Consider the following 57,671-nt stretch of genomic DNA (forward strand, 5'->3'; position numbering starts at 1 on the left):
ACCGCGAACAGAGCCGGCTGCACCACATCCACCCGCTCCAGCGACGGCGCGCCCTCCACCCCCCGCAACACATCGACGAGCGACCAGTCCGTGAACGGCTCCAGCGCCTTCGCACACGCCTCGATCCGGGCGGCGAACTCCGGCGAGGAGGTAAGCAGTTCCTCCGCCATGCCCACCCACTGCGAGCCCTGCCCCGGGAACAAGAACGCCGTCTTGCTCGCGACGACCGAACCCGTCACCACGTTCGCGGCCATCGCCCCCGACGCCACCGCCTCCACACCCGCCACATGATCGGCCAGGACCACCGCCCGGTGCTCCAAAGCCGCCCGCGACGACGCCAACGACCAGCCCACATCCACCACACCGGCACCCGGCGCACCCGCGAGCCAACCCGACAACCGCTCCGCCTGCGCCCGCAACGCCCCCGCACTCTTGCCCGACAACACCCACGGCACCACCGCAAGCCCACCACCGCCACCAGCGGCAGCACCACCGGCATCACCCTCGACCGGGGAAACCTCCGGCGCCTGCTCCACGATCACATGCGCGTTCGTCCCGCTGAACCCGAACGACGACACACCCGCACGGCGCGGATGCGTGGTCTCGGGCCACGCGGTCGGCTCGGTGAGCAGCGACACCGTGCCGGACTCCCAGTCGATGTGCGGGGACGGCTCGTCGATGTGCAGGCTTCGGGGCAGTACGCCGTGCTGCATCGCGAGGACCATCTTGATGACGCCCGCCACGCCCGCCGCGGCCTGCGTGTGGCCGATGTTCGACTTGACCGAGCCGAGCAGCAGCGGCCGGTCGGCCGGCCGGTCCTGGCCGTACGTGGCGATCAGCGCCTGGGCCTCGATGGGGTCGCCGAGGCTGGTGCCGGTGCCGTGGGCCTCCACGGCGTCGACCTGGTCGGCCGAGAGCCGGGCGTTGGCCAGGGCCTGGCGGATGACGCGCTGCTGGGACGGGCCGTTCGGGGCGGTCAGGCCGTTGCTCGCGCCGTCCTGGTTGACCGCCGAACCGCGCACGACCGCCAGCACCGGGTGCCCGTTCTTGCGGGCGTCGGAGAGCCTCTCCAGCAGCAGGACGCCGACGCCTTCCGCCGGGCCGAACCCGTCGGCGGCGGCCGCGAACGCCTTGCAGCGGCCGTCGGTGGCGAGCCCGCGCTGCTTGCTGAACTCGACGAACAGCCCCGGGGTGGACATCACGTGCACACCGCCCGCGACGGCGAGCGTGCACTCACCGTTGCGCAGCGCCTGGACGGCCAGGTGGAGGGCGACCAGCGAGGCGGAGCAGGCGGTGTCGACGGTGACCGCCGGGCCTTCGAGACCGAAGGTGTACGACAGCCGGCCGGACATCACGCTGGAGGCGTTGCCGGTGCCCAGGTGCCCCGCGTAGTCCTCGGCCGCCTCCAGGAGCGGGGTGAGGTAGTCGGAGCCGTTGATGCCGACGAACACCCCGGACCGGCTGCCCCGCAGCGTCCCCGGGTCGATGCCCGCACGCTCGAACGCCTCCCAGGAGGTTTCCAGCAGCAGGCGCTGCTGCGGGTCCATCGCCATGGCCTCCCGGGGCGAGATCCCGAAGAAGGCCGCGTCGAAGGCGGACGCGTCGGCGAGGAAGCCGCCTTCGCGCGTCACGGACGTGCCGTGGTCGTCGGGGTCGTCCGAGAACAGGTTGTCGAGGTCCCAGCCGCGGTCCGTGGGGAACGCGGTGAGCGCGTCGCCGTCACGGCTCAGCAATTCCCACAGCGCCTCGGGGGACCGTACACCGCCCGGGAAGCGGCAACTCATGGCCGTGATGGCTATCGGCTCGTGGGCCTGGCTCTCGATCTCCCGCAGACGTCCGTACGCCTCGTCGAGGTCCGTGGTGACTTTCTTGAGGTATTCGCGGAGCTTCGCTTCGTTCGCCACTGGCTCTTCACCTATTCGCATGGTCGAGTCGTGGAGGTGTTCGCACGCACTCGGAAAGTTCTGGGATTTCTTGCGGTGGGGCGTTTCCCGGGCCGGGGGTGGGACGTACCGCCGGGGAATGCCGGCGGTACGTCCCGGGGGCCGGGGTCAGCCCTGGCCGAACTTCTTGTCGATGAGGGCGAACAGCTCGTCGTCACTCGCCTCTTCGATCTCGCTGGCTCCCGTCTCGTCCTCCGCCTGGCGGGCGGCGTTCCACTGGGCCAGCAGGGTCTGGAGGCGTACCGCGACCCGCGCGTGCGCGGCCTCGTCGCCGGCCGCCGCCGACAGTTCCTCGGGGGCCAGCGAGGAGAAGGTGCTCTCCAGCCGGTCGAGTTCCTCCAGTACGGAGAGCTTGCGCTCCGCCGTGTCCGGTGCCACCTCGCCCAGCAGGTGCCGGGCCAGGGCGGCCGGGGTCGGGTGGTCGTAGACCAGCGTGGCCGCCAGTCGCAGACCGGTCGCGGCGTTGAGCCGGTTGCGCAGCTCGACCGCGGTGAGGGAGTCGAAGCCCAGCTCCTTGAACGCCTGGGCCTCTCCGACGAGTTCGGCCGACCTGTATCCGAGTACGGCGGCCACGTGGCCGCGCACCAGGTCCAGTACGGTGCGCTCCCGCTCGGCGGGCGGCAGTTCGGCGAGCCGCTGGGCCACCGTCCGCTCACCGGCGCCGTCCGCGGCCCCGGTCTCCGCCGGGCGGTCCGTGCCGCGGGCGGACCTGCGGACCGGGGTGCGTACCAGACCGCGGAACATCGGCAGGACCTCGCCGTCGGCGGCACGGGCCCGTACGGTCGGCAGGTCGATCCCGACCGGTACGAGGACGGGTTCGTCCGCCGCGAGGGCCGCGTCGAACAGTGCCAGTCCCTCCGCCGCCGACAGCGGCGTGACCCCGCCGCGCGCGGCCCTGCTCCGCTCGGCGCCGGTGAGCCGGCCGGCCATGCCGCGCTCCTCGGCCCACATGCCCCAGACCAGGGACAGGGCGGTCAGCCCGCGGGCCCTGCGGTGGCGGGCGAGGGCGTCGAGGAAGACGTTGGCCGCCGCGTAGTTGGCCTGCCCGGCGCCGCCGAGCGTGCCGGCGGCCGCGGAGAACAGCACGAACGCCGACAGGTCGAGGTCGCGGGTCAGTTCGTGCAGGTGGAGCGCGGCTTCCGCCTTGGGGCGCAGCACCCGGTCCACCCGCTCGGGCGTGAGCAGGTCCACGACTCCGTCGTCGAGGACGGCCGCGGTGTGCACGACCGCCGTCAGCGGGTGCTCGGCGGGTACGGAGCCCAGCAGCGCGGCGAGCGCGTCACGGTCGGCCACGTCGCACGCCGCCCAGGTGACGTCCGCGCCCGCCCCGGTGAGGGCGGCCGTGAGCTCCGCGGCGCCTTCGGCCTCGGCACCACGGCGGCTGGTGAGCAGCAGGTGCCGTACGCCGTGCTCGGCGACCAGGTGACGGGCGAAGAGCCCGGCGAGCCCACCGCTCGCCCCGGTGACCAGGACCGTGCCCTGGGGGTCGATCCGGCGGCCGCCGTCACCCGGGGCGGCCCCGGCGGCCACCCGGGCCAGGCGGGGCGCGTGGACCGCCCCGGCGCGCACGGCCAGTTCGGGCTCGTCCGAGGCGACCGCCGTGGGCAGCGCCCGGACGGAGGCGTCGTCACCGTCGAGGTCGACGAGGACGAACCGGCCCGGGTTCTCGGTCTGCGCCGCGCGCACCAGGCCCCACACCGGGGCGTGCGCGAGGTCACCGGCTTCCGGGTCCGCTTCCGTGCCCGTGGCCACGGCGCCCCGGGTGACGACGGCCAGCCGCGCGTCGGTGAACCGGCCGTTGTCGAGCCAGCCCTGCACCGTCGCCAGCGCGCGGTGCGTCGCCGTGCGCACCTCGTCCGCGAGGCCCGCGGACACCTCCGCCGCCGGGGACGTGGCCGCGAAGAACGGGACGTACACCGTTTCCGGCACCGCCCGCCCGGCGGCGAGGGCCGTGTCGAGGGCGTCCAGGTCGTCGTACGCCTCGACGGTGAGACCGGTCGCCTTCAGCACCTCGGCGAGGGAGCCCCCGGCGTCACCGACGACCACCGCGGCGGAAGCGGAAAGCGAAGGAGCGGCGGTCGGCCGTGCCGGAGCCGTGGTCCGCACCCAGTCGAGGCGGAACAGCGACTCGTGGCCGCCGTCCGGGAGGACGGTGAACCGTGCGGCGTCGACCTCCCCCGTCACCAGCGACTCGACGGACGCGACGGGCGCGCCCCGCTCGTCGGCCACCGCGACGGACACGGTGTCCTTCCCGGACGGAGTGATCCGCAGACGCAGCGCGTCGGCCCCGACCGCGTACAGCCGCACCCCGCGCCAGACGAGCGGGGTCCTGCCCGTACCAGCCGTATCACCCGTACCGCCCGGGCCGGCCGCCAGCGCCTGTGACGCGGCGTCGAGCAGGGCCGGGTGCAGGGCGAACCGGGCCGCCGACGACCGTACGTCGTCGGAGAGCCGGGCCTCGACGAACACCTCCTCGCCGCGCGACCACACCTCGGCCAGCGTCCGGAACGCGGGCCCGTGGTGAAGCCCGGCGGCCGTCAGGCGGTCGAGCACCGCGTCGACCGGGACCCGCTCGGCACCGGCGGGCGGCCACTGGCCGGCGTCGGTGACTGCGGCGGTGGCAGTGCCGGTGTTTGTGGCGGTGTCGGTGTCGGTGTCGGTGTCGGTGGTGAGGTGCCCGGTCGCGTGACGGAGCCAGGCCCCGCCCGTGAGCCCGGCCGAACCGGCCGTCTCCGCGCGGCCGTGCACCTGGACCGGACGGCGCCCTCGGTCGTCCGCCGCGCCGACGGTGACGCGGAGCTGCACGGCACCCGACTCGGGGAGCACGAGCGGTGCCTCCAGCGTCAGCTCCTCCACGACCTCGCACCCGACCTCGTCACCGGCGCGGACGGCCAGCTCGACGAAGGCGGCGCCGGGCAGCACGACGGTGTCGGCCACCGCGTGATCGGCGAGCCACGGGTGCGTGCGGAGGGAGAGCCGCCCGGTGAACAGGAACCCGTCCGAGTCCGGCAGCTCCACCGCGGCACCCAGCAGCGGGTGCCCGGCGGCACCGATGCCGACCGAGGTGACGTCGTCGAACTCGGCGAAGGAGTCGATCCAGTACCGCTCACGCTGGAAGGCGTACGTCGGCAGGTCGACCCGCCGGGCGCCGGTACCGGCGAAGTACGCGCCCCAGTCGACCGTCACGCCCCGGACGTAGGCCTGGGCGAGAGCGGTGGCGATCGTTTCCGTCTCCGGTCGGCCGGAGCGGAGGGCGGGCGCGAAGACGGCCGTGTCGGTGTCACCGGTCAGGCAGTCCTGGGCGAGCGCCGACAGGACCCCGTCAGGGCCGAGTTCGAGGTACGTGGTGACCCCGGCGGCCTCCAGCGCGCGGACGCCGTCCAGGAACCGCACGGCCTCGCGGACATGACGTACCCAGAAGTCCGCCGAACCCATCTCGTCCGTGACCAGCGCACCGGTCAGGTTCGACACGACCGGAATGCGCGGGGACGCGTACGACAGGCTCTCGGCGACCTTGCGGAAGTCGGCGAGCATGCCGTCCATGTGCGGCGAGTGGAACGCGTGACTCACCGTCAGTCGCTTGGTCTTACGACCCAACTCCTCGAAACGTCCGGCGATGGACACCGCGTCGACCTCATCACCCGCGACCACGACCGACTGCGGACCGTTGATCGCCGCGATGCTCACCCGGTCGCTGAGCAGCGGAAGAACCTCGTCCTCCGACGCCTGCACCGCGATCATCACGCCACCACCAGGCAGCGCCTGCATCAGACGTCCGCGTGCTGCCACCAGCGTGCAGGCGTCCTCCAGGGACAGGACCCCGGCCACATGGGCGGCGGCGATCTCGCCGATCGAATGCCCGGCCAGGAAGTCCGGCTTCACGCCCCAGCTCTCCAGCAGCCGGAACAGCGCCACCTCGACCGCGAACAGCGCCGGCTGCGTGAACTCCGTCCGGTCCAGCGCCTCACCATCGGCCCCGAACAGCACATCCTTCAGCGGCAGGTCCATGTGGGCGCCGATCGCGTCCATTGCGTCGGCGAACACCGGGTAGGCCTCGTACAACTCACGGCCCATGCCCAGCCGCTGGCTGCCCTGCCCCGTGAACAGGAAGGCCGTCTGCTGGTCCGGGCCGGCGACGCCCCATACGAGCCGGGTGGCGGACCCACCCGTCGCCAGCGCGGTCAGCGCCTGGCGGAACTCGTCGTGGTCCTCCGCGACCAGCACGGCACGGTGGTCGAGTGCCGCCCTGCCGGTCGCGAGCGAGTGACCGACGTCCACCGGGCGCAGGCCGCCGTGGGTGTCGAGATGGGCGCGGAGGCGCTCCGCCTGGTCGCGGAGGGCCCCTTCGGTCCTGCCCGAGAGGACCCACGCGACGGTGGCCGGGCTGTTCTCGGGCCGGTCGGTCGTGGGCTCGGCCGGGGCCGGGAGCGGCGGTGCCTCCTCCAGGATGGTGTGGGCGTTGGTGCCGCTCACGCCGAAGGACGAGACGCCCGCGCGGCGGGGGCGGCCGGTCTCCGGCCAGGCCGTCCGCTCGGTCAGCAGGGCGATGTCCCCGGCCGTCCAGTCGACGTGCGGGGTCGGCTCGTCCACGTGCAGCGTCTGCGGGAGCACTCCGTGCCGCATCGCCAGCACCATCTTCATCAAGCCCGCGACACCGGCGGCGGCCTGGGTGTGCCCGATGTTCGACTTCACGGAGCCCAGCAGCAGCGGCCGGCCCTCCGGCCGGTCCTGACCGTAGGTGGCCAGCAGCGCCTGCGCCTCGATCGGGTCACCGAGCCTGGTGCCGGTGCCGTGCGCCTCGACGGCGTCGACATCGGCGGCCGACAGGCCCGCGCTCGCCAGGGCGGCGCGAATCACGCGCTGCTGCGAGGGGCCGTTGGGGGCGGTGAGGCCATTGCTGGCACCGTCCTGGTTGACCGCCGAGCCACGGACCACGGCCAGCACCGGGTGCCCGTTCTTGCGGGCGTCCGACAGCCGCTCCACGAGCAGCATGCCGACGCCCTCACCCCAGCCCGTACCGTCGGCGCCGGCGGCGAACGCCTTGATACGGCCGTCCGCCGCAAGACCCCGCTGGCGACTGAACTCGACGAAGGCACCTGGCGTGGACATCACGGTCACGCCACCGGCCAGTGCCAGCGAGCACTCCCCGTTCCGGAGCGCCTGCACCGCGAGGTGCAGCGCCACGAGGGACGCGGAGCACGCCGTGTCCACCGTGACCGCCGGACCCTCCATGCCGAACACGTACGAGAGCCGGCCGGAGACCACGCTCGCGGAATTGCCGGTGCTCATGAAGCCGTCGCCACCGTCGGCGGAGTTCAGCACGAGGGAGAGGTAGTCCTGGCCGTTGGTGCCGACGAAGACACCGGCCTGGCTGCCCCGCAGCGACGACGGGTCGATACCCGCCCGCTCGAACGCCTCCCACGACGTCTCCAGCAGCAACCGCTGCTGCGGGTCCATCGCCAGCGCCTCGCGCGGCGAGATCCCGAAGAACGCCGGGTCGAAGTCCGCCACGTCGTAGAGGAACCCGCCTTCTCGGGCGTACGGGGTGTCCTCGGCGGACTGCGGGCCGAACAGCGACTCCGCGTCCCAGCCACGGTCGGCCGGGAACTCGCCGATGGCGTCGCCGCCGGTGGCCAGCAACTGCCACAGGTCCTCGGGGGTACGGACCCCGCCGGGGAAGCGGCAGCTCATGGCCACGATCGCGATCGGGTCGTCGTCGGTCACGGCCCGCGTCACCGGTCCGGTCACCACGGTCCCGGTGCCGAGCAGCTCGCCCCGCAGGTAGTCCGCGAGGGCGGCGGAGGTGGGGTAGTCGTAGACGAGCGTGGCCGGGAGCGTCAGCTCGGTGGCCGCCCCGAGCCGGTTGCGCAGCTCGACGGCGGTCAGCGAATCGAAGCCCAGCTCCTTGAACGCCCGCCCCGCGCCGACGCGCTCCACGCCCGCGTGGCCGAGTACCGCGGCCACCTCCTTGCGTACGAGGTCGAGCAGCATGCGCTCCTGCTCGGCGGCGGACAGCTCGGCGAGCCGGCGGCCCAGCGAGTGCCGGGCGCGTGCGCCGCCCTCGCCGCCGTCCCGACCAGCGGTGTCATCCCGCTGCGCCAGAGCGTGGCTCGCCTCGGGCAGGTCGGTGAAGAGTCGGCATGCCCGTACGGCGGTGAAGCCCGGGGTGAACCGGGACCAGTCGACGTCCATGATCGTCAGCGCCGCGTCACCGGAACCGGCCGCCCGGCCGAACGCCGAGATCGCCAGATCGGCATCCATCGGCGGAACACCGCCCCGCCGCATCCGGGCGTCGAGCTCCGCGTCGGCGGCCATACCGCCCTCGGCCCACGGACCCCACGCAAGAGACGTAGCGGCGAGACCGTCGGCACGACGCTGCTCGGCCAGCGCGTCCAGATAGGCGTTCGCAGCCGCGTAGTTGCCCTGCCCGGCCGTGCCGATGGTGCCGCTCATGGACGAGAACAGCACGAACGCGGACAGGTCGATACCCAGCTCGACCGTCAGCTCGTGCAGGTTCCGTGCGGACACCGCCTTCGCCCGCAGAACACCATCCACACGCTCCGGCGTCAGAGCATCCAGCACACCATCGTCCAGAACACCGGCCGTGTGGATGACAGCGGTCAGCGACTCCGCCTCGGCAGCAAGCAGCGCCCGCAGCGCCTCCCGATCGGCAGCATCACACGCCACCACCGAAACATCCACGCCCAGAGCCGACAACTCGTCCACCAGGTCAGCAGCACCCGGAGCATCCAGGCCGCGACGGCTGGACAACACCAGCCGCTCAGCGCCCGACTCCGCCAGCCAGCGGGCCACCCGGCCACCCAGCGCACCCGTGCCACCGGTCACCAGAACCGTGCCACTCGGCACCCAGTCCGTGCCCTCCGCACCGGCCGCACGCACCAACCGACGCCCGAAGACACCCGAAGACCGCACCGCCACCTGGTCCTCACCAGAACCAGCAGCCGCCAGAACACCCACGAAACGGGAAAGAGCCCGCTCGTCCAGCACCTCCGGCAGGTCAACCAGCCCGCCCCAACGCTGCGGAACCTCCAGCGCGGCAACCCGCCCCAGACCCCACACCTGCGCCTGCACCGCAGACACCAGCCGGTCCGAACGACCCACCGACACCGCACCACGCGTCACACACCACAGCGGAGCATCGACACCGGCATCACCCAGCGCCTGCACCAGACCGACCGTCGCAACAAGCCCGGCAGCCTCGTCCAACGCCAACAGCGACACCACACCGGCACACGCACCCGCGTCCACCAGCAACTCCGCCAGCCCGGCCCGATCAACCTCAGCCTCGACGCGGACGAGCTGCACATCGGCGCCCCGCTCGGCCAGACCACGCACCACAGCATGGTCCTCGGCACCGGCAGGCACCACGACCAGCCACAACCCGGACAACCGCGCACCCGACGACACATCCGCCAGCGGGTTCCACGAGACCCGGTAACGCCAGCCATCAACCTCCGACCGCACCCGCCGCTGCCGACGCCACGCCGACAGGGCCGGCATGACCTCACCCAGCGCCGTCTCGTCCACGTCCAGCTCCGTGACCAGCGACGCGAGATCCTCGCGCTCCACGGCCTCCCAGAACCCGGCGTCCACCGCATCGACGCCCCCGGCAACCGGCACAACGCCCACCGACGACGCCTCCGGCCAGAACCGCTGCCGCTGGAACGCGTACGTCGGCAGATCGACCCGCCGACCGCCGGCGCCGTAGAGCGCCTCCCAGTCGACGGCCGTGCCACGGACGTGTAGCTGAGCGAGGGCCGTCATGGCCGTCTCGACCTCATGACGTCCGCGCCGTACGAAGGGGACGAACGCCGACGCGGCCTCCGTCGCGCATTCCTGCGCCATCGCGGAGAGCACACCGTCCGGCCCGAGTTCGAGGTATGTGGTGACCCCGGCGGCCTCCAGGGCACGAATCCCGTCCAGGAACCGGACCGCGTCCCGGACATGCCGTACCCAGAAGTCGGGGGACGCCATCTCGTCGTCGGAGACGACCGCACCGGTCAGGTTCGACACGACGGGGATCCGGGGGGTCTCGTACGAGATCGACTCCGCGACGGTACGGAAGTCGTCCAGCATCCCGTCCATGTGCGGCGAGTGGAACGCGTGGCTCACGCTCAGCCGCTTGGTCTTACGACCCAGCTTCTCGAAGTGCTCGGCGATAGCGACGGCCGCGTCCTCGTCACCCGCGATGACGACCGACTGCGGCCCGTTGATCGCCGCGATGCTCACCCGGTCCGTCAGCAGCGGCAGGACCTCGTCCTCCGACGCCTGGACCGCGATCATCACGCCACCAGCAGGCAGCGCCTGCATCAACCGGCCACGCGCGGCAACGAGCGTGCACGCGTCCTCCAGCGAGAACACACCCGCCACGTGCGCGGCCGCGATCTCACCGATCGAATGCCCGGCCACAAAGTCGGGCTTCACGCCCCACGACTCCACCAGCCGGAACAGCGCCACCTCCACCGCGAACAACGTGGGCTGGGTGAACTCCGTACGGTCGAGCGTCTCGCCGTCCGTGCCGAACAGCACGTCCTTCAGCGGCAGCTCCAAGTGCGAGCAGACCGCGTCCAGCGTCTCCGCGAACATCGGGAAAGCCTCGTACAGCTCACGACCCATGCCCAACCGCTGGCTGCCCTGCCCCGTGAACAGGAACGCCACCTTGCCCGCCACCGGCGAACCGGTCACCACACCCGCCGACGCAGCGCCTTCCGTCAGGGCCGCGAGACCTGCCAGCAGGCCCTCACGGTCACCGGCCACCACCGCCGCCCGGCGCTCGAACGAGGAGCGGCCGGTGGTCAGCGTGCGACCGACGTCGGCCAGGCCCAGTTCGGGAGCGGCGACGAGCCGCGCGCGGAGGTTGTCCGCCTGGCCACGCAGCGCGTCGTCGTTCTTGGCCGAGAGCACCAGCGGGAGGAAGGCCGGTTCCGGAGCCGTGTCGCCGGCCGGGTCCGTCTCCCCCCGCACCGGGGCCGGGGCCTGCTCGATGATGGTGTGGGCGTTCGTGCCGCTGAAGCCGAACGAAGAGATGCCCGCCCGACGCGGGCGGCCGGTCTCCGGCCACTCCTTCGGCTCGGTCAGCAGGGCGATGTCCCCGGCTTCCCAGTCGACCTGGGGGGACGGGGCGTCGATGTGCAGGCTCTGCGGGAGCAGGCCGTTCTGCATCGCCAGCACCATCTTGATGACGCCGGCGACACCGGCGGCGGCCTGGGTGTGGCCGATGTTCGACTTGATGGAGCCGAGCCACAGCGGCCGGTCCTCCGGCCGGTCCTGGCCGTAGGTGGCCAGCAGCGCCTGCGCCTCGATCGGGTCGCCCAGCGTCGTGCCCGTACCGTGCGCTTCCACGGCGTCCACATCGGCCGCCGACAGACCGGCGCTCGCGAGGGCGGCACGGATGACGCGCTGCTGGGAGGGGCCGTTGGGAGCGGTCAGACCGTTGCTGGCACCGTCCTGGTTGACCGCCGAACCGCGTACGACCGCCAGCACCGGGTGCCCGTTGCGCTGCGCGTCGGACAGCCGCTCGACGAGCAGCATGCCGACGCCCTCGCCCCAGCCCGTACCGTCGGCGCCGGCGGCGAACGCCTTGATGCGGCCGTCCGCCGCGAGCCCCCGCTGGCGGCTGAACTCGATGAACGTACCCGGCGTGGACATCACGGTCACGCCACCGGCCAGGGCGAGCGAGCACTCGCCGTTGCGCAGCGCCTGGATGGCCCAGTGCAGGGCGACCAGCGACGACGAGCACGCGGTGTCGACGGTGACCGCCGGACCCTCCAGGCCGAACACGTAGGAGAGACGTCCGGAGACGACGCTGGCCGCATTGCCGGTGCCCAGGTGGCCCTCAAGGCCTTCGGGCTCCTCGAGCAGTACGGACAGGTAGTCCTGGCCGTTGGTGCCGACGAAGACACCGGCCTGGCTGCCCCGAAGCGTCTCCGGGTCGATGCCCGCCCGCTCGAAGGCCTCCCAGGAGGTTTCCAGGAGCAGCCGCTGCTGCGGGTCCATCGCCAGCGCCTCGCGCGGCGAGATCCCGAAGAAGTCGGCGTCGAAGTCGGCGGCGTCGTACAGGAACCCGCCGGCTCGCGCGTACGAGGTGCCCTGCGCGTCGGGGTCCGCGTCGTACAGCGTCTCGACGTCCCAGCCCCGGTCCAGCGGCAGGTCGGAGATGGCGTCACCGCCCGAGGCGAGCAGCCGCCACAGGTCCTCGGGAGTACGAACCCCGCCCGGGAAGCGGCAGCTCATCGCCACGATCGCGATGGGATCGTCATCGACCGCCGTGATCGTCGGCCCGGCCGCCACGATCTCCGCGCCGAGCAGTTCGGTACGGAGGTGAGCGGCGAGCGCGAGGGGCGTCGGGTAGTCGTAGACGAGCGTGGCCGGCAGCCGCAGTTCGGTGGCGGCGCCGAGCCGGTTGCGCAGCTCGACGGCGGTCAGCGAGTCGAAGCCGATCTCGCGGAACGCCCGCCCCGTCTCGATGTCCCTGGCACCGGAGTGCCCGAGCACCTCGGCGACCTGGGCGCGCACGAGCTCCAGCAGGAACGGCTCGCGGTCCTCTTCGGTCATCGACCGGAGCCGCTGCGCGAGCGACGATCCGGCGGACGCCGGGCGAACGTCCTCCTCGGCAGCGCCGACGACCGCTGCCGCCTCGGGCAGGTCGGCGAGGAGTCGGCCGGCCCGTACGGCGGTGAAGCTGGGGGCGAACCGGGACCAGTCGACGTCCATGATCGTCAGCGCCGCGTCACCGGAACCGGCCGCCCGGCCGAACGCCGAGATCGCCAGATCGGCATCCATCGGCGGAACACCGCCCCGCCGCATCCGGGCGTCGAGCTCCGCGTCGGCGGCCATGCCGCCCTCGGCCCACGGACCCCACGCAAGAGACGTAGCGGCGAGACCGTCGGCACGACGCTGCTCGGCCAGCGCGTCCAGATAGGCGTTCGCAGCCGCGTAGTTGCCCTGCCCCGCTGCGCCGATGGTGCCGCTCATGGACGAGAACAGCACGAACGCGGACAGGTCGATACCCAGCGCGACCGTCAGCTCGTGCAGGTTGCGCGCCGCGTCGACCTTGGGACGCAAGACGTACGCGAAACGCTCCGGCGTCAACGCGTCAAGAACACCGTCATCAAGCACACCGGCGGTGTGGATGACAGCGGTCAGCGACTCCGCCTCGGCAGCGAGCAGCGCCCGCAGCGCCTCCCGATCGGCAGCGTCACACGCCACCACCGAAACCTCGACACCGTACGCCGACAACTCGTCCACCAGCTCAGCAGCGCCCGGTGCGTCCAGGCCGCGACGGCTGGACAACACCAGCCGCTGCGCGCCCGACTCCGCGAGCCACCGCGCGACCCGGCCACCCAGCGCACCCGTGCCACCGGTCACCAGAACCGTGCCACTCGGCACCCAGTCCGTGCCCCCCGCACCGGCCGCACGCACCAACCGACGCCCGAAGACACCCGAAGACCGCACCGCCACCTGGTCCTCACCAGAACCAGCAGCCGCCAGAACACCCACGAAACGGGAAAGAGCCCGCTCGTCCAGCACCTCCGGCAGGTCAACCAGCCCGCCCCAACGCTGCGGAACCTCCAGCGCGGCAACCCGCCCCAGACCCCACACCTGCGCCTGCGCCACCGACGCCAGCCGGTCCGAACGACCCACCGACACCGCACCACGCGTCACACACCACAACGGAGCATCGACACCGGCATCACCCAGCGCCTGCACCAGACCAACCGTCGCAACAAGCCCAACAGCCTCGTCCAACGCCAACAGCGACACCACACCAACCGGAGAACCCACCCCAGCCAGCAGCTCCGCCACCGCACCACGATCCGCACCAGCCTCAACGCTGACGCACCGGACCTCGGCGCCCCGCCCGGACAGACCACGCACCACAGCGTGGTCCTCGGCACCGGCAGGCACCACGACCAGCCACGACCCGGACAGCCGCGCACCCGACGACGCATCGGCGACCGGCTTCCACGTCACCCGGTAACGCCAGCCATCAACCTCCGACCGCACCCGCCGCTGCCGACGCCACGCCGACAACGCCGGCATGACCTCACCCAGCGCCGTCTCGTCCACGTCCAGCTCCGTGACCAGCGACGCGAGATCCTCGCGCTCGACGGCCTCCCAGAACCCGGCGTCCACCGCATCGACGCCCCCGGCAACCGGCACAACGCCCCCCGACGACGCCTCCGGCCAGAACCGCTGCCTCTGGAACGCGTACGTCGGCAGATCGACCCGCTGGGCGCCCGTACCGGCGAAGAAGGCGGACCAGTCGACCTCGACGCCCCGCACATGGGCCTGAGCCAGTGCGGTGACCACCGTCTCGGCCTCGGGGCGACCGTTCCGCAGGGCGGGAAGGAACGCCGAGACGTCCCCCGTCACGCATTCCTGCGCCATCGCGGAGAGGACACCGCCCGGACCGAGCTCCACGTAGGTCGTGACGCCCGCGTCCTCCAGCGCCCGGACACCGTCCAGGAAGCGCACGGCCTCGCGGACGTGCCGTACCCAGAACTCGGGGGACGCCATCTCGTCGTCGGAGACGACCGCACCGGTCAGGTTCGACACGACCGGGATACGCGGAGCCTCGTACGAGATCGACTCCGCGACCGTACGGAAGTCGTCCAGCATGCCGTCCATGTGCGGCGAGTGGAACGCATGGCTCACGCTCAGCCGCTTGGTCTTACGACCCTGCTCCTCGAAGTGCTCGGCGATGAGCACCGCGTCGGCCTCGTCGCCCGCGACGACCACGGACTGCGGACCGTTGATCGCCGCGATGCTCACCCGGTCCGTCAGCAGCGGAAGAACCTCGTCCTCCGACGCCTGCACCGCGATCATCACGCCACCACCAGGCAGCGCCTGCATCAACCGCCCACGAGCCGCCACCAGCCTGCACGCGTCCTCCAGCGAGAACACCCCGGCCACATGCGCGGCCGCGATCTCACCGATCGAATGACCCGCCAGGAAGTCCGGACGTACGCCCCAGCTCTCCAGCAGCCGGAACAGCGCCACCTCGACCGCGAACAGCGCGGGCTGCGCGAACTCCGTACGGTCGACAGCAGCCGCGTCCGACCCGAACAGCACGTCCTTCAGCGGCAGCTCCAAGTGCGAGCACACCGCATCCAGCGCCTCCGCGAACACCGGGAACGCCTCGTACAGCTCACGACCCATGCCCAGCCGCTGGCTGCCCTGCCCCGTGAACAGGAACGCGAGACCACCGCCGACGACCGTGCCCTTCACCAGGCCCGGGACCTGCTCGCCCTCGGCGAGGGCACCCAGCAGGGACGTTAGCGAACGCACGTCGGAGCCGTCACCGAGAAGCACCGCCCGGTGCTCCAGGGCCGCGCGGGTGGTGGCCAGCGAGTAGCCGAGGTCGAGGGCACCGGAGGTACCGGTGGCCGTCAGGACGGTGGTCGCGGCCGTGGCCAGCCGGTCCGCCTGGGCCCGGAGGGCGGCGGCGGTGCGGCCGGAGACGAGCCACGGCAGCACCGGCAGGGTGCGCGTCGCGGGGGTGCGCGAGGGAACGGGGTCGCCCGGGGTCCCGTCGGCGGGGTGGCGCGGTGCCTGTTCGAGGATGGCGTGCGCGTTGGTGCCGCTGTAGCCGAACGAGGAGACCCCGGCCCGGCGCGGGCGGCCGGTCTCCGGCCACGGCAGCGGCTCGGTGAGCAGGGAGACCGCGCCTTCCGACCAGTCGACGTACGGCGTGGGCTCGTCGACGTGGAGGGTCTGCGGGAGCACGCCGTGGCGCATCGCCATGACCATCTTGATGACGCCGGCCGCTCCGGCCACGGCCTGGGTGTGGCCGATGTTCGACTTCACGGAGCCCAGCCACAGCGGGCGGTCGTCCGTACGCCCCTGCCCGTACGTGGCGAGGAGCGCCTGTGCCTCGATGGGGTCACCGAGGGTGGTGCCGGTGCCGTGTGCTTCGACGGCGTCGACGTCGGTGGCCGACAGTCCGGCGTCGGCGAGTGCTTCCCGGATGACCCGCTGCTGGGAGGGGCCGTTGGGGGCGGTGAGCCCGTTGCTGGCGCCGTCCTGGTTCACGGCGGTGCCGCGGACCAGGGCGAGGACCGGGTGGCCGTTGCGACGCGCGTCGGACAGCCGCTCGACGAGCAGCATGCCGACGCCCTCGGACCAGCTCGTGCCGTCGGCGGAGGCGGCGAAGGCCTTGATGCGGCCGTCGGCGGCGAGCCCGCGCTGGCGGCTGAACTCGGTGAACGCCCCGGGGGTGGACATGACGGTCACGGCGCCCGCGAGGGCCATGGAGCACTCGCCGCGCCGCAGGGCCTGCGCCGCCAGGTGGAGGGTGACGAGGGAGGAGGAGCAGGCGGTGTCGACGGTGACCGCCGGGCCCTCCAGGCCGAAGGTGTAGGAGATCCGGCCGGAGACGACGCTGGCCGCGTTGCCGGTGCCGAGGTGGCCTTCCAGCCCGTCGGAGTCGTTGAGCCAGAGCTGGAGGTAGTCCTGGGCGTTGGAGCCGACGAAGACGCCGGTGCGGCTGCCGCGCAGCGTCGCCGGGTCGATGCCGGCGCGCTCGAAGGTCTCCCAGGTGGTTTCGAGGAGGATCCGCTGCTGCGGGTCCATCGCCAGCGCCTCGCGCGGCGAGATGCCGAAGAACCCGGCGTCGAACTCGGCGACGTCGTGCAGGAACCCGCCTTCGCGGGCGTAGCTGGTGCCCTCGCGGTCGGGGTCGTCGCTGTAGAGGGTGTCGAGGTCCCAGCCGCGGTCGGCGGGGAAGCCGGTGATGCCGTCGCCGCCCGTGCTGAGCAGGTGCCACAGGTCCTCGGGGCCGGTGATGCCGCCCGGGAAGCGGCAGCTCATCGCCACGATCGCGATGGGGTCGTCGGCCTCGTCGGCGGTCGCGCGGCCCCGCGGGAGGGCGGGGGCGGTCGCACCGGCCGATCCGGCCGCGAGGTCGCCGATCAGTTCCTCACGGAGGTATCCGGCGAGGGCGGTCGCGGTGGGGTAGTCGAACACCAGGGTGGCGGGCAGGCGGCGGCCGGTGGCGTCGCCGAGGAGATTGCGCAGTTCGACGGCGGTCAGCGAGTCGAAGCCGAGTTCCTTGAAGGAGCGGCCCGGTTCGACGGCGGCCGCGCCGGAGTGGCCGAGGGCCGTGGCGACCTGCTTGCGCACGAGGTCGAGCAGGACGCGGTCCTGCTCGGCGGCGGACAGGCCGGCCAGGCGCTGCCGCAGGCCGCTCTCGTCGCCGGCTCCGGCGGCGCCGCCGCCGGCCGTACGCCGGGCGGGGACGCGTACGAGGCCGCGCAGCAGCGGTGACATCGTGCCGGCCCTGGCCTGGGCGCGCAGCGCGGTCGGGTCGAGGGGCATGAGGACCGGTGCGGCCTCGTCGAGCGTGTGGGCGAGGTCGAAGAGGTCGAGGCCCTCGGCCGTGGTGAGCGGGGGCAGCCCGTTGCGGCGCATGCGGCTGAGGTCGGCCTCGTCGAGGCGGCCGGCCATGCCGGTGCCGTCGGCCCACAGGGCCCAGGCCATCGAGGTCGCGGGGAGGCCCTGGGCGCGGCGGTGCTGCGCGAGGGCGTCCAGGAAGACGTTCGCGGCGGCGTAGTTGCCCTGGCCCGGGCCGCCGAAGACGCCGCCGATGGAGGAGAAGAGGACGAACGCGGAGAGGTCGAGGTGCCGGGTCAGCTCGTGCAGGTTGCAGGCCGCGTCGACCTTGGGGCGCAGCACGGCGGAGAGCCGCTCGGGGGTGAGGGAGGTGAGCACGCCGTCGTCAAGGACGCCCGCGGTGTGGACGACCGCGCCGAGCGGGTGGTCGGCGGGTATCCGCTCCAGTACGGCGGCCAGGGCGTCGCGGTCGGCGACGTCGCACGCCGCCCAGGTCACCGAGGCGCCCGCCGCGGCCAGTTCGGCGCCGAGGCGCTGTGCCTCGGGGGTGGTGCCGCCCCGGCGGCCCACCAGCAGCAGGTGCCGTACGCCGTGTTCGGCGACGAGCCGGTGGGCGACCAGTCCGCCCAGCATTCCGCCGGCGCCGGTGATCAGTACGGTCGCCTCGGGCGCGTACCGGACGGTCCGGGTCTCGTCGTCCCCGGCGGCGGCCGGCACCCGGGCGAGCCGCAGGGCGTACGGGGAGCCGTCGCGGAGGGCGAGTTGCGGCTCGTCGGCGTCGAGGACGGCGGGCAGGGCCCGCGCGGATTCGTCGCGCCCGTCGGTGTCGACCAGCAGCAGCCGGTCGGGGTACTCGGACTGGGCGGAGCGCAGCAGGCCCCATACGCCCGCGTGCACGGGGTCGGTGACCGTGTCGCCGTCGCCCGCCGCGACCGCGCCCCGGGTGACGACGACCAGGCGGGTGGCGGCGAACCGCTCCCCGGCGAAGAGCGCGTCGTCCACCCAGGCCCGGGTCAGGGCGAGGGCGTGGTGCGTGGCGTCGTGCACGGCGCGGGCCGACAGGGCCGGTCCGTCGGCGCGGGACTCGGCGCCCGAACCATCGCTGTCGCCGGTGCCGGTGCCGGTGCCGTCGAGGGCCGGGCCGTAACCGGCCAGCACCACGTCCGGCACGTCCGCACCGGCCTCGACGGCCGCCGCCAGCGCGGCGAGGTCGGCGTGCACGGTGACCTCGCCGGCCAGGACCTCCGGCAGGGCGTCCCTCAGGTGGGCCACGGCGCCCGCAGCGCCCAGCACGGCCCAGCGGCGGGGCGTGGCCGGGGCGTCGGACCCGGCGGGCAGCGGCGTCCACTCCGCCCGGAACACCGACTCGTGGAACGCGGTACGCGCCGCCCGCACCTGCTCCGCCGACACGGACCGCAGGACGAGCGAGTCGACGGTCGCGACCGGAGCACCGGTCGTGTCCGCGATCTCCAGCCGTACGCCGTTCGCGCCCGCCGGCGCGAGGTGCACGCGCAGCGCCTCGGCGCCGGACGCGTGCAAGGAGACTCCGCTCCAGGCGAACGGGAGCCGGCCTTCGCCCTCGGCGCCGTCCAGCACGCCGAGACCCAGCGCGTGCAGGGCCGCGTCCAGCAGGGCGGGGTGCAGCCCGAAGTCACGGGCCGTTGCATCGGGCCCCTCGGGGAGGGCGACCTCGACGTAGACACTCTCACCGAGCCGCCACGCCGCCGTCAGGCCACGGAACACCGGTCCGTAGCCCATGCCGACCTCGGCGAGGTCCGCGTACAGGCTCTCCGTCGGGATGGCCTCGGCGCCCGCCGGGGGCCACTGGGCCGCCGCGAAGTCCGGGCGTGCCGCGCCCTGGGCGAGCACACCGGCGGCGTGCCGCGTCCACGGCTCGTCGGCCCCGCCGTCCTGCGTACGGGAGGAGAGGGTGAACGTCCTGCGTCCGGTGCCGTCCGCGTCCGGGGCGCCGACGTGGATCTGGAGCTGCACGCCACCGCGCGGCGGAAGCACCAGCGGTGCCTCCAGCGTCAGTTCCTCCAGGACGTCGCACCCGACCTGGTCCCCGGCGTGCACCGCGAGCTCGACGAAGGCGGTGCCGGGCAGGAGCACGGTGTCCATGATCGCGTGGTCGGCCAGCCACGGGTGGGTGTCCAGACCCAGCCGAGCGGTGAGGAGGAGGCCATCCGAGTCGGCGAGCGCCACCATCGCGCCGAGCAGCGGGTGCCCGGCCTTCTCCAGTCCGGCGGCGGTCACGTCACCGGCGCGGGAGCCCGGCTCGATCCAGTACCGCTGTCGCTGGAAGGCGTACGTGGGCAGGTCGACGCGCCGGGCGCCCGTACCGGCGAAGTACGCGTTCCAGTCGACGGCGACACCCCGCACGTGGGCCTGGGCGAGAACGGCCGTGACGGTCTCCGCCTCGGACCGGCCACCGCGCAGCGCGGGCACGAAGACCGCGTCCCCGTCACTGGTGGTCAGGCAGTCCTGGGCCAGGGCCGACAGGACCCCGTCCGGGCCGAGTTCGAGGTACGTCGTGACCCCGGCCGCCTCCAGAGCACGCACGCCGTCCAGGAACCGCACCGCGTCCCGGACATGACGCACCCAGAAGTCCGCCGAACCCATCTCACCGTCGGCAACGACCGCACCGGTCAGGTTCGACACGACCGGGATACGCGGAGCCTCGTACGAGATCGACTCCGCGACCGTACGGAAGTCGTCCAGCATCCCGTCCATGTGCGGCGAGTGGAACGCGTGGCTCACGCTCAGCCGCTTGGTCTTACGACCCTGCTCCTCGAAGTGCTCGGCGATGAGCACCGCGTCGGCCTCGTCGCCCGCGACGACCACGGACTGCGGACCGTTGATCGCCGCGATGCTCACCCGGTCCGTCAGCAGCGGAAGAACCTCGTCCTCCGACGCCTGCACCGCGATCATCACGCCACCAGCAGGCAGCGCCTGCATCAACCGGCCACGCGCAGCCACCAGCGCACACGCGTCCTCCAGCGAGAACACACCCGCCACGTGCGCGGCCGCGATCTCACCGATCGAATGCCCGGCCACGAAGTCGGGCTTCACGCCCCAGCTCTCGACGAGCCGGAACAGCGCCACCTCGACCGCGAACAACGCCGGCTGGGTGAACTCCGTCCGGTCCAGCGTCTCGTCATCCGCGCCGAACAGCACGTCCTTCAGCGGCAGGTCCATGTGGGCGCACACCGCATCCAGCGTCTCCGCGAACACCGGGAACGCCTCATACAGCTCACGACCCATACCCAGCCGCTGGCTGCCCTGGCCCGTGAACAGGAACGCCACCTTGCCCGCCACCGGCGAACCGGTCACCACACCCGCCGACGACGAACCCTCCGACACGGCCGTCAGCCCCGCCAGCAGACCCTCACGGTCGGCCCCGAACACCACCGCCCGGTCCTCGAACGACGCACGACCCACCGCCAACGACAGACCGACGTCCACCGGACGCAACACAGAGTCCTGCTCGACACGAGCGAGCAGACGACGGGCCTGCTCACGCAGCGCCTCCCCGCCCTTCGCCGACAGCACCCACGGCGTCACCGCCACCGAAGCAACAGGCGCCACAACAGCCCCCGCCACCTCCACCGACTCCTCCACAACAGGAGCCTGCTCGATGATCGTGTGGACGTTGGTGCCGCTCACGCCGAAGGCGGAGACGCCGGCCCGGCGGGGGCGGCCGGTGTCCGGCCACCGCACCGGTTCGGTCAGCAGCGAGACGCCGCCCGCGGACCAGTCGACGTGCGAGGTGGGCTCGTCGACGTGCAGGGTCCGGGGCAGGACACCCTGCCGTATGGCCATGACCATCTTGATGATGCCCGCGACACCGGCGGCGTTCTGGGTGTGGCCGATGTTCGACTTCAGCGAGCCGAGCCACAGCGGCGGCTGATCCGCCGCACGTCCCTGGCCGTAAGTGGCGAGGAGGGCCTGGGCCTCGATCGGGTCGCCCAGGGTGGTGCCCGTGCCGTGGGCCTCGACGGCGTCGATGTCGGCGGGCGTCAGCCGGGCGCTCTCCAGGGCCTGGCGGATGACGCGCTGCTGCGCCGGGCCGTTGGGGGCCGTGAGCCCGTTGCTGGCGCCGTCCTGGTTGACGGCGGAGCCGCGTACGACGGCCAGGACCTGGTGGCCGTTACGGCGGGCGTCGGAAAGGCGTTCCACGAGCAGGACGCCGACGCCCTCGGACCAGCCGGTGCCGTCGGCGGCCTCGGCGAAGGACTTGCAGCGGCCGTCGGGCGACAGGCCGCGCTGGCGGCTGAACTCGACGAAGACGTCGGGGCCGGCGAGGACGGTGACGCCCCCGGCGAGCGCGAGCGAGCACTCCCCCTGGCGCAGCGCCTGCACGGCCATGTGCAGGGCGACGGAGGAGGACGAGCAGGCGGTGTCGATGGTGGCGGCGGGGCCTTCGAGGCCGAAGAAGTAGGCGAGGCGGCCGGAGACGACGCTGGAGGCGGTTCCGGTGAGCAGGTGGCCCTCGACACCGTCGGGGAGGTCGTGGTTGCCGGCCCCGTACGCGTTGGCGGAAGCGCCGACGAAGACTCCGGCCCGGCTGCCGCGCAGGGTGGCCGGGTCGATCCCGGCGCGTTCGAAGGCCTCCCAGGTGGTCTCCAGGAGCAGCCGCTGCTGCGGGTCCATGGCGAGCGCCTCGCGCGGCGAGATCCCGAAGAACGCGGGGTCGAAGTCGGCCGCGTCGTGCAGGAACCCGCCGTCGCGGGCGTAGGTGGTGCCGTCGTGGTCCGGGTCGGGGTCGTACAGCGCATCGATGTCCCAGCCCCGGTTCTCGGGGAAGCCCGTGATGGCGTCGCCACCGGTCTCGACGAGTCTCCACAGTTCCTCCGGCGACCGGACGCCGCCGGGGAAGCGGCAGCTCATGCCGACGATCGCGATCGGTTCGCGTGAGGCGTCGGTGAGCTCCTGGTTCCGGCGACGCAGCCGCTCGGTTTCCTTGAGGGAGGCCCGCAGCGCTTCAACGACTTTTTCGTTGGGGGTTGTCATCACTTACTCCGCACTTCGGGCACGTCAGGATCGGTTGCTGTGGTGGTCGTCGTCGCCGCCGCCGTCGAGGGCCAGGTCGAGGAGGTCCTGGAGATCCATCGAGTCGATGGACTGCGCGTCGGCGGTGGCGGTGGTGCTGCTGGTGGCGGGCTCGTCGGGGCCGGCGAGCCGGAGGAGGCTGTCCAGCAGTCCGGCCTCGCGGATGCGGTGCAGCGGGATGCCGGTCAGGGTCCGGCGCAGCTCCGCTTCCTGCGGGTCGGTGTCGACGGTGGTGCCGACCGGGTCGCCGGGCGCCTCGGGGAAGAGGGTCAGCAGCAGGTGCTGGGTCAGCGCCTGCGGGTTGGGGTAGTCGAACACGAGGCTGGACGGCAGTCGCAGTCCGCACGTGGTGCCCAGCCGGTTGCGCAGGTCGACCGCGGTGAGGGAGTCGAACCCGAGGTCCTTGAAGGCCCGGTCGGGTGCGACCGCGTCGGCGGAGTCGTGCCCCAGGGCGGCTGCCGCGTGTTCGCGTACGAGGTCGAGGACGGCCGCCCGCCTGTCGTCCCCGGCCAGCTCGGTGAGCCGCCGGAGCGCGGCGGGAGGCGCGTCGGCCGCCGCCGCGTCGCCGGACGACGGGCCGGAGCCGCGCAGTGCCTCCCGGACCTCGGGCAGGTCGGCGATGAGCGGGCGGGGGCGAGCGGCCGCGAACACGGGCGCGAACCGTGCCCAGTCGACGTCCGCGACGGTCACCGCGGCGTCCCGGCCGGCGACGGCGCGTTCCAGTGCGAGCAGGTTCGTCGCCGGGTCCATGGGCGGGAGGCCACGGCGGCGCAGCTGCTCCTCCGCGTCGCCCTCGGTCGCCATGCCCCCGTCGGCCCACGGGCCCCAGGCGATCGCCGTCGCGGGGAGGCCGCGGGCCTTGCGGCGTTCGGCGAGTGCGTCGAGGAACGTGTTGGCCGCCGCGTAGGCGCCCTGGCCGCCACTGCCCCAGACGCCGGCGATGGAGGAGAACAGGACGAAGGCGTCGAGCGAGTCCGGCGTGTCGAACAGCGCGTCGAGGTGGACGGCGCCGGCCGTCTTCGCGGCCACCACCCGGGCGAAGCCGGGCAGGTCGGTGCCGGTGCCGGGCGGCTGGGAGATGCCGGCGGCGTGCACCACGGCCCGTACCGGGGTGCCCTCGTCGGCCAGGCGGGCGACCAGCGCCGCGAGCGCGTCCCGGTCGGCGACGTCGCAGGCGGCGAGTGTCACGGACGCGCCGAGCGCGGTGAGTTCGGCCTCGGTCTCGGCAGCGCCGGGCGCGTCGGCGCCGCGGCGGCTGACGAGGACGAGCCGTTCGGCGCCCCGCTCGGCGAGCCGGCGCGCGACGTGGCGGCCGAGCGCTCCCGTACCGCCGGTGACGAGCACCGTGCCGCGCGGGGTCCAGGTCGCGGCCGGTGCCGTCTCCGGGGCGGTGCGCACCAGCCGTCGTACGAAGGTGCCGGCGGCGCGGACCGCGAGCTGGTCCTCGTCGCCCGCGCCCGCGAGCAGCGCCGTCAGACGGGCCAGGGTGCGGTCGTCGCACGTCGCGGGCAGGTCGACCAGACCGCCCCAGCGCTCGGGGTGCTCCAGGGCGACCACCCGGCCCAGGCCCCAGACCTGCGCCTGCGCGGCGCCGCCGAGTGCGTCGGAGGCGACGGCCGCGACCGCGTCACGGGTGACGCACCACAGCGGGGCGTCGACGGCCCCGGGCAGGACGGAGGTGAGCGCCGAGCTGAGCGCCAGCCCGACCGGCACGCCCGGGTGCTCCGGGTGCGGCCGTTCGTCGAGCGCCAGCAGGGAGAGGACGCCCGACACCGGGCCGTCGCCCGCCACGCGGAGCCGCTCGTCCAGGCGCGTGCGCAGCGCGCCCGGGTCGCACTCGGTGACGTCGAGCAGGAGCGTTTCGACGTGGACGCCGCCGTCGCGCAGGCGGTCGGTCAGCGCCCGGACCCAGGGGTCGTCGGTGTGCGGCGCGGGCACGGCCACGAGCCAGGTGCCGGTGGGCGTGCCCCGGTCGGCGCCGGACCACGGCTGCCAGGTGGCGCGGTACGAGCGGGCGTCCGCACGGGCCAGCGCCTCCTGGTCGCGCCGCCACGCCGAGAGCGCCGGCAGTACGGCGCTGAGCGGCTGGTCGACGTCGATCGCCGGCCCGCCGGTGAGCGAGGCGAGGTCCGCGTGCTCGACCGCCTCCCAGAAACGGGCGTCGACGTCGCTTGCGGTGGCGCCGGACCCGGAACCGCGCGGGGCGGCGGCGGGCTCGGGCCAGTAGCGCTTGCGCTGGAAGGCGTACGTCGGCAGGTCGACCCGCCGGGCGCCGGTACCGGCGAAGTACGCGTCCCAGTCGACCGCCGAGCCCTGGACGTATACCTGGGCGACGGCGGTGTTCAACGTCTCCGCCTCAGGCCGGCCGGAGCGGAGGGCGGGCGCGAAGACCGCCGCGTTCGCCTCACCGGCCAGGCAGTCCTGGGCCAGGGCCGACAGGACCCCGTCCGGGCCGAGTTCGAGGTACGTCGTGACCCCGGCCGCCTCCAGCGCCCGCACCCCGTCCAGGAAGCGCACGGCCTCGCGGACATGACGTACCCAGAAGTCAGCCGACCCCATCTCGTCCGTGACCAGCGCACCGGTCAGGTTCGACACGACGGCGATACGCGGGGTCTCGTACGTGATCGACTCCGCGACCTTGCGGAAGTCGGCCAGCATGCCGTCCATGTGCGGCGAGTGGAACGCATGACTCACCGTCAGGCGCTTGGTCTTACGACCCAACTCCTCGAAACGTCCGGCGATGGCCACCGCGTCGACCTCATCACCCGCGATCACGACCGACTGCGGCCCGTTGATCGCCGCGATACTGACGCCCTCCGTGAGCAGCGGCAGGACCTCGTCCTCAGCCGCCTGCACCGCGATCATCACGCCACCGGTCGGCAGCGCCTGCATCAGACGCCCACGAGCCGCCACCAATGTGCACGCGTCCTCCAGCGAGAACACCCCGGCCACATGCGCGGCCGCGATCTCACCGATCGAATGACCCGCCAGGAAGTCCGGCTTCACGCCCCACGACTCCACCAGCCGGAACAGCGCCACCTCCACCGCGAACAGCCCAGGCTGGGTGAACTCCGTACGGTGCAGCGCCTCACCATCGGCCCCGAACAGCACGTCCTTCAGCGGCAGGTCCATGTGCGCGCACACCGCGTCCAGCGCCTCCGCGAACACCGGGTACGCCTCGTACAGCTCACGGCCCATGCCCAACCGCTGGCTGCCCTGACCCGTGAACAGGAACGCCAGCCCACCACCGGTGGCGGTGCCCCGCACCAGCCCGGTGGCCTGCTCGCCCGCCGCCAGGGCCTCCAGGGCGCGAGTAAGGCACTCGTGGTCGCCGGCGACGATCGCCGCGCGCTCGTGGAGGGCCGCCCGGCCGGTCGCCAGCGAGTGGGCGAGGTCGACCGGCCGGGGCCGCTCGGGGGACTCGACCACGGGCAGGAGCGTGCCGGCCTGGGCGCGGAGGGCGTCCGCGTTCCTGGCCGAGAGGACGAAGGCCAGGGTCTCCGGCGCGCTGATCGCCGTCGGTGGCTGCGGCGCGGGGAGGGGTTCGGGGGCCTGCTCGATGATGGTGTGGGCGTTCGTCCCGCTGATGCCGAAGGACGAGACGCCGGCCCGGCGCGGCCGGTCGTCGGTCCGGGGCCACTCCGTCCGCTCGGTCAGCAGGGCGATGTCCCCGGCCGTCCAGTCGACGTGCGGGGTCGGCTCGTCGACGTGCAGGGTCTGCGGGAGCACGCCGTGGCGCATCGCCATGACCATCTTGATGACGCCCGCGACACCGGCGGCGGCCTGGGTGTGGCCCAGGTTCGACTTGATGGAGCCGAGCCACAGCGGCCGGTCCTCGGGCCGGTCCTGGCCGTACGTCGCGAGGAGCGCCTGGGCCTCGATCGGGTCGCCCAGCTTGGTGCCGGTGCCGTGCGCCTCGACGACGTCGACATCGGCGGGGGTCAGCGCCCCGCTCGCCAGGGCGGCGCGGATCACGCGCTGCTGGGACGGGCCGTTGGGGGCGGTGAGCCCGTTGCTGGCGCCGTCCTGGTTGACCGCCGAACCGCGGACCACGGCGAGGACCGGGTGGCCGTTCTTGCGCGCGTCCGACAGCCGCTCGACGAGCAGCATGCCGACGCCCTCGGCCCAGCCCGTACCGTCGGCGGCAGCGGCGAACGCCTTGATGCGGCCGTCGGGCGAGAGTCCGCCCTGGTGGCTGAACTCGCTGAAGGTGCCCGGGGTGGACATCACGGTGACGCCACCGGCCAGCGCCATCGTGCACTCGCCGTTGCGCAGCGCCTGGATGGCCCAGTGCAGGGCGACCAGCGAGGACGAGCAGGCCGTGTCGACGGTGACGGCCGGGCCCTCCAGGCCCAGGGCGTAGGAGACGCGGCCGGACAGGACGCTGCCCGCGTTGCCGGTCATCACGTGGCCGAGGACCTCGTCGGCGCCGGACTGTTCCAGTTGGGCGTCGTACCCGCTGTAGGCGGCGCCGACGAAGACACCGGCCCGGCTGCCGCGCAGGGCGGACGGGGCGATGCCGGCGCGTTCGATCGCCTCCCAGGCCGTTTCGAGCACCAGCCGCTGCTGCGGGTCCATCGCCAGCGCCTCGCGCGGCGAGATGCCGAAGAAGTCGGCGTCGAAGGTGTCGGCGTCGTGCAGGAAGCCGCCCGCGAAGGCGTGGCCGTCGCCGTCCGCGTACAGCGCGTCGACGTCCCAGCCCCGGTTGCCGGGGAACGGGGAGATCGCGTCGCCGCCGGTCTCGACGAGCCGCCACAGCTCCTCGGGGGTGCGGACGCCGCCGGGGTAGCGGCAGCTCATGGCCACGATCGCGACCGGGTCGTCGGCGAGGCCGGCGGCGGGGGTTCCGGAGAGCGCGCCCGCGCCGGTGGCGAGACCGTCGGCCGTGCCGTTGGCCGGGTCGTGTGCGCCGTTCGGGTCGCCGAGGAGTTCGGTGCGCAGCTCCCGTGCGAGGGCGGTGGGCGACGGGTGGTCGAAGACGAGCGTGGTGGCCAGCCGCAGGCCGGTGGCGGCGGACAGGCGGTTGCGCAGGTCGACGGCGGTCAGCGAGTCGAAGCCGAGGTCCTTGAACGCCTTGTCCGCGTCGACCCGTTCGGCCGAGGCGTGGCCGAGTACGGCGGCGACGTGGGTGCGTACGAGGTCGAGCAGGGCCCGGTCCTGTTCGGGCGCGGTGAGGCGGTGCAGCCGCTCGGCGAGCGGGGTGCCGCCGGCGCGGGTGCGTGCCGTGCGGCGGCCGCCGGTGCCGGCGAGCTGCCGGAAGACCGGGGCGACCGGGCCGGGGCCCGCGGCGGTGCGGAGGGCGGTGAGGTCGAGGCGGGCGGGGACGAGGACGGGCCGGCCGGCGGTGAGCGCCGCGTCGAGCAGGGTCATGCCCTCGGCTGCGGACAGGGCGCCCATGCCGTGCTGTTCCATGCGCCGCAGGTGGGCCTCGTCGAGCGCGCCGGTCATCCCGCTGGCGTCGGCCCACATGCCCCAGGCGAGGGACGTGGCGGGCAGGCCCTGGCCATGGCGGTGCTGGGCGAGGGCGTCGAGGTAGACGTTGGCGGCCGCGTAGTTGGCCTGCCCGGCGCTGCCGAGGGTTCCGGCGACGGCCGAGTACAGGACGAACGCCGAGAGGGGCAGGTCGCGAGTCAGCTCGTGGAGGTGCAGGGCGGCGTCGGCCTTCGGCCGCAGGACGGCGTCAAGGCGCTCGGGGGTGAGCGAGGCGACGACGCCGTCGTCCAGGACTCCGGCCGTGTGGACGACCGCGGTGAGCGGGTGCTCGGCGGGTACCGCCGCGAGGGCGGCGGCGAGGGCGTCACGGTCGGCCGCGTCGCAGGCGGCCCAGGTGACCCGGGCCCCCAGCGCGGTCAGTTCGTCGGTGAGCGCGGGGGCGCCGGGGGCGCCGGCACCCCGGCGGCTCAGGAGCAGCAGGTGGCGCGCGCCGTGCGTGGTGACGAGGTGCCGGGCGGCGATGCCGGCGAGGGTGCCGGAGCCTCCGGTGATCAGGACGGTGCCGTCCGGGTCGATGGCGGTGGTACCGGAGCCGGACTCGGCATCGAGGCGGGACCCGGACGCGGACCCGGACCCGGACCCGGACTCGGAGCCGGCGAGCGTGCGGTTGTGGGACAGCCGGGGGACGCGTACGGCTCCGTCCCTCAGCATCAGCTCGGGCTCGTCGCCGGCGAGGGCGGCGGCGAGGAGGGTGAGGTGCGCGGGGTCGGGGGCGGCCGCGTCCGACGCTCCGTGCCCGTCGAGATCGGCGAGGACGAACCGCCCCGGGTTCTCCGTCTCCGCCGAGCGGACCAGGCCCCAGACGGCGGCGTGCGGCAGGTCGTCGACGCCCTCGTCCGGGCCGGCGACCGCGCGGCGGGTGAGGACGACGAGGCGCGAGGCGGCGAACCGCTCGTCGGCGAGCCAGGACCGCACGAGGGCGAGCGCCCGGTGCGTGGCCCCGTGCAGGGCCTCCGGCCCGTCACCGGCCGCCGGCTCGGTGAAGGGGACGAGGACGTGCGCGGGTACGGGGGCACCCGCGGCCACCGCTTCGCCCAGCGCCGTCAGGTCCGCGTACCGGGCGGCCGGGCCGAACGCCGCGTCGCCCAGTACCGCCCACCCGTCGCCGGAGGCAGCCGAAGCCGTGCCGTCGGCCGGCGTACCGTCCGCGAGGGGCAGGGGCAGGGGCGGAGTCAGGGGCAGGGGCACCCAGTCGAGCTGGAACAGCGACTCGTGGCGAACGGCCGACACACCCGGCTCCGTGCCGGGCTCCACCGTCCCGAACGGCCGCCGGACCAGTCCGCCCACCGTCGCCACCGGCCGGCCCAGGTCGTCGGCGAGGTCCAGCGCGACGGCCCCCTCGCCGGTGTCCCGCGCCCGTACGCGCAGGGCGCCCGCGCCCTCGGCGTACAGCGTCACGTCCGACCACATGCCGAGCCCGGCGCCCGTACGGGTGTCGCCGTCCCGTACGAAGGCCGCGTGCGCGGCGGCGTCCAGCAGCGCCGGGTGCAGGCCGAAGCCGGCCCCCTCGGTGTCGTCCTCGGGGAGGCGGACCTCGGCGAAGAGCTCGCCGTCACGGAGCCAGACGGCCCGCACGGCGCGGAACAGCGCCTCGCGCCGGGGCGTGGCCGTGTCCGGGTCGGTGGCGTACAGGTCCGTGACGTCCACGGCCTCGGCACCGGCGGGCGGCCACTGCGCCAGGTCGAAGGACGCGGTGGGGGCGGCGGGCGCGAGCACGCCCCGGGCGTGGCGCTCCCAGGGGTCGTCCGCCGGAGCGGCCTCGGCCCGGGAGGAGACCGTGAGGGTGCGACGGCCCCGGTCGTCGGGGGCGTCGACCAGCACCTGGAGCCGCACCGCGCCTTCGGCGGGCAGGCGGAGCGGGGCGTCGAGCTCCAGTTCCTCGACGTGCCCGCAGCCGGCCTCGTCCCCGGCGCGTACGGCGAGTTCGACGAAGGCCGCGCCCGGCAGTACGGCCGTACCGGCCACGGTGTGCCCGGCGAGCCAGGGGTGGGTGCGCAGCGAGAGCCGGCCGGTGAACAGCACACTGTCGGTACCGGCCAGGGTGACGGCCGCGCCGAGCAGCGGGTGCGCGGCCGGTTCGAGTCCGGCGCCGCTCACGTCACCGGCCCCCGCGGCACTCGGCTCCAGCCAGTACCGCTCGTGCTGGAAGGCGTACGTGGGCAGGTCGACGCGCCGGGCGCCCGTGCCGGCGAAGTACGCGTCCCAGTCGACGGTTGCGCCCCGGACGTAAGCCTGGGCCAGCGCGGTGTTGACCGTCTCGGCCTCCGGCCGACCCGAGCGAAGGGCGGGCGCGAAGACCGCCGTGTCCGCGTCGCCGGTCAGGCAGTCCTGGGCCAGGGCCGACAGGATGCCGTCAGGGCCGAGTTCGAGGTACGTGGTGACCCCGGCCGCCTCCAGCGCCCGGACCCCGTCCAGGAACCGCACGGCCTCGCGAACATGACGTACCCAGAAGTCCGCCGAACCCATCTCATCCGTGACCAGCGCACCGGTCAGGTTCGACACGACGGCGATACGCGGAGCCTCGTACGAGATCGACTCCGCGACCGTACGGAAGTCCTCCAGCATCCCGTCCATGTGCGGCGAGTGGAACGCATGGCTCACGCTCAGCCGCTTGGTCTTACGACCCAGCTTCTCGAAGTGTCCGGCGATGGACACCGCGTCCGCTTCGTCACCGGCCACCACGACCGACTGCGGCCCATTGATCGCCGCGATGCTGACCGGGTCCGTCAGCAGCGGAAGAACCTCGTCCTCCGACGCCTGCACCGCGATCATCACGCCACCGGTCGGCAGCGCCTGCATCAGACGTCCACGCGCCGCCACCAGCGTGCACGCGTCCTCCAGCGAGAACACACCCGCCACGTGCGCGGCCGCGATCTCACCGATGGAGTGCCCGGCCAGGAAGTCGGGCTTCACGCCCCACGACTCCAACAGCCGGAACAGCGCCACCTCCACCGCGAACAACGCCGGCTGCGTGAACTCCGTACGGTCCAGAGCAGCCGCGTCCGCGCCGAACAGCACCTCCGTCAGCGGCAGGTCCAGGCGGGCGCAGATCGCGTCCAGGGCCTCCGCGAACACCGGGTATGCCTCGTACAACTCACGGCCCATACCCAGCCGCTGACTGCCCTGACCCGTGAACAGGAAAGCAAGGCCGCCACCGACGACCGTACCCTTCACCAGGCCCGGGACCTGCTCGCCCTCGGCGAGGGCACCCAGCAAGGAGGTCAGCGAACGCACGTCGGAGCCGTCACCGAGGAGCACCGCCCGGTGCCCCAGGGCCGCGCGGGTGGTGGCCAGGGAGTGGGCGATGTCGAGGGGGCGTGCGGTGGGGTGGCCCTGGCCGTGCGTGGCCAGCAGGCGTGCGGCCTGGGCGCGCAGCGCGTCGGCGCTCCTGGCGGAGAGGGTCCAGGGCAGGACGACCGGCACGTGGGGCGCGGCGGCAGGGGCGGCCTCCGCGGGCTCCTCGGCGTCGGGGGCCTGCTCGATGATGGTGTGGGCGTTGGTGCCGCTCACGCCGAAGGCGGAGACGGCGGCGCGGCGCGGGGCGCCGGTCTCGGGCCAGGGGGCCGGCTCGGTGAGGAGCGAGACGGCACCTTCCGACCAGTCGACGTTGGAGGTGGGCTCGTCCACGTGGAGGGTCTGCGGGAGCACGCCGTGGCGCATGGCCATGACCATTTTGATGATGCCGGCGACACCGGCGGCGGCCTGGGTGTGGCCGATGTTGGACTTGAGCGAGCCCAGCCGCAGGGGACGGTCGGCGGGGCGGTCCTGGCCGTAGGTGGCGAGGAGCGCCTGGGCCTCGATGGGGTCGCCCAGGGTGGTGCCGGTGCCGTGCGCTTCGACGGCGTCGACCTCGGCGGCCGAGAGCCTGGCGTTCTCCAGGGCCTGGCGGATGACGCGCTGCTGGGCGGGGCCGTTGGGGGCGGTGAGCCCGTTGCTGGCGCCGTCCTGGTTGACGGCCGAGCCACGGACCACGGCGAGGACCGGGTGGCCGTTGCGGCGGGCGTCGGACAGCCGCTCGACGAGCAGGACACCGACGCCTTCGGACCAGCCGGTGCCGTCGGCGGAGGCGGCGAAGGACTTGCAGCGGCCGTCGGCGGCCAGGCCGCGCTGACGGCTGAACTCGACGAACACGTCGGGGTTGGGCATCACGCACACACCGCCGACGAGGGCGAGCGAGCACTCTCCCTGGCGGAGGGCCTGGGTGGCGAGGTGCAGCGCGACGAGGGAGGAGGAGCAGGCGGTGTCGACCGTGGCGGCCGGGCCTTCGAGGCCGAAGACGTAACTGACCCTGCCGGACAGGACGCTGGTCGCGCCGCCCGTCAGAAGCAGGCCTTCGAGGCCTTCGGGTGCCTCCTTGAGGTCGGCGCCGTAGCCCATGGCTCCCGCGCCGACGTAGACGCCGGTACGGCTGCCCCGTACGTCCGAGGGGTCGATGCCCGCGCGTTCGAAGACCTCCCACGAGGTTTCCAGGAGCTGGCGCTGCTGCGGGTCCATCGCCAGCGCCTCGCGCGGCGAAATTCCGAAGAATTCGGGGTCGAAGACGGTCGCTTCGTCGAGGAATCCGCCGCCGGTGTTGTAGAAGGTGCCCTTGCGGTCGGGGTCCGGGTCGGCGAGCGAGGAGACGTCCCAGCCGCGGTCGGCGGGGAATCCGGTGATGGCGTCGCCGCCCGTGGCAACCAGGCGCCACAAGTCCTCCGGCGACCGTACGCCGTTGGGGAATCGGCAGCTCATCGCGACGATGGCGATAGGCTCCCGGGCTTCCTCGTCGACCTCCTGGAGGCGGCGGCGGGCCCGCCGCAGCTCAGTGGTCATCCACTTCAGGTTTTCGAGAAGCTTTTCTTCGTTAGCGCCGGCCACTGAAACGTCACCCCCTGGGGAATTGCTGATTGCTTGCGTACGTCTGGTCCGTTGCCGGATCCGTTTGCGGATCCGGTAGCGGGTCGGTCATCGGATCGGTCATCAGATCAGGATTTTCCGAATTCGTTGTTGATGATGTCGAAGAGGTCGTCGGCGGATGCCGATTCGATGGAGAATTCCTCGTCCTCTCCGATGACCGCCCGGTCGGCCTTGTTCCAGTTCGCCAGAAGCGATTCGAGCCGTGCGGTGACGCGGGCGCGTTCGGTGCTGTCCTCGGGGACCGACGAGAGGAGGAACTCCAGCTTGTCGATCTCCGCGAGGGCGGGGAGCCCGGGCGTGGTCTCCTCGCCGAGGAGTTCCGCCCTGATGTGGTCGGCCAGGGCGGTGGGGGTCGGGTAGTCGAAAACCAGAGCGGCGGGCAGCTTCAGTCCGGTCGCGGCGCCCAGGCGGTTGCGGAGTTCGACCGCGGTGAGGGAGTCGAAGCCCAGCTCCTTGAAGGCGCGGCCGGCCTCGATCGTCGCCGCCCCGTCGTGTCCGAGGACGACGGCGACCTGGGTGCGCACCAGGTGGAGCACGGTGCGCTCGGCCTCGGGCCCGCTCATCCCCCGCAGTTCGGCCTGGAGGTTCCCCGCCTCATCGGCCGCCGTGGGGGCCCCGTCCCGTTCGGCGTCGAGGACCCGGCGCACCTCGGGGAGGTCGGCGATCAGCGGGCGCGGGCGTGCGGCGGTGAACGCCGGGACGAACAGGCTCCAGTCGACGTCGGCGACCGTGACGGCCGTCTCGTCCCCGTCGAGTGCCTGCTGGAGGGCGGCGATCGACAGCTCCGGTGCCATGACGGTCAGTCCGCGCCGGCGCAGTTGCTCGGCCGCCTCGTCGTCGGCGACGAGACCACCCTCGCCCCACGGCCCCCAGGCCACGGAGGTGGCCGTCAGGCCGCGGGCGCGGCGCTGCTGCGCCAGGGCGTCGAGGTGGGCGTTGGCCGCGGCGTAGGCGGCCTGGCCGCCGCTGCCCCAGACACCGGCGATCGACGAGAAGAGCACGAAGGCGTCCAGGTCGGTTCCCTCGAGCAGCTCGTCGAGGTGCGTGGCACCCGCGACCTTGGCGGCCACGACATCGGCCACGTCCCCGGGGCCGGTCTCGTCCAGCGGCGCGAACTGCCCGGCGCCCGCCGTGTGGAACACGGCGGTGAGGGCGGGGCCGGCGTCGCCCCCGCCGGAGGTGCTGGTGAGGCTCGCCAGCAGGTCGGCCACGGCGGTCCGGTCCGTCACGTCGCACGCGACGGCCGTGGCCCGCGCGCCGAGCGCGATGATCTCGGCGACCAGGGCGTCGACACCGGGCGCCTGGGGTCCGCGCCGACCGGCGAGGACCACGTGCTCGGCGCCCCCGGCCGCGAGCCAGCGGGCGACGTGCCCGCCGAGCGCTCCCGTACCTCCGGTGACGAGGACCGTGCCGCGGGGACGCCACTCGGAGGTGACCGTCCCTGTGTCGCCGTCGGTCCCGGCTTCGGTCCCGGACCTGGTCCCGGACCCGGTATCGGTACCAATACCAGTACCGGCTCCGGCTCCGGCTCCGGCCGCGGTCCGGGGCGCGGCGTGGCCGATCCGGCGGGCGAGCAGGCCGGCGGACCGCACGGCGAGCTGGTCCTCGTCGCCGGCGCCGCCCGCGAGCACGGCCAGGAACCGGTCGACCGTCCGCCCGTCCAGCGTGGCGGGCAGGTCGACGAGTCCGCCCCAGCGCTCGGGGTGCTCCAGGGAAACCACCCGGCCCAGGCCCCAGACCTGCGCCTGGGCGGCGCTCAGGACCCGGTCGGACGGGGCGGTCGCCACCGCTCCGGCCGTGGCGCACCACAGCGGGGCGGCGATTCCCGCGTCGCCGAGCGCCTGCACGAGCGTCGCGGTCAGCAGGAGGCCGGCGGGCGCCGCCGGGTGGGCGGGGTGCGGGGCGTCGGCGCACGCCAGCAGGGACAGTACGCCGTCGGCCCCGCCGCCCGCGAGCGCCTCGCGCAGCCGGCCGGCCAACGCCGTCCGGTCCGAGTCGGCGACGTCCACGGACACTTCCCGGACGTCCACACCGTGGGCGGCCAGCGCCTGGGACACCGTGATCACACGCGCGTCCCCGCCGGCCGGGGCCACCACGAGCCAGGTGCCGGACGGTCGCGACGCCACCGGATCGGCCAGCGGCTTCCAGGTGACCCCGTACCGCCAGCCGTCGACGACCGACCGCTCCTGGCGCTGCCGCCGCCATGCGGACAGGGCGGGCAGCAGGGCGCTCAGGGGCTGGTCCGCGTCGACGCCCAGGGTGGCGGTCAGCGCGGACAGGTCCGCCGTGTCGACGGCGGCCCAGAACTCCGCGTCCGCACCGCCCAGCCCCTCGGCGACGGTCGCGCCGGGAGCCTCCTCCAGCCAGTAGCGCTTGCGCTGGAAGGCGTACGTCGGCAGATCGACCCGCCGGGCGCCCGTACCGGCGAAGTACGCCTCCCAGTCGACCGTCACGCCCCGGACCTGGGCCTGGGCGAGGGCGGTGGTGATGGTCTCCGCCTCGGACCGGCCGGCGCGGAGAGCGGGCGCGAAGACGGCCGCGTCCGTGTCGCCGGTCAGGCAGTCCTGGGCGAGCGCCGACAGGATCCCGTCGGGGCCGAGTTCGAGGTACGTGGTGACCCCGGCGGCCTCCAGAGCGCGTACGCCGTCCAGGAACCGCACGGCCTCGCGGACGTGACGTACCCAGAAGTCCGCCGACCCCATCTCGTCCGTGACCAGCGCACCGGTCAAGTTCGAGACCACCGGAGTGCGCGGGGACGCGTACGACAGGCTCTCGGCGACCTTGCGGAAGTCGGCGAGCATGCCGTCCATGTGCGGCGAGTGGAACGCGTGACTGACCGTCAGGCGCTTGGTCTTACGACCCAGCTCCTCGAAACGTCCGGCGATGGCCACCGCGTCGGCCTCGTCACCCGCGACCACGACCGACTGCGGACCGTTGATCGCCGCGATGCTGACGCCCTCGGTGAGCAGCGGAAGGACCTCGTCCTCAGCCGCCTGCACCGCGATCATCACGCCACCGGACGGCAGCGCCTGCATCAATCGGCCACGAGCCGCCACCAGCGTGCACGCGTCCTCCAGCGAGAACACACCCGCCACGTGCGCGGCCGCGATCTCACCGATCGAATGCCCGGCCAGGAAATCGGGCTTCACGCCCCAGCTCTCGACGAGCCGGAACAGCGCCACCTCGACCGCGAACAGCGCGGGCTGGGTGAACTCCGTACGGTCGAGAGCAGCCGCGTCCGCGCCGAACAGCACGTCCTTCAGCGGCAGGTCCAGGTGGGCGCAGATCGCGTCCAGTGCGTCGGCGAACACCGTGTAGGCCTCGTACAACTCACGGCCCATACCCAGCCGCTGGCTGCCCTGCCCCGTGAACAGGAACGCCAGTCCGCCCTCGGTGGCGATGCCCCGCACCACGTTCTGCGCCTGCTCGCCCGCCGCCAGCGTCTCCAGAGCGGCCAGGAACTCCTCCCGCTCCGTCGCGACGACGACGGCACGGCGGTCCAGGGCCGCCCGGGACGTGGCCAGGGAGTAGCCGACGTCCGCGGTCCCTGGCAGCGGATCCGACGCGATGCGCGTGCGCAGCCGCTCGGCCTGGGCGCGCAGCCCCGCCTCGCTCTTCGCCGACAGCGCCCAAGGTACGACCCGGGGCGTGGGACCCGGTTCGGCTGCCGGGGCCGTCTCCTCGGCGAGCGGCGGCGCCTGTTCCAGGACGGTGTGGGCGTTCGTACCGCTGAACCCGAAGGACGAGACGCCGACCCGGCGCGGGCGGCCGGTCTCGGGCCACTCCGTCTGCTCGGTCAGCAGGGCGAGGTCGCCGGACGTCCAGTCGACGTGCGGAGTCGGCTCGTCGACGTGCAGGGTCTTCGGCAGCACCCCGTTCTGCATCGCCAGCACCATCTTGATCACGCCGGCGACACCGGCGGCGGCCTGGGTGTGCCCGATGTTCGACTTGATGGAGCCGAGCAGCAGCGGCCGGTCCTCCGGCCGGTCCTGGCCGTAGGTGGCGAGGAGCGCCTGCGCCTCGATCGGGTCGCCGAGCCTGGTGCCGGTGCCGTGCGCCTCGACCGCGTCGACGTCCGTCGTGGACAGCCCCGCGTTGGCGAGGGCGGCGCGGATGACGCGCTGCTGGGACGGACCGTTCGGGGCGGTCAGCCCGTTGCTGGCACCGTCCTGGTTGATCGCCGAGCCGCGCACGACGGCCAGGACCGGGTGGCCGTTCGCCCGCGCGTCCGACAGCCGCTCGACGAGCAGCATGCCGACGCCCTCGCCCCAGCCCGTACCGTCGGCGGACGCCGCGAACGCCTTGATACGGCCGTCCTCCGCCAGCCCCCGCTGGCGGCTGAAGTCGATGTAGGCGCCCGGCGACGACATCACCGTCACACCACCCGCGAGCGCCAGCGAGCACTCGCCGTTGCGCAGCGCCTGGACCGCCCAGTGCAGGGCGACCAGCGAGGCGGAGCAGGCGGTGTCGACGGTGACGGCCGGGCCTTCGAGACCGAAGGCGTACGAGAGCCGACCGGAGACGACGCTCGCCGCGTTGCCGGTACCGAGGAAGCCCTCGATGCCGTCCGGGACAGTCCGGAGCGTCGCTCCGTAGTCCTGGCCGTTGGTGCCGACGAAGACACCGGCCTGGCTGCCCCGCAGTGACGACGGGTCGATACCCGCCCGCTCGAAGGCCTCCCAGGATGTTTCGAGAAGCAGCCGCTGCTGCGGGTCCATCGCCAGCGCCTCGCGCGGCGAGATCCCGAAGAAGTCGGCGTCGAAGTCGGCCGCGTCGTACAGGAACCCGCCCTCGCGGGCGTAGAACGTGCCCTGCTTGTCGGGGTCGGGGCTGTAGAGCGCGTCCAGGTCCCAACCACGGTCGGCCGGGAACTCACCGATGGCGTCGCCGCCGGTGGCCAGCAACTGCCACAGGTCCTCCGGGGTGCGGACCCCGCCCGGGAAGCGGCAGCTCATCGCCACGATCACGATCGGGTCGTCATCGACGGGGGCCTTGGCCACCGGCCCGGCCACGGCGGTCTCCGTGCCCAGCAGCTCATCCCGCAAGTAGGCCGCGAGGGCCGAGGCGGTCGGGTAATCGAAGATCAGCGTGGCCGGCAGCGTCACGCCGGTCACGGCGCCGAGCCGGTTGCGCAGCTCGACGGCGGTCAGCGAGTCGAAGCCCAGCTCCTTGAAGGCCCGTTCCGCACGGACGGCGTCCGAACCGTCGTGCCCGAGCACGGCGGCGACCTGCGTCCGGACCAGCGTGAGCAGCTCTCGCTCCTGCTCGGCCGGGGTCATGCCCGCCAGCCGCTCGGCCGGCGAGCCGGCTCCCTCGGCGGGGCGCGCGGAGCCCGTACGGGGCTCGGACGCCGGCTGGGCCTCGGGAAGTTCGGCGAGGAGGTTACTGGGACGGGCGACGGTGAAGGCCGGCGCGAAGCGCTGCCAGTCCACGTCCACCACCAGCAGAGCGGCGTCAGCGGCATCGCGGGACGCCACGCTCCGGCGCAGGACGGTCAGTGCCGTGTCGGGTGCCATGGGCGGCAGGCCCTCGCGGCGCATCCGGGCGTCCATCGCCTCGTCGGCGGCCATGCCGCCCTCGGCCCACGGACCCCACGCCAGAGACGTAGCGGCGAGACCGTCGGCACGACGCTGCTCGGCCAGCGCGTCCAGATAGGCGTTCGCAGCCGCGTAGTTGCCCTGCCCCGCTGCGCCGATGGTGCCGCTCATGGACGAGAACAGCACGAACGCGGACAGGTCGATGCCCAGCTCGACCGTCAGCTCGTGCAGGTTGCGCGCCGCGTCGACCTTGGGACGCAAGACGTACGCGAAACGCTCCGGCGTCAACGCGTCAAGAACGCCGTCATCAAGAACGCCGGCGGTGTGGATGACAGCGGTCAGCGACTCCGCCTCGGCAGCGAGCAGCGCCCGCAGCGCCTCACGGTCAGCAGCGTCACACGCCACCACCGAAACCTCGACACCGTACGCCGACAACTCGTCCACCAGCTCAGCGGCTCCGGGAGCGTCCAGGCCCCGACGGCTGGACAACACCAGCCGCTGCGCGCCCGACTCCGCGAGCCACCGCGCGACCCGGCCACCCAGCGCACCCGTGCCACCGGTCACCAAAACGGTGCCGCTGGGCACCCAGTCCGTGCCCTCCGCACCGGCCGCACGCACCAACCGACGCCCGAAGACACCCGAGGACCGCACCGCCACCTGGTCCTCACCAGAACCAGCAGCCGCCAGAACACCCACGAAACGGGAAAGAGCCCGCTCATCGAGAACGTCCGGCAGGTCAACCAGCCCGCCCCAACGCTGCGGAACCTCCAGCGCGGCAACCCGCCCCAGACCCCACACCTGCGCCTGAGCCACAGACGCCAGCCGGTCCGAACGACCCACCGACACCGCACCACGTGTCACACACCACAACGGAGCATCGACACCGGCATCGCCCAAGGCCTGCACCAGACCGACCGTCTGCACCAGCCCGGCAGCCTCGTCCAACGCCAACAGCGACACCACACCAACCGGAGAACCCACCCCGGCCAGCAACTCCGCCAGCCCGTCCCGGTCAACGTCAGCCTCAACGCGCACGAGCTGAACATCGGCGCCCCGCCCGGACAGACCACGCACCACAGCGTCGTCATCCAACCCGGCAGGCACCACGACCAGCCACAACCCGGACAACCGCGCACCCGACGACACATCCGCCAACGGCTTCCACGACACCCGGTAACGCCAGCCATCAACCTCCGACCGCACCCGCCGCTGCCGACGCCACGCCGACAACGCCGGCAGCACACTGCCCCACGCGTCCTGGTCGTCGACGTCCATGGTGGCGGCCAGCGACTCCAGGTCTCCGCGCTCGACGGCGTCCCAGAAGCGAGCGTCCACCTCGTCGGTGACACCGTTCCGCACCAGGCCGGGAATCTGGAGCCAGTAGCGCTGCCGCTGGAAGGCGTACGTGGGGAGCTCGACGCGCCGGGCGCCCGTACCGGCGAAGTACGCGTCCCAGTCGACGGCCACACCCCGCACGTGGGCCTGGGCGAGAACGGCCGTGACGGTCTCCGCCTCGGACCGGCCGGAGCGCAGCGCGGGCACGAAGACCGCGTCCCCGTCACTGGTCAGACACTCCTGGGCCAGCGCCGACAGGACCCCGTCCGGCCCGAGTTCGAGGTACGTCGTGACCCCGGCCGCCTCCAGCGCCCGCACGCCGTCCAGGAACCGCACCGCGTCCCGGACATGACGCACCCAGAAGTCCGCCGAACCCATCTCACCGTCGGCAACGACCGCACCGGTCAGGTTCGACACGACCGGGATGCGCGGAGCCTCGTACGAGATCGACTCCGCGACCGTACGGAAGTCGTCCAGCATGCCGTCCATGTGCGGCGAGTGGAACGCATGGCTCACGCTCAGCCGCTTGGTCTTACGACCCTGCTCCTCGAAGTGCTCGGCGATGAGCACCGCGTCGGCCTCGTCGCCCGCTACGACCACGGACTGCGGACCGTTGATCGCCGCGATGCTCACCCGCTCGGTCAGCAGCGGCAGGACCTCGTCCTCAGCCGCCTGCACCGCGATCATCACGCCACCAGCAGGCAGCGCCTGCATCAACCGGCCACGCGCGGCAACGAGCGTGCACGCGTCCTCCAGCGAGAACACACCCGCCACGTGCGCGGCCGCGATCTCACCGATCGAATGCCCGGCCACGAAGTCGGGCTTCACGCCCCACGACTCCACCAGCCGGAACAGCGCCACCTCGACCGCGAACAACGCCGGCTGGGTGAACTCCGTCCGGTCCAGCGTCTCGTCATCCGCGCCGAACAGCACGTCCTTCAGCGGCAGGTCCATGTGGGCGCACACCGCATCCAGCGTCTCCGCGAACACCGGGAACGCCTCGTACAGCTCACGACCCATGCCCAACCGCTGGCTACCCTGCCCCGTGAACAGGAACGCCACCTTGCCCGCCACCGGCGAACCGGTCACCACACCCGCCGACGACGAACCCTCCGACAGAGCCACCAGGCCCGCCAGCAGACCCTCACGGTCGGCCCCGAACACCACCGCCCGGTCCTCGAACGACGCACGACCCACCGCCAACGACAGACCGACGTCCACCGGACGCAACGCAGAGTTCTGCTCGACATGGGCGAGCAGACGACGGGCCTGCTCACACAGGGCCTCCCCGCCCTTCGCCGACAGCACCCACGGCGTCACCGCCACCGAAGCAACAGGCGCCACAACAGCCCCCGCCACCTCCACCGACTCCTCCACAACAGGAGCCTGCTCGATGATCGTGTGGGCGTTCGTCCCGCTGATGCCGAAGGACGACACGCCCGCACGGCGCGGGCGGCCCGTCTCCGGCCAGTCCACCGACCGGGTCAGCAGGGACACCTCCCCGGCCTCCCAGTCGACCTGGGGGGACGGCTCGTCGACGTGGAGGGTCTGCGGGAGCACGCCGTGGCGCATCGCCATGACCATTTTGATGACGCCCGCGACACCGGCGGCGGCCTGGGTGTGGCCGATGTTCGACTTGATGGAGCCGAGCCACAGCGGCTGGTCCGCCGACTTCTCCCGGCCGTACGTGGCCAGCAGCGCCTGCGCCTCGATCGGGTCACCGAGCCTGGTGCCGGTACCGTGCGCCTCGACCGCGTCCACGTCGGCGGCCGACAGACCGGCGCTCTCCAGGGCGGCGCGGATCACACGCTGCTGCGACGGACCGTTGGGGGCCGTGAGCCCGTTGCTGGCGCCGTCCTGGTTGATCGCGGAGCCGCGGACGACCGCCAGCACCGGGTGGCCGTTGGCGCGTGCGTCGGACAGGCGCTCGACCAGGAGCATGCCCGCGCCCTCGGCCCATCCCGTACCGTCCGCGGCGGCCGCGAAGGACTTGCAGCGGCCGTCGACCGAGAGGCCGCGCTGGCGGCTGAAGTCGACGAAGGTCTCGGGGGTCGCCATGACCGCGACACCGCCGGCCAGGGCCATCGTGCACTCACCCTGCCGCAGGGCCTGGATCGCCCAGTGCAGGGCGACCAGCGACGACGAGCAGGCGGTGTCGACGGTGACCGCCGGGCCTTCGAGGCCGAAGGTGTAGGCGATGCGGCCGGAGGCGATGCTGCCGGCGTTGCCCGTGCCGAGGTAGCCCTCGACGCCCTCGGGCAGGGCGGGACCGTTGGCCCCGTCGCCGGTGCCGATGCCGACGCCGGACGCGTAATCGTGGTACATGACGCCGGCGAAGACGCCGGTACGGCTGCCGCGCAGGGTCGCCGGGTCGATGCCCGCCCGCTCGAAGGCCTCCCAGGAGGTTTCCAGCAGCAGCCGCTGCTGCGGGTCCATCGCCAGCGCCTCGCGCGGCGAGATCCCGAAGAACGCCGGGTCGAAGTCCGCCACGTCGTGGAGGAAGCCGCCCTCGCGGGTGTACGACGTGCCGGCGTGGTCGGGGTCGGGGTGGTAGAGGGACTCCACGTTCCAGCCCCGGTCGGACGGGAACGCGGTGATGCCGTCGCCGCCGGTGGCGACGAGCTGCCACAGCTCCTCCGGCGACCGTACGCCACCGGGGAAGCGGCAGGCCATGCCGACGATGACGATCGGGTCGTCGTCCGTCGCGGCCGTGGCGGCGGCGGGCCGTGCGGGCGTGCGCTGCCCGCGTGCGGCGTCCTCGTGCGCGCCCGCACCCGACAGTTCGGGGGTGCCCTCGGACAGTTCGTCCAGCAGGTGCCGGGCGAGGGTGAGCGGTGTGGGGTAGTCGAAGACGAGGGTCGGTGAGAGCCGGAGGCCGGTCTCGGTCTTGAGGACGTTACGGAGTTCCACGGCGGTCAGGGAGTCGAAGCCGAGCTCCTTGAACGCGCGGTCCGCGTCGACCGCCCGGCCGTCCGCGTGCCCGAGGACCGCGGCGACCCGGCCGCACACCAGGTCCAGCAGCAGGCCTTCGCGCTCGGCGGCCGGGAGGGCCAGCAGCCGGGCGGTCAGCGGGGAACCGCCGCCGTCACCCGCCGAGCGCCGCTCGACGGCGCGCCGCGACGGCACCCGGACGAGGGAGCGCAGCAGCGCCGCGGTCTCGCCCGTGGAGACGGACTGGGCCCGCACCACGGCGAGGTCGAGCCGCATCGGCAGCAGGACCGCCGCGTCCACCGTCATGGCGATGTCGAAGAGGGCCAGGCCCTCGTCGGCGGAGAGGGCGCCGACGCCGTCACGGGCGATGCGCCGCAGGTCGACGTCGTCGAGCCGCTGCGCCATGCCGCCCGACTGCGGGGCCCACAGGCCCCAGGCGAGCGAGGTGGCCGGCAGGCCGGCCGCCCGGCGGTGCTCGGCGAGCGCTTCGAGGAACGCGTTGGCCGCCGCGTAGTTCGCCTGCCCGGCCGCACCGAACGCGGCGGCCGCGCCCGAGAAGAGGACGAAGGCGGAGAGGTCGAGGTCCCGGGTCAGCTCGTGCAGGTGCCAGGCCGCGTCCACCTTCGGGCGCAGCACGGCGGAGACCCGCTCGGGGGTGAGCGAGGCGAGCACGCCGTCGTCCAGCACGCCGGCCGTGTGCACCACGGCGGTCAGCGGGTGCTCGGCGGGTACGGCCGCGAGGAGGGTGGCGAGCGCGTCCCGGTCGGCGGTGTCGCAGGCGACGAGGTCGGCATGGGCGCCCAATTGCGCCAGCTCGGCCAGCAGTTCGTCGGCACCGTGGGCGTCGGGGCCCCGGCGGCTGGTGAGCAGCAGCCTCGTGACGCCGTGGGCGGTCACCAGGTGACGGGCGAACAGCCGGCCGAGGGTGCCGGTGGCGCCGGTCACCAGCACGGTGCCGGTGGGGTCACCGAAGGCGCCCGTGGAGTCGAGGTCGCCACGGTGGTCGGGGCCGGTGGAGGCCTCGCCCGCGCCGGCCGCCTCCGCCGACGGCACGCGCATGAGGCGCGGGGCGCTGAGTTCCCCGGCCCTGACGGCCAGCTCCGGTTCGCCCGAGGTCAGGGCGGCGGGCACCATCGCGAGCGAGGCGGCATCGCCGTCGACGTCGAGCATCAGCAGCTGCCCGGGGTTCTCCGATTGCGCCGAGCGCAGCAGGCCGCGGACGGCGGCGCCCGCCAGGTCCCGGACTCCCGCACCGGGCTCGGTGGCCACGGCGCCGGAGGTCAGCCATACGAGCCGGGTACCGGCGAAGCGCTCGTCCGCCAGCCACTCCTGAACGGTGGACAGCGCGTCGGTGACGGCCGCGTGGACGGAGGCCGCCGTGTCGCCCCCCTCCGTGGGGGCGCCGGGGGCTCCGGGGCTGTCGGTGTCGGTGTCGGTGGCCAGTCCCGCCGGTCCCGCCGAGGTCACGAACACGGCGTCCGGTACCGGTTCGCCCGCCGCCAGAGCCTCGCTCAGGGCGTCGGCATCGGCGTACTCCGTCACGTGGGCGCCGCCCCAGGCCCCCAGGCCCAGTGCGGCGCGGCCCAGCACGGCCCAGCGAAGGCCGGTGGCGTCGCCGCGCGGCGAAGCGACGGGCGCCGAGGGCACCCACTCGACGCGGAACAGCGACTCCAGATGGCCGCCGTCGGCCGCGCGTACCTGATCGGCCGACGCGGTACGGAGCGTCAGCGACTCCACGGACGCGACCGGGCGTCCGGTCTCGTCGGCCACGAGCAGCGACAGGGTGTGCGGGTCGTCCGGGTGGTGCGGCGTGAGCCGCATGCGAAGTGCGGAGGCACCCGTCGCGTGCAGCGAGACGCCGGCCCAGGAGAAGGGCAGCAGGGCGCCGGCCCCGGCCTCGGTCGTGCCGTGGTCGGTCCCGCCGAGGCCGATGGCGTGCAGACCGGCGTCCAGCAGGGCGGGGTGCAGCCCGAACCGGGCCGCCTCGCGCCGGCTGTCGTCCGGGAGGGCGACCTCGGTGAAGAGTTCACCGTCGCGCCGCCAGGCCCCCTTGAGCCCCTGGAACAGCGGTCCGTACGCCACCCCGCCCTCGGCCAGCTCCTCGTACAGCCCCCGCACGTCCACCGGTACGGCACCGGCGGGCGGCCACGCGGCCAGGTCCGCGAACTCCCCGTCGGCGTCGGCAGCAGCCCGTACCGCACCGGTGGTCACCAGCACACCGGAGGCGTGCCGCGTCCACGGCTCCTCCGCGAGGGCGTCCTGGCGCCGGGAGTGCACGCTGAACGGCCGCTGTCCGGGGCCGCTCGGCGCCTCGACCACGAGCTGGAGCTGGACGCCGCCCCGCGCGGGGACGACCAGCGGCGCTTCGAGCGTCAGCTCCTCCACCGTGTCGCACCCGACCTGGTCGCCGGCCCGGATCGCCAGGTCGACGAAGGCGGTGCCGGGGAGCAGGACGCTGCCGAGGATCGCGTGGTCGGCCAGCCACGGGTGGGTGTCGAGAGAGAGCCGGCCGGCGAAGAGCATCCCTTCGGAGTCGGCGAGCGCCACCGTCGCGCCCAGCAGCGGGTGCCCGGCGTCGCCGAGCCCGATCGCCCCCGGGTCACCGGTGGTGAAGGCGGCCGCACCGGGCCAGTAGCGCTGCCGCTGGAAGGCGTACGTGGGCAGGTCGACCCGCCGGGCGCCCGTACCGGCGAAGTACGCGTCCCAGTCGACGGCCACACCCCGGACGTAGGCCTGGGCGAGCGCGGTGTTGACGGTCTCCGCCTCGGGCCGGCCACCGCGCAGGACGGGCGCAAAGGTCGCGTCCGCTTCACCGGTCAGGCAGTCCTGGGCCAGGGCCGACAGGATCCCGTCCGGGCCGAGTTCGAGGTACGTCGTGACCCCGGCCGCCTCCAGCGCCCGCACCCCGTCCAGGAAGCGGACGGCCTCGCGGACATGCCGCACCCAGAAGTCCGCCGAGCCCATCTCGTCGTCGGCAACGACCGCACCGGTCAGATTCGAGACGACGGCGATACGCGGGGTCTCGTACGTGATCGACTCCGCGACCGTACGGAAGTCCTCCAGCATGCCGTCCATGTGCGGCGAGTGGAACGCATGGCTGACGGTCAGGCGCTTGGTCTTACGACCCTGCTGCTGGAAGGACCCGGCGATGGCGACGGCCACGTCCTCGTCACCAGCGATGACGACCGACTGCGGGCCATTGATCGCCGCGATGCTCACCTGGTCGGTCAGCAGCGGCAGGACCTCGTCCTCCGAGGCCTGGACCGCGATCATCACGCCACCGATCGGCAGCGCCTGCATCAACCGCCCACGCGCAGCCACCAACGTGCACGCGTCCTCCAGCGAGAAGACACCCGCCACATGAGCGGCCGCGATCTCACCGATCGAATGCCCGGCCACGAAGTCGGGCTTCACGCCCCAGCTCTCGACGAGCCGGAACAGCGCCACCTCGACCGCGAACAGCGCGGGTTGGGTGAACTCCGTCCGGTCAAGAGCAGCCGCGTCCGACCCGAAGAGCACATCCAGCAGGGGCAGGTCCATGTGGGCGCAGACCGCGTCCAGCGCGTCGGCGAACACGGGGTACGTGTCGTACAGCTCGCGCCCCATACCCAGCCGCTGGCTGCCCTGCCCCGTGAACAGGAACGCGGTGAGGCCTTCGCCAGCCGCTCCGGTGACGATCCGCGGTGACGACTCGCCGTCGGCCAGCCGCGTCAGCCCGGCGAGGAGTTCCTGCCGGTCGTCCGTGGCGAGTACGGCGCGGTGGCTGAGGTGCGCGCGAGCCGTGGCCAGCGAGAAGGCCAGGTCGACGGCAGTCGGGCTGTCGTTCCCGACGGCTTCCAGGTGCGCCCGCAGGGCGTCGGCCTGGCCGCGCAGCGCCTCGGAGCCCTTCGCGGAGAGGACGTACGGCAGCGGGAACGCCGCGGCCGGCACCACGGCCGGCGCCGTACCGGCCGACCCGGCCGACCCCGCCGACCCCGCCGGCTCGGCGGACTCGGCCGATACGGGCTCCGGGGCCTGCTCGATGATCGTGTGGGCGTTCGTTCCGCTGATACCGAAGGACGAGACGCCCGCGCGGCGGGGGCGGCCGGTCTCCGGCCAGGCCGTCCGCTCGGTCAGCAGGGCGATGTCCCCGGCCGTCCAGTCGACGTGCGGGGTCGGCTCGTCCACGTGCAGCGTCTGCGGGAGCACTCCGTGCTGCATCGCCAGCACCATCTTCATCAAGCCCGCGACACCGGCGGCGGCCTGGGTGTGCCCGATGTTCGACTTCACGGAGCCCAGCAGCAGCGGCCGGCCCTCCGGCCGGTCCTGACCGTAGGTGGCCAGCAGCGCCTGCGCCTCGATCGGGTCGCCCAGCTTGGTGCCGGTGCCGTGCGCCTCGACGGCGTCGACATCGGCGGCCGACAGGCCCGCGCTCGCCAGGGCGGCGCGGATCACGCGCTGCTGCGAGGGGCCGTTGGGGGCGGTGAGGCCATTGCTGGCACCATCCTGGTTGACCGCCGAGCCACGGACCACGGCCAGCACCGGGTGCCCGTTCTTGCGGGCGTCCGACAGCCGCTCCACGAGCAGCATGCCGACGCCCTCACCCCAGCCCGTACCGTCCGCGGCGGCCGCGAACGCCTTGATACGGCCGTCCTCCGCCAGACCCCGCTGGCGGCTGAAGTCCACGAAGTTCTCGGGCGTCGACATCACCGTCACACCGCCCGCGAGGGCCATCGTGCACTCGCCGTTCCGCAGGGCCTGGATGGCCCAGTGCAGGGCGACCAGCGACGACGAGCAGGCGGTGTCGACGGTGACCGCCGGACCCTCCAGGCCCAGGGCGTAGGAGACGCGGCCGGACATGACGCTGCCCGCGTTGCCCGTACCCACGTGGCCTTCGACGCCGTCCGGTTCACGGCTGATGAGCGAGAGGTAGTCCTGCCCATTGGTGCCGACGAACACACCTGCCTGGCTGCCCCGCAGCGACGACGGATCGATACCCGCCCGTTCGAACGCCTCCCACGACGTCTCCAGCAGCAGCCGCTGCTGCGGGTCCATCGCCAGCGCCTCGCGCGGCGAGATCCCGAAGAACGCCGGGTCGAAGTCGGCCGCCCCGTCGAAGAAACCGCCTTCACGGGTGTACGAGGTGCCCGGCCGATCCGGGTCGGGGCTGTACAGCCGGTCCAAATCCCACCCGCGGTCGGCGGGGAAGGGGCCGACGGCGTCCGTACCGTTGGCGACCAGTCGCCACAGGTCCTCGGGGCTACGGACCCCGCCGGGGAAGCGGCAACTCATCGCCACGATCGCGATCGGGTCGTCATCGGTCGCGGCCACGGCTGGCAACACGGTGTCGGCGACCCGCACGCTGCCGACCAGTTCACCCCGCAGGTAGTCCGCGAGGGCGGCGGAGGTGGGGTAGTCGTAGACGAGCGTGGCCGGGAGCGTCAGCTCGGTGGCCGCCCCGAGCCGGTTGCGCAGCTCGACGGCGGTCAGCGAATCGAAGCCCAGCTCCTTGAACGCCCGTTCCGCGCCGACCGCCTCGGATCCGCCGTGGCCCAGCACGGCGGCGACGTGCGTACGGACGAGGTTCAGCAGCTCTCGTTCCTGCTCGGCCGGGGCGAGCGCGGCCAGCCTGCCGGAGAGGGAGTACGGGCGCTCGGCCTCGGGAGCCGCTTCCCGGCGGGCCCGGGCCGCGCGAACCTCGTGCACCTCGCTGAACAGCCGGCTGGGGCGGGCGGCGGCGAAGCCCGGGAGGAAGGTGTCCCACTCCACGTCGGCCACGGTGAGCACGGCGTCGTCGGCCAGGACCGACTGCCGGAGGGCCCGTATCGCCCGGTCCGCGTCCATCGGCGGTACGCCGTCCCGCCGCATCCGGGCGTCGAGCTCCTCGTCGGCGGCCATACCGCCCTCGGCCCACGGACCCCACGCAAGAGACGTAGCGGCGAGACCGTCGGCACGACGCTGCTCGGCCAACGCATCCAGATAGGCGTTCGCAGCCGCGTAGTTGCCCTGCCCAGCGGCACCCACCGAACCACTCATCGACGAGAACAGCACGAACGCCGCAAGGTCGATACCCAGCTCGACCGTCAGCTCGTGCAGGTGGCGCGCGGACACCGCCTTCGCCCGCAGAACACCATCCACACGCTCCGGCGTCAGAGCATCCAGCACACCGTCATCGAGCACACCCGCCGTGTGGATGACAGCGGTCAGCGACTCCGTCTCAGCAGCGAGCAGCGCCCGCAGCGCCTCACGGTCAGCAGCGTCACACGCCACCACCGAAACATCCACGCCCAGAGCCGACAACTCGTCCACCAGGTCAGCAGCACCCGGAGCATCCAGGCCCCGACGGCTGGACAACACCAGCCGCTCAGCGCCCGACTCCGCCAGCCAGCGGGCCACCCGGCCACCCAGCGCACCCGTGCCACCGGTCACCAGAACCGTGCCACTCGGCACCCAGTCCGTGCCCCCCGCACCGGCCGCACGCACCAACCGACGCCCGAAGACACCCGAAGACCGCACCGCCACCTGGTCCTCACCAGAACCAGCAGCCGCCAGAACACCGACCAGGCGGGACAACGCCCGCTCATCGAGAACGTCCGGCAGGTCAACCAGCCCGCCCCAACGCTGCGGAACCTCCAGCGCGGCAACCCGCCCCAGACCCCACACCTGCGCCTGCACCGCAGACACCAGCCGGTCCGAACGACCCACCGACACCGCACCACGCGTCACACACCACAACGGAGCATCAACACCGGCATCACCCAGCGCCTGCACCAGACCAACCGTCGCAACAAGCCCAACAGCCTCGTCCAACGCCAACAGCGACACCACACCAACCGGAGAACCCACCCCGGCCAGCAGCTCCGCCACCGCACCACGATCCGCACCAGCCTCAACGCTGACGCACCGGACCTCGGCGCCCCGCCCGGACAGACCACGCACCACGGCTTCAGCCACGGCGTCGTCCGCGTACCCGGCCGGCACCACGACGAGCCACGTACCGCTGACGGACGTTCCGGAGGACACCGCGGCCGTCACCGGCTTCCACGTCACCCGGTAACGCCAGCCGTCCACCAGCGCCTGCTCCTGGCTCTGTCGGCGCCAGGCGGAGAGAGCGGGGACGACGCTGCCCCACGCGCTGGCGTCATCGAGGCCGAGCATGGCGGCGAGGGACTCGACGTCCCCACTCTCGACGGTCTCCCAGAACCGCGCGTCCACCGCGTCGGCGCTCCCGCCGACCGGCAGGCCACCGGTCAGCGAAGCCTCCGGCCAGTAGCGCCGGCGCTGGAAGGCATACGTGGGCAGGTCGACCCGCCGGACAACACCGGTGCCGGCGAAGTACGCCTCCCAGTCGACGGCCACGCCCCGGACGTAGGCCTGGGCCAGCGCGGTGTTGACGGCCTCCGCCTCGGGCCGCCCACCGCGCAGGACGGGCGCGAAGACCGCGTCCACCCCATCCGCCAGGCAATCCTGGGCGAGCGCGGACAGCACACCGTCCGGCCCGAGTTCGAGGTACGTCGTGACCCCGGCCGCCTCCAGCGCACGGACACCGTCCAAGAACCGCACCGCGTCCCGGACGTGCCGTACCCAGAAATCCGCCGAGCCCATCTCACCGTCGGCAACGACCGCACCGGTCAGGTTCGACACGACCGGGATACGCGGAGCCTCGTACGAGATCGACTCCGCAACCTGCCGGAAGTCGTCCAGCATGCCGTCCATGTGCGGCGAGTGGAACGCATGGCTCACGCTCAGCCGCTTGGTCTTACGACCCAGCTTCTCGAAGTGTCCGGCGATAGCGACGGCCGCGTCCTCATCACCAGCGACCACGACCGACTGCGGACCATTGATCGCCGCGATGCTCACCCGCTCGGTCAGCAGCGGAAGAACCTCGTCCTCCGACGCCTGCACCGCGATCATCACGCCACCGGTCGGCAGCGCCTGCATCAGACGACCACGCGCCGCCACCAGCCGGCACGCGTCCTCCAGCGAGAACACACCCGCCACGTGCGCGGCCGCGATCTCACCGATCGAATGCCCGGCCAGGAAGTCGGGCTTCACGCCCCACGACTCCACCAGCCGGAACAGCGCCACCTCCACCGCGAACAACGCCGGCTGCGTGAACTCCGTCCTGCCCAGGACGAGCTCGTCGGACCCGAACAGGACGTCCTTCAGTGGCAGGTCGAGGTCGAGCCGCGCGCAGACCGCGTCCAGCGCGTCCGCGAAGACCGGGTAGGTCTCGTACAGCTCACGCCCCATGCCCAGCCGCTGGCTGCCCTGTCCCGTGAACAGGAACGCCAGACCGCCCTCGCCGACCGTGCCCCGCACGAGGCCGGGTACGTGCTCGCCCGCCGCGAGGCTCCGCAGGCCGGCGGTGAGGCCCTCGCGGTCCTCGACGCCGCCGACGAGTACGGCGCGCTCCTCCAGGGCGGCCCGCCCGGTCGTGAGCGAGTAGGCGACGTCGCCCAAGGGGACGGCAGGGTCAGCGGCTACGTAGGAGGCCAGTTGGTCGGCCTGGGCGCGCAGTCCCGTGGGGTTCTTGGCGGACAGGACGAGCGGGAGCACCGGCGGGACCGGCGCGAGGGGCCCCTCGACGGCTGCCGGGCCGTCGGCTGCCGACTCGTCGGCGGGGGTGGCCGGCGCCTCTTCGATGATCGTGTGGGCGTTGGTGCCGCTCAGGCCGAAGGAGGAGACGCCGGCCCGGCGGGGGCGGCCCGTCTCCGGCCACTCCGTCTGTTCGGTCAGCAGGGCGAGGTCGCCGGCCGTCCAGTCGACGTGCGGGGTCGGCTCGTCGACGTGCAGCGTCTTCGGCAGCACCCCGTGCCGCATGGCCAGCACCATCTTGATGACGCCCGCCACACCGGCGGCGGCCTGGGTGTGCCCGATGTTCGACTTCACGGAGCCCAGCCACAGCGGACGGTCGTCCGTCCGCCCCTGGCCGTAGGTGGCCAGCAGCGCCTGCGCCTCGATGGGGTCGCCCAGCGTCGTGCCCGTACCGTGTGCTTCCACGGCGTCCACGTCCGCCGCCGACAGACCGGCGCTCGCGAGGGCGGCACGGATGACGCGCTGCTGGGAAGGCCCATTGGGGGCGGTCAGGCCGTTGCTCGCACCGTCCTGGTTGATCGCCGAGCCCCGCACGACCGCGAGGACCGGGTGGCCCTTGGCGCGCGCGTCGGACAGCCGCTCGACGAGCAGCATGCCGACGCCCTCGCCCCACCCCGTACCGTCGGCGCCGGCGGCGAACGCCTTGATGCGGCCGTCCTCCGCCAGACCACGCTGGCGACTGAAGTCCACGAAGGCGTCCGGGGTCGACATCACCGTCACGCCACCGGCCAGCGCGATCGTGCACTCGCCCTGCCGCAGCGCCTGCACGGCGAGGTGGAGGGCGACCAGCGACGACGAGCAGGCCGTGTCGACCGTGATCGCCGGGCCTTCGAGGCCGAACACGTACGACAACCGGCCCGAGACCACGCTCGCCGCGTTACCCGTGCCGACGTGCCCCTCCAGGCCGTCGGCCTCGCGGGCGACGAGGGACAGGTAGTCCTGGCCGTTGGTGCCGACGAAGACACCGGCCTGGCTGCCCCGCAGCGACGACGGGTCGATACCCGCCCGCTCGAAGGCCTCCCAGGAGGTTTCCAGCAGCAGCCGCTGCTGCGGGTCCATCGCCAGCGCCTCGCGCGGCGAGATCCCGAAGAAGTCGGCGTCGAAATCGGCGACGTCGTAGAGGAAGCCGCCTTCACGCGTGTACGACGTGCCCGGCCGTGCCGGGTCCGCGCTGTAGAGCCGGTCCAGGTCCCACCCACGGTCGGCCGGGAACTCGGCGACCGCGTCGGTGCCGTCGGTGAGGAGCCGCCACAGCTCTTCCGGGGTGCGTACGCCGCCGGGGAAGCGGCAGCTCATGGCCACGATCGCGATGGGGTCGTCGTCGGCGGCGACCACGGAGGGCAGGTGCGGGTCGGCGACGGGGGTGGTGCTGCCCGCCAGTTCGCCCCGCAAGTACTCCGCGAGGGCGGCGGAGGTGGGGTAGTCGTAGACCAGGGTCGCCGGCAGCGTCACGCCGGTCACGGCGCCGAGCCGGTTGCGCAGCTCGACGGCGGTCAGCGAATCAAAGCCCAGTTCCTTGAACGCCCGTTCCGCACGGACGGCGTCCGAACCGTCATGCCCGAGCACGGCGGCGACCTGCGTCCGGACCAGCGTGAGCAGCTCCCGCCCCTGCTCGGCCGGGGTCATGCCCGCCAGTCGCCCGAGCACCGTTCCCGCGACATCGGCGCCCGTGACCACGGCCCCGTGGCCGGTGACGGCGGCCGGGCCCTCCGCGACGGCGGTGAAGTCGCTGATCAGCGGGTTGGGGCGGACCGCCGCGAGGACGGAGGCGAAGCGCTCCCAGTCGACGTCGGCGACGGTGAGGGCCGCGTCCGCCGCACCCACGGCCTGTGCCAGTGCGGTGATCGCCGTATCGGGTGCCATGGGCGGCAGGCCCTCGCGGCGCATCCGCGCGTCCATCGCCTCGTCGGCGGCCATGCCGCCCTCGGCCCACGGACCCCACGCAAGAGACGTAGCGGCGAGGCCGTCGGCACGACGCTGCTCGGCCAGCGCGTCCAGATAGGCGTTCGCGGCGGCGTAGTTGGCCTGCCCAGCGGCACCTACAGAACCACTGATGGACGAGAACAGCACGAACGCCGCAAGGTCGATGCCCAGCTCGACCGTCAGCTCGTGCAGGTTCCGTGCGGACACCGCCTTCGCCCGCAGAACACCATCCACACGCTCCGGCGTCAGAGCATCCAGCACACCATCGTCCAGAACACCGGCGGTGTGGATGACAGCGGTCAGCGACTCCGCCTCAGCAGCAAGCAGCGCCCGCAGCGCCTCACGGTCAGCAGCGTCACACGCCACCACCGAAACATCCACGCCCAGAGCCGACAACTCGTCCACCAGCTCAGCAGCACCCGGAGCATCCAGGCCCCGACGGCTGGACAACACCAGCCGCTCAGCGCCCGCCCCAGCCAGCCACCGCGCGACCCGGCCACCCAGCGCACCCGTGCCACCGGTCACCAGAACCGTGCCACTCGGCACCCAGTCCGTGCCCTCCGCACCGGCCGCACGCACCAACCGACGCCCGAAGACACCCGAAGACCGCACCGCCACCTGGTCCTCACCAGAACCAGCAGCCGCCAGAACACCCACGAAACGGGACAACGCCCGCTCGTCCAGAACCTCCGGCAGATCGACCAGCCCGCCCCAACGCTGCGGAACCTCCAGCGCGGCAACCCGCCCCAGACCCCACACCTGCGCCTGCGCCACCGACGCCAGCCGGTCCGAACGACCCACCGACACCGCACCACGCGTCACACACCACAACGGAGCATCGACACCGGCATCACCCAGCGCCTGCACCAGACCGACCGTCGCAACAAGCCCAACAGCCTCGTCCAACGCCAACAGCGACACCACACCGGCACACGCACCCGCGTCCACCAGCAACTCCGCCAGCCCGGCCCGGTCAACACCAGCCTCGACGCGCACGAGCTGAACATCGGCGCCCCGCTCGGCCAGACCACGCACCACAGCGTGGTCCTCGTCACCGGCAGGCAGCACGACCAGCCACGACCCGGACAACCGCGCACCCGACGACGACTCCGCCAACGGCTTCCACGACACCCGGTAACGCCAGCCGTCCACCTCCGACCGCACCCGCCGCTGCCGACGCCACGCCGACAGGGCCGGTACCACCTCGCTGAGCGGCTGCTCCCCGTCGAGGTCCAGGTCGAGGGCGGCGGCGAGGGTGGCCACGTCCTCGTGCTCGACGGCGTCCCAGAAGACGGTGTCGGCCGCGTCGGCGCGGCCCACCGCGCCGGACAGGGGCTCGGCGGCGGGCCGCGCGTCCATCCAGTACCGCTGCCGCTGGAAGGCGTACGTCGGCAGATCGATCCGCCGGGCGTCCGTGCCCGCGAAGAACGCGGACCAGTCGACCCGCGCGCCCCGCACATGGGCGCGGGCGACGGCGTGGAGCAGGGTGGCCGCCTCGGGCCGGCCGGAGCGGAGGGCGGGGGCGAAGGCGAGGTCCTGGGGGTCGACGCAGTCCTGCGCCATGGCGGTCAGGACGGCGTCGGGGCCCAGCTCCAGGAAGGTGCCGGCACCGCGTTCCCGAAGGGTGCGTACGCCGTCGAGGAACCGTACGGCGTCGCGGACGTGACGCACCCAGTACTCGGGGGTGGCCAGTTCGGCGGCGGTGGCGGTGCCGCCGGTGAGGAGGGAGACGACCGGGATGCCGGGGGTCCCGTAGTCCAGGACCTGGGCGACGCGGAGGAACTCCTCCAGCATGCCGTCCATGTGGGGCGAGTGGAACGCGTGGCTGACGGTCAGCCGCTTGGTCTTACGACCCAGCTCCTCGAAGTGCTCGGCAACCGCTACGGCATCGGCCTCGTCACCGGCGATGACGACCGACTGCGGACCGTTGACCGCCGCGATGCTCACCCGCTCGGTCAGCAGCGGCAGGACCTCGTCCTCAGCCGCCTGCACCGCGATCATCACGCCACCACCCGGCAGCGCCTGCATCAGACGGCCACGCGCCGCCACCAGCGCACACGCGTCCTCCAGCGAGAACACACCCGCCACGTGCGCGGCCGCGATCTCACCGATCGAATGCCCGGCCACGAAGTCGGGCTTCACGCCCCACGACTCCACCAGCCGGAACAGCGCCACCTCGACCGCGAACAACGCCGGCTGGGTGTAGCCGGTCTGGTCGAGGAGCGCGGCCTCCGGCGTGCCCTCGTCCGCGAAGAGCACGTCGAGGAGCGGGAGTTCGAGCTGGTCGTCCAGGTACCAGCAGGCGTCGTCGAGGGCGTCGGCGAAGACGGGGTACGTGTCGTACAGCTCGCGTCCCATGCCCAGCCGCTGGCTGCCCTGGCCGGTGAAGAGGAACGCCAGCTTGCCCGGCGCGGGATCGCCCTGGACCACGGAGGACGCGTCGGCGCCCTCGGCGAGGGCGTGCAGTCCGCGGAGCAGCGTCTCGCGGTCGTCGCCCAGCACGACGGCGCGCTGCTCGAAGCGGCCGCGGGTGGTCGCCAGGGAGTGGCCCACGTCCAGGGGTGTGGCGTCCGGCCGGGACCGGAGGTGGTCGCTCAGCCTGCGCGCCTGCGCGCGGAGGGCCTCGGGGGTCTTGGCGGACAGGGTCCAGGGCAGGGGGCCACCGGCCGGGAGGGATCCCGGCGTCCCGGCCTCGTCACTCGCCGGCGACGCGACGCCCTCGCGCTCTCCCGACGACGCAATGCCCTGGGGATCCCCGGACGACACAACGCCCTCGTGCTCCGCCGTCGGCGCGCCGTCGCCCCGCTCCTCGGCGGTCGCCGCTGCCGGCGGTTCCTCGATGATGGCGTGCGCGTTGGTGCCGCTCATGCCGAAGGAGGAGACGCCGGCGCGGCGCGGGCGGTCGGACTTCGGCCACGGGACGGGGTCCGTGAGCAGGGAGACCGCTCCGGCCTCCCAGTCGACGTGCGGGGTCGGTTCGTCGACGTGGAGGGTGCGGGGCAGCACACCGTGCCGCATGGCCATGATCATCTTGATGATGCCCGCGACACCGGCGGCGGCCTGGGTGTGGCCGATGTTCGACTTGAGGGAGCCGAGCCACAGGGGCTGGTCGTCGGTGTGGTGCTGCCCGTAGGTGGCCAGGAGCGCCTGGGCCTCGATCGGGTCGCCCAGCTTGGTGCCGGTGCCGTGCGCCTCCACCGCGTCCACCTCGGCGGCGGACAGGCCGGCGTTGGCGAGGGCCTGCCGGATGACGCGCTGCTGGGAGGGGCCGCTGGGGGCGGTGAGGCCGTTGCTGGCGCCGTCCTGGTTGATGGCCGAGCCGCGTACGACGGCCAGCACCTGGTGGCCCTTGGCGCGCGCGTCGGACAGCCGCTCGACGAGCAGCATGCCGACGCCCTCGCCCCACGCCGTACCGTCGGCGGCGGCGGCGAAGGGCTTGCAGCGGCCGTCGGGGGCCAGGCCGCGCTGGCGGCTGAAGGAGACGAAGGATCCGGGGCTCGCCATGACGGCGGCGCCGCCCGCGAGCGCGAGGGAGCATTCGCCGGTGCGCAGTGCCTGGACGGCGAGGTGGAGGGCGGCGAGGGAGGAGGAGCAGGCGGTGTCGACGGTGACCGTCGGTCCTTCGAAGCCGAAGGTGTAGGCGATACGGCCCGAGGCGACGCTGGCCGCGTTGCCGGTGACGAGGTAGCCCTCGAAACCGTCGGTGGCGTCCTGGAGGCGGGGTCCGTATTCCTGGGTCTCCGCGCCGACGAATACGCCGACCTGGTCGCCGCGCAGCGTTTCGGGGTCGATGCCGCCGCGGTCGAAAGCTTCCCAGGACGTTTCGAGGAGCAGGCGCTGCTGCGGGTCCATGGCGAGGGCTTCGCGCGGGGAGATTCCGAAGAACGCGGCGTCGAATTGGTCGGCGTCGTGGAGGAATCCGCCTTCGCGGGCGTAGCTGGTGCCGGCCCGGTCGGGGTCCGGGTCGTACAGCGCGTCGAGGTCCCAGCCGCGTCCGGTCGGAAATGCGGAAATGGCGTCGGTGCCGGTCTCGACGAGGTCCCACAGCGCTTCGGGGGAATGGACGCCGCCGGGGAAGCGGCAGCCGATGCCGACGATGGCGATGGGTTCGTCGCTGCTGACGGCGGCGGTGACGGGCGTCCCGGTGTCCTCGGTGAGGCCGAGGAGGGCGGTGCGGAGGTGCCGGGCCAGGTGGGCGGGGGTGGGGTGGTCGAAGGCGAGGGTGACCGGCAGGCGGAGGCCGGTGCCGGCGACGAGCCTGGCGTGCAGGTCGACGGCGGCGAGCGAGTCGAAGCCCAGGTCGAGGAAGGGGCGGTGGGGGTCGAGGACGGCGGGGGCCGTGCCGCGCAGCGCGGCGGAGGTGAGGGTGGTGACCCAGTCCAGCAGGGCGGCGTGCTGCTCGGTCTCGGTGAGGTCGAGCAGGCGCTCCCGCCACGACGGGGCCCCTTCGGCACGTCCGTCCTGCGTTTCACCGGTTTCGGGGGCGACATTGATTTCGGGCGTGAAATCCTCGGACTCGTTCAACATCGCGCGCTCCATTACCCCCGAATAAGGAATCCAAGACCAGGGGACACTCTGGCACGCGAGAGAAGGGCGAGAAACCCCTAACAAGCCCCTACGGACCCCTAAC

4 protein-coding genes are annotated in these 57,671 nt (G+C 73.2%); all 4 read right to left on the minus strand.

Going from position 1 to position 57,671, the window contains the following annotated elements:
* Positions 1-1,904: type I polyketide synthase (locus tag ACZ7LK_RS28070; RefSeq protein ID WP_471143990.1), on the minus strand; the 1,904-nt coding region annotated here is incomplete at its 3' end.
* 147 nt (positions 1,905-2,051) lie between these two features.
* Positions 2,052-22,310: a type I polyketide synthase gene (locus tag ACZ7LK_RS28075; RefSeq protein WP_471143992.1), complete on the minus strand. Its 20,259-nt coding sequence runs from the start codon at positions 22,308-22,310 to the stop codon at positions 2,052-2,054.
* A 24-nt stretch (positions 22,311-22,334) separates the two neighbouring features.
* Positions 22,335-32,699, minus strand: a complete 10,365-nt coding sequence (locus ACZ7LK_RS28080; RefSeq protein WP_471143994.1) for a type I polyketide synthase — start codon at positions 32,697-32,699, stop codon at positions 22,335-22,337.
* Between the two features lie 107 nt (positions 32,700-32,806).
* Positions 32,807-57,568 carry a type I polyketide synthase gene (locus tag ACZ7LK_RS28085; RefSeq protein ID WP_471143995.1) on the minus strand — a complete coding sequence of 8,254 codons (24,762 nt, stop codon included), beginning with the start codon at positions 57,566-57,568 and terminating at the stop codon, positions 32,807-32,809.
* Between the last annotated feature and the right edge of the window lie 103 nt (positions 57,569-57,671).

This window comes from Streptomyces sp. NPDC039423, from assembly GCF_055598725.1.

What these genes read in the sequence shown, in the direction of transcription:
- ACZ7LK_RS28085 (WP_471143995.1), bottom strand. Translation starts at nt 57,568, where the DNA reads ATGTTGAACGAGTCCGAGGATTTCACGCCCGAAATCAATGTCGCCCCC.
- ACZ7LK_RS28075 (WP_471143992.1), bottom strand. Translation starts at nt 22,310, where the DNA reads ATGACAACCCCCAACGAAAAAGTCGTTGAAGCGCTGCGGGCCTCCCTC.